This window comes from Bacillus sp. FDAARGOS_1420, assembly GCF_019344915.1.
Lineage (GTDB): Bacteria > Bacillota > Bacilli > Bacillales > Bacillaceae_G > Bacillus_A > Bacillus_A mycoides.
Genome location: NZ_JAHWJB010000002.1, coordinates 1,958,429 through 2,016,099, shown reverse-complemented (window position 1 = coordinate 2,016,099; position 57,671 = coordinate 1,958,429). Strand labels below are relative to the sequence as shown.

At 33.9% G+C, this 57,671-nt stretch carries 64 protein-coding genes and 3 pseudogenes (1 of these 67 cut by a window edge); 45 read left to right on the top strand and 22 right to left on the bottom strand.

Going from position 1 to position 57,671, the window contains the following annotated elements:
- The 9 genes and pseudogenes from rfbF to I6L50_RS20580 all read left to right on the top strand — a co-directional run.
- On the top strand, positions 1-344 hold the final stretch of the coding sequence (gene rfbF, locus I6L50_RS20620; RefSeq protein WP_219302745.1) for a glucose-1-phosphate cytidylyltransferase. 439 nt of this gene lie to the left of the window's left edge; only the last 344 of its 783 coding nucleotides appear in the window; its start codon lies beyond the left edge, outside the window; the stop codon is at positions 342-344.
- A gap of 317 nt (positions 345-661) precedes the next feature.
- Complete coding sequence (locus I6L50_RS20615) at positions 662-1,900, top strand: UDP-glucose dehydrogenase family protein (protein ID WP_219302743.1); 1,239 nt, start codon at positions 662-664, stop codon at positions 1,898-1,900.
- A gap of 57 nt (positions 1,901-1,957) precedes the next feature.
- The gene (locus I6L50_RS20610) at positions 1,958-3,058 is read left to right on the top strand and encodes an NAD-dependent epimerase/dehydratase family protein (RefSeq protein ID WP_219302741.1); all 1,101 of its coding nucleotides are present in this window, start codon (positions 1,958-1,960) and stop codon (positions 3,056-3,058) included.
- Between the two features lie 2 nt (positions 3,059-3,060).
- Positions 3,061-4,404, top strand: a complete 1,344-nt coding sequence (locus I6L50_RS20605) for a glycosyltransferase family 2 protein (RefSeq protein ID WP_219302739.1) — start codon at positions 3,061-3,063, stop codon at positions 4,402-4,404.
- Between the two features lie 17 nt (positions 4,405-4,421).
- On the top strand, positions 4,422-5,294 hold the full coding sequence (locus tag I6L50_RS20600; RefSeq protein ID WP_219302737.1) for a glycosyltransferase family 2 protein: 873 nt from the start codon (positions 4,422-4,424) through the stop codon (positions 5,292-5,294).
- Between the two features lie 221 nt (positions 5,295-5,515).
- Positions 5,516-7,051, top strand: a complete 1,536-nt coding sequence (locus I6L50_RS20595; protein WP_219302735.1) for a glycosyltransferase family 2 protein — start codon at positions 5,516-5,518, stop codon at positions 7,049-7,051.
- 320 nt (positions 7,052-7,371) lie between these two features.
- Entirely contained in the window at positions 7,372-8,565 is a 1,194-nt protein-coding gene (locus I6L50_RS35690; protein WP_219302733.1) for a collagen-like protein, read from the top strand.
- A gap of 41 nt (positions 8,566-8,606) precedes the next feature.
- Positions 8,607-8,780 (top strand): annotated as a pseudogene (locus I6L50_RS20585) (alkanesulfonate monooxygenase); the annotation flags it as partial.
- Positions 8,781-9,046: 266 nt separating this feature from the next.
- Entirely contained in the window at positions 9,047-9,139 is a 93-nt protein-coding gene (locus tag I6L50_RS20580; RefSeq protein WP_087942988.1) for a putative holin-like toxin, read from the top strand.
- A 228-nt stretch (positions 9,140-9,367) separates the two neighbouring features.
- Here the strand turns inward: I6L50_RS20580 and I6L50_RS20575 are convergent, their stop codons facing one another.
- A complete protein-coding gene (locus I6L50_RS20575) occupies positions 9,368-10,189 on the bottom strand; it encodes an HNH endonuclease (protein WP_000189680.1) in 822 nt (273 codons plus the stop codon).
- Positions 10,190-10,338: 149 nt separating this feature from the next.
- Here I6L50_RS20575 and I6L50_RS20570 point away from each other — a divergent pair, with 149 nt between their 5' ends.
- Entirely contained in the window at positions 10,339-11,424 is a 1,086-nt protein-coding gene (locus tag I6L50_RS20570) for an AI-2E family transporter (protein WP_002136851.1), read from the top strand.
- 233 nt (positions 11,425-11,657) lie between these two features.
- Here I6L50_RS20570 and I6L50_RS20565 read toward each other — a convergent pair whose 3' ends face one another.
- Genes I6L50_RS20565 through I6L50_RS20540 form a run of 6 tightly spaced genes read right to left on the bottom strand, consistent with a single transcriptional unit; the run spans position 11,658 to position 12,645 of the window.
- Positions 11,658-11,798 carry a YrzI family small protein gene (locus I6L50_RS20565; RefSeq protein ID WP_002065956.1) on the bottom strand — a complete coding sequence of 47 codons (141 nt, stop codon included), beginning with the start codon at positions 11,796-11,798 and terminating at the stop codon, positions 11,658-11,660.
- Positions 11,799-11,825: 27 nt separating this feature from the next.
- Positions 11,826-11,966 carry a YrzI family small protein gene (locus I6L50_RS20560; protein WP_000672237.1) on the bottom strand — a complete coding sequence of 47 codons (141 nt, stop codon included), beginning with the start codon at positions 11,964-11,966 and terminating at the stop codon, positions 11,826-11,828.
- 25 nt (positions 11,967-11,991) lie between these two features.
- Positions 11,992-12,135, bottom strand: a complete 144-nt coding sequence (locus I6L50_RS20555) for a YrzI family small protein (protein WP_002013394.1) — start codon at positions 12,133-12,135, stop codon at positions 11,992-11,994.
- Positions 12,136-12,161: 26 nt separating this feature from the next.
- Complete coding sequence (locus I6L50_RS20550) at positions 12,162-12,305, bottom strand: YrzI family small protein (protein WP_219302732.1); 144 nt, start codon at positions 12,303-12,305, stop codon at positions 12,162-12,164.
- 28 nt (positions 12,306-12,333) lie between these two features.
- Positions 12,334-12,477 carry a YrzI family small protein gene (locus I6L50_RS20545; RefSeq protein ID WP_000142704.1) on the bottom strand — a complete coding sequence of 48 codons (144 nt, stop codon included), beginning with the start codon at positions 12,475-12,477 and terminating at the stop codon, positions 12,334-12,336.
- Between the two features lie 27 nt (positions 12,478-12,504).
- Positions 12,505-12,645: a YrzI family small protein gene (locus tag I6L50_RS20540; RefSeq protein ID WP_002065958.1), complete on the bottom strand. Its 141-nt coding sequence runs from the start codon at positions 12,643-12,645 to the stop codon at positions 12,505-12,507.
- A gap of 440 nt (positions 12,646-13,085) precedes the next feature.
- On the opposite strand from I6L50_RS20540, the gene I6L50_RS20535 reads away from it, so the two are divergent.
- From I6L50_RS20535 to I6L50_RS20505, 7 genes are all read left to right on the top strand, one after another.
- Positions 13,086-13,670 carry a DUF4825 domain-containing protein gene (locus I6L50_RS20535; RefSeq protein ID WP_219302730.1) on the top strand — a complete coding sequence of 195 codons (585 nt, stop codon included), beginning with the start codon at positions 13,086-13,088 and terminating at the stop codon, positions 13,668-13,670.
- 23 nt (positions 13,671-13,693) lie between these two features.
- Entirely contained in the window at positions 13,694-14,200 is a 507-nt protein-coding gene (locus I6L50_RS20530) for a hypothetical protein (protein ID WP_219302728.1), read from the top strand.
- A 103-nt stretch (positions 14,201-14,303) separates the two neighbouring features.
- Positions 14,304-14,684 (top strand): GntR family transcriptional regulator, encoded by a 381-nt coding sequence (locus I6L50_RS20525; protein ID WP_000805182.1) that lies wholly within the window; start codon positions 14,304-14,306, stop codon positions 14,682-14,684.
- Entirely contained in the window at positions 14,681-15,553 is an 873-nt protein-coding gene (locus tag I6L50_RS20520) for an ATP-binding cassette domain-containing protein (protein ID WP_219302726.1), read from the top strand. The genes I6L50_RS20525 and I6L50_RS20520 overlap by 4 nt, the downstream gene beginning before the upstream one ends.
- Entirely contained in the window at positions 15,550-16,221 is a 672-nt protein-coding gene (locus I6L50_RS20515) for a DUF4052 family protein (RefSeq protein WP_219302724.1), read from the top strand. Before I6L50_RS20520 ends, I6L50_RS20515 begins: the two co-directional genes overlap by 4 nt.
- Positions 16,222-16,253: 32 nt before the next feature.
- On the top strand, positions 16,254-16,733 hold the full coding sequence (locus tag I6L50_RS20510) for a CcdC family protein (protein WP_016127147.1): 480 nt from the start codon (positions 16,254-16,256) through the stop codon (positions 16,731-16,733).
- Between the two features lie 117 nt (positions 16,734-16,850).
- On the top strand, positions 16,851-17,360 hold the full coding sequence (locus I6L50_RS20505; protein WP_219302722.1) for a 2'-5' RNA ligase family protein: 510 nt from the start codon (positions 16,851-16,853) through the stop codon (positions 17,358-17,360).
- A 15-nt stretch (positions 17,361-17,375) separates the two neighbouring features.
- Here I6L50_RS20505 and coaW read toward each other — a convergent pair whose 3' ends face one another.
- The 8 genes from coaW to I6L50_RS20465 all read right to left on the bottom strand — a co-directional run bounded on the left by coaW (position 17,376) and on the right by I6L50_RS20465 (position 23,323).
- Positions 17,376-18,197, bottom strand: coding sequence for a type II pantothenate kinase (gene coaW / locus I6L50_RS20500; RefSeq protein ID WP_219302720.1), 822 nt, complete (start codon positions 18,195-18,197; stop codon positions 17,376-17,378).
- Positions 18,198-18,224: 27 nt separating this feature from the next.
- Complete coding sequence (locus I6L50_RS20495; RefSeq protein WP_113937517.1) at positions 18,225-18,623, bottom strand: 3-hydroxyacyl-ACP dehydratase FabZ family protein; 399 nt, start codon at positions 18,621-18,623, stop codon at positions 18,225-18,227.
- A 55-nt stretch (positions 18,624-18,678) separates the two neighbouring features.
- Entirely contained in the window at positions 18,679-19,878 is a 1,200-nt protein-coding gene (locus tag I6L50_RS20490; RefSeq protein ID WP_113937516.1) for an LL-diaminopimelate aminotransferase, read from the bottom strand.
- Between the two features lie 176 nt (positions 19,879-20,054).
- Complete coding sequence (locus tag I6L50_RS20485; RefSeq protein ID WP_219302718.1) at positions 20,055-20,423, bottom strand: hypothetical protein; 369 nt, start codon at positions 20,421-20,423, stop codon at positions 20,055-20,057.
- A 178-nt stretch (positions 20,424-20,601) separates the two neighbouring features.
- Positions 20,602-20,904, bottom strand: a complete 303-nt coding sequence (locus I6L50_RS20480) for a hypothetical protein (RefSeq protein WP_113937514.1) — start codon at positions 20,902-20,904, stop codon at positions 20,602-20,604.
- Positions 20,905-21,069: 165 nt separating this feature from the next.
- Positions 21,070-22,272 carry an MFS transporter gene (locus tag I6L50_RS20475; RefSeq protein WP_219302716.1) on the bottom strand — a complete coding sequence of 401 codons (1,203 nt, stop codon included), beginning with the start codon at positions 22,270-22,272 and terminating at the stop codon, positions 21,070-21,072.
- A 293-nt stretch (positions 22,273-22,565) separates the two neighbouring features.
- Positions 22,566-23,000, bottom strand: coding sequence for an exosporium protein ExsC (gene exsC / locus I6L50_RS20470; protein WP_219302714.1), 435 nt, complete (start codon positions 22,998-23,000; stop codon positions 22,566-22,568).
- Positions 23,001-23,170: 170 nt separating this feature from the next.
- Positions 23,171-23,323, bottom strand: coding sequence for a YqbF domain-containing protein (locus tag I6L50_RS20465; RefSeq protein WP_078179002.1), 153 nt, complete (start codon positions 23,321-23,323; stop codon positions 23,171-23,173).
- A 484-nt stretch (positions 23,324-23,807) separates the two neighbouring features.
- On the opposite strand from I6L50_RS20465, the gene I6L50_RS20460 reads away from it, so the two are divergent.
- From I6L50_RS20460 to I6L50_RS20425, 8 genes are all read left to right on the top strand, one after another.
- Entirely contained in the window at positions 23,808-24,146 is a 339-nt protein-coding gene (locus tag I6L50_RS20460; protein ID WP_016101211.1) for a hypothetical protein, read from the top strand.
- A gap of 227 nt (positions 24,147-24,373) precedes the next feature.
- Positions 24,374-25,159: a class I SAM-dependent methyltransferase gene (locus I6L50_RS20455; RefSeq protein WP_002127814.1), complete on the top strand. Its 786-nt coding sequence runs from the start codon at positions 24,374-24,376 to the stop codon at positions 25,157-25,159.
- A gap of 69 nt (positions 25,160-25,228) precedes the next feature.
- A complete protein-coding gene (locus tag I6L50_RS20450; RefSeq protein ID WP_002013371.1) occupies positions 25,229-25,417 on the top strand; it encodes a DUF3970 family protein in 189 nt (62 codons plus the stop codon).
- A 77-nt stretch (positions 25,418-25,494) separates the two neighbouring features.
- A complete protein-coding gene (locus I6L50_RS20445) occupies positions 25,495-26,460 on the top strand; it encodes a nucleoside hydrolase (protein WP_219302712.1) in 966 nt (321 codons plus the stop codon).
- Between the two features lie 124 nt (positions 26,461-26,584).
- Entirely contained in the window at positions 26,585-26,827 is a 243-nt protein-coding gene (locus tag I6L50_RS20440) for a GlsB/YeaQ/YmgE family stress response membrane protein (RefSeq protein ID WP_002013368.1), read from the top strand.
- Between the two features lie 92 nt (positions 26,828-26,919).
- Positions 26,920-27,315: a hypothetical protein gene (locus I6L50_RS20435; protein WP_002084959.1), complete on the top strand. Its 396-nt coding sequence runs from the start codon at positions 26,920-26,922 to the stop codon at positions 27,313-27,315.
- Between the two features lie 254 nt (positions 27,316-27,569).
- On the top strand, positions 27,570-28,415 hold the full coding sequence (locus I6L50_RS20430) for an aminopeptidase (RefSeq protein ID WP_219302711.1): 846 nt from the start codon (positions 27,570-27,572) through the stop codon (positions 28,413-28,415).
- 24 nt (positions 28,416-28,439) lie between these two features.
- Entirely contained in the window at positions 28,440-29,144 is a 705-nt protein-coding gene (locus tag I6L50_RS20425; protein ID WP_219302710.1) for a YjgB family protein, read from the top strand.
- Between the two features lie 15 nt (positions 29,145-29,159).
- Here the strand turns inward: I6L50_RS20425 and I6L50_RS20420 are convergent, their stop codons facing one another.
- Positions 29,160-30,365, bottom strand: coding sequence for an MDR family MFS transporter (locus tag I6L50_RS20420; RefSeq protein WP_219302708.1), 1,206 nt, complete (start codon positions 30,363-30,365; stop codon positions 29,160-29,162).
- Positions 30,366-30,427: 62 nt separating this feature from the next.
- Between I6L50_RS20420 and I6L50_RS20415 the strand changes: the two genes are divergently transcribed.
- From I6L50_RS20415 to I6L50_RS20395, 5 genes are all read left to right on the top strand, one after another.
- The gene (locus tag I6L50_RS20415; protein WP_219303731.1) at positions 30,428-32,209 is read left to right on the top strand and encodes an SgrR family transcriptional regulator; all 1,782 of its coding nucleotides are present in this window, start codon (positions 30,428-30,430) and stop codon (positions 32,207-32,209) included.
- Between the two features lie 157 nt (positions 32,210-32,366).
- Complete coding sequence (locus I6L50_RS20410; RefSeq protein WP_113937507.1) at positions 32,367-32,990, top strand: YhbD family protein; 624 nt, start codon at positions 32,367-32,369, stop codon at positions 32,988-32,990.
- A gap of 13 nt (positions 32,991-33,003) precedes the next feature.
- Entirely contained in the window at positions 33,004-33,714 is a 711-nt protein-coding gene (locus tag I6L50_RS20405) for a bactofilin family protein (protein WP_002189907.1), read from the top strand.
- Between the two features lie 19 nt (positions 33,715-33,733).
- Positions 33,734-34,441 (top strand): polymer-forming cytoskeletal protein, encoded by a 708-nt coding sequence (locus I6L50_RS20400; protein ID WP_219302706.1) that lies wholly within the window; start codon positions 33,734-33,736, stop codon positions 34,439-34,441.
- A gap of 23 nt (positions 34,442-34,464) precedes the next feature.
- Positions 34,465-36,000: an MDR family MFS transporter gene (locus tag I6L50_RS20395; RefSeq protein ID WP_012261118.1), complete on the top strand. Its 1,536-nt coding sequence runs from the start codon at positions 34,465-34,467 to the stop codon at positions 35,998-36,000.
- Positions 36,001-36,054: 54 nt separating this feature from the next.
- Here the strand turns inward: I6L50_RS20395 and I6L50_RS20390 are convergent, their stop codons facing one another.
- The gene (locus I6L50_RS20390; protein WP_002032538.1) at positions 36,055-36,375 is read right to left on the bottom strand and encodes a hypothetical protein; all 321 of its coding nucleotides are present in this window, start codon (positions 36,373-36,375) and stop codon (positions 36,055-36,057) included.
- Positions 36,376-36,675: 300 nt separating this feature from the next.
- Here I6L50_RS20390 and I6L50_RS20385 point away from each other — a divergent pair.
- A pseudogene (locus I6L50_RS20385) lies at positions 36,676-37,400 on the top strand (BC_2878 family exosporium-associated protein).
- A gap of 285 nt (positions 37,401-37,685) precedes the next feature.
- Here I6L50_RS20385 and I6L50_RS20380 read toward each other — a convergent pair.
- Positions 37,686-38,909: an ATP-grasp domain-containing protein gene (locus tag I6L50_RS20380; RefSeq protein WP_002084978.1), complete on the bottom strand. Its 1,224-nt coding sequence runs from the start codon at positions 38,907-38,909 to the stop codon at positions 37,686-37,688.
- Positions 38,910-39,032: 123 nt separating this feature from the next.
- Between I6L50_RS20380 and I6L50_RS20375 the strand changes: the two genes are divergently transcribed.
- The 4 genes and pseudogenes from I6L50_RS20375 (at position 39,033) to I6L50_RS20360 (ending at position 43,569) form a co-directional block, all read left to right on the top strand.
- Positions 39,033-40,130: a YheC/YheD family endospore coat-associated protein gene (locus tag I6L50_RS20375; RefSeq protein ID WP_033708463.1), complete on the top strand. Its 1,098-nt coding sequence runs from the start codon at positions 39,033-39,035 to the stop codon at positions 40,128-40,130.
- A 257-nt stretch (positions 40,131-40,387) separates the two neighbouring features.
- Positions 40,388-40,684, top strand: a pseudogene (locus I6L50_RS20370) (GNAT family N-acetyltransferase); the annotation flags it as partial.
- A 718-nt stretch (positions 40,685-41,402) separates the two neighbouring features.
- Positions 41,403-42,098, top strand: a complete 696-nt coding sequence (locus tag I6L50_RS20365; RefSeq protein WP_002065863.1) for a CsxC family protein — start codon at positions 41,403-41,405, stop codon at positions 42,096-42,098.
- A gap of 127 nt (positions 42,099-42,225) precedes the next feature.
- Complete coding sequence (locus I6L50_RS20360; RefSeq protein ID WP_219302702.1) at positions 42,226-43,569, top strand: BC_2427 family protein; 1,344 nt, start codon at positions 42,226-42,228, stop codon at positions 43,567-43,569.
- Positions 43,570-43,932: 363 nt separating this feature from the next.
- On the opposite strand, the gene I6L50_RS20355 is transcribed toward I6L50_RS20360, so the two are convergent.
- Positions 43,933-44,364, bottom strand: coding sequence for a GNAT family N-acetyltransferase (locus I6L50_RS20355; protein WP_219302700.1), 432 nt, complete (start codon positions 44,362-44,364; stop codon positions 43,933-43,935).
- Between the two features lie 225 nt (positions 44,365-44,589).
- Between I6L50_RS20355 and I6L50_RS20350 the strand changes: the two genes are divergently transcribed.
- On the top strand, positions 44,590-45,450 hold the full coding sequence (locus tag I6L50_RS20350; protein WP_219302698.1) for a DegV family protein: 861 nt from the start codon (positions 44,590-44,592) through the stop codon (positions 45,448-45,450).
- A gap of 52 nt (positions 45,451-45,502) precedes the next feature.
- Here the strand turns inward: I6L50_RS20350 and I6L50_RS20345 are convergent, their stop codons facing one another.
- A complete protein-coding gene (locus I6L50_RS20345; RefSeq protein WP_002110388.1) occupies positions 45,503-45,706 on the bottom strand; it encodes a hypothetical protein in 204 nt (67 codons plus the stop codon).
- Between the two features lie 463 nt (positions 45,707-46,169).
- Here I6L50_RS20345 and I6L50_RS20340 point away from each other — a divergent pair, with 463 nt between their 5' ends.
- Positions 46,170-47,441, top strand: a complete 1,272-nt coding sequence (locus I6L50_RS20340) for a helix-turn-helix domain-containing protein (RefSeq protein ID WP_219302696.1) — start codon at positions 46,170-46,172, stop codon at positions 47,439-47,441.
- A gap of 88 nt (positions 47,442-47,529) precedes the next feature.
- Here I6L50_RS20340 and I6L50_RS20335 read toward each other — a convergent pair whose 3' ends face one another.
- Positions 47,530-47,964, bottom strand: a complete 435-nt coding sequence (locus tag I6L50_RS20335) for an Lrp/AsnC family transcriptional regulator (protein ID WP_219302694.1) — start codon at positions 47,962-47,964, stop codon at positions 47,530-47,532.
- A 142-nt stretch (positions 47,965-48,106) separates the two neighbouring features.
- On the opposite strand from I6L50_RS20335, the gene I6L50_RS20330 reads away from it, so the two are divergent.
- The 5 genes from I6L50_RS20330 to I6L50_RS20310 all read left to right on the top strand — a co-directional run bounded on the left by I6L50_RS20330 (position 48,107) and on the right by I6L50_RS20310 (position 53,089).
- Entirely contained in the window at positions 48,107-49,396 is a 1,290-nt protein-coding gene (locus I6L50_RS20330; RefSeq protein ID WP_219302692.1) for an APC family permease, read from the top strand.
- Positions 49,397-49,509: 113 nt separating this feature from the next.
- Positions 49,510-51,126 (top strand): M3 family metallopeptidase, encoded by a 1,617-nt coding sequence (locus I6L50_RS20325; RefSeq protein WP_219302690.1) that lies wholly within the window; start codon positions 49,510-49,512, stop codon positions 51,124-51,126.
- A gap of 13 nt (positions 51,127-51,139) precedes the next feature.
- Positions 51,140-51,841 carry a 5'-methylthioadenosine/adenosylhomocysteine nucleosidase gene (locus tag I6L50_RS20320; protein WP_219302688.1) on the top strand — a complete coding sequence of 234 codons (702 nt, stop codon included), beginning with the start codon at positions 51,140-51,142 and terminating at the stop codon, positions 51,839-51,841.
- 29 nt (positions 51,842-51,870) lie between these two features.
- Positions 51,871-52,545, top strand: a complete 675-nt coding sequence (locus tag I6L50_RS20315) for an HAD family hydrolase (protein ID WP_219302686.1) — start codon at positions 51,871-51,873, stop codon at positions 52,543-52,545.
- 130 nt (positions 52,546-52,675) lie between these two features.
- The gene (locus tag I6L50_RS20310; protein WP_219302684.1) at positions 52,676-53,089 is read left to right on the top strand and encodes a GNAT family N-acetyltransferase; all 414 of its coding nucleotides are present in this window, start codon (positions 52,676-52,678) and stop codon (positions 53,087-53,089) included.
- A gap of 42 nt (positions 53,090-53,131) precedes the next feature.
- On the opposite strand, the gene I6L50_RS20305 is transcribed toward I6L50_RS20310, so the two are convergent.
- Positions 53,132-53,548 carry a hypothetical protein gene (locus I6L50_RS20305; RefSeq protein WP_219302682.1) on the bottom strand — a complete coding sequence of 139 codons (417 nt, stop codon included), beginning with the start codon at positions 53,546-53,548 and terminating at the stop codon, positions 53,132-53,134.
- A 121-nt stretch (positions 53,549-53,669) separates the two neighbouring features.
- Here I6L50_RS20305 and I6L50_RS20300 point away from each other — a divergent pair, with 121 nt between their 5' ends.
- The 3 genes from I6L50_RS20300 (at position 53,670) to I6L50_RS20290 (ending at position 57,619) form a co-directional block, all read left to right on the top strand.
- Positions 53,670-54,317, top strand: coding sequence for a response regulator transcription factor (locus I6L50_RS20300; protein ID WP_000865958.1), 648 nt, complete (start codon positions 53,670-53,672; stop codon positions 54,315-54,317).
- A complete protein-coding gene (locus I6L50_RS20295; protein ID WP_219302680.1) occupies positions 54,310-55,686 on the top strand; it encodes a sensor histidine kinase in 1,377 nt (458 codons plus the stop codon). Before I6L50_RS20300 ends, I6L50_RS20295 begins: the two co-directional genes overlap by 8 nt.
- Positions 55,687-55,822: 136 nt before the next feature.
- Positions 55,823-57,619 carry a Xaa-Pro dipeptidyl-peptidase gene (locus I6L50_RS20290; RefSeq protein ID WP_219302678.1) on the top strand — a complete coding sequence of 599 codons (1,797 nt, stop codon included), beginning with the start codon at positions 55,823-55,825 and terminating at the stop codon, positions 57,617-57,619.
- Positions 57,620-57,671: the final 52 nt, after the last annotated feature.

Sequence of the window (57,671 nt, the reverse complement as noted above, 5' to 3'; positions counted from 1 at the left end):
GAAAGATTGTCACATTATCCGCGATTCAACCAAGTGGACGGTTTGGCATTCTTAACATCAACGACCGTGACGGGACAATAACTGGGTTTCATGAAAAGGCGCAAGAAGACGGTGTTTGGATAAACGCAGGGTTCATGGTGATGGAACCCGAAGTCTTTGATTATATAGATGGAGATTCAACGATTTTTGAGCGTAGCCCACTTGAGCGCTTGAGCGCGGATGGCAAGCTTGGTGTATATAAGCATAACAAATTCTGGTCCTGCATGGATACGGCTCGGGATAAAGGGGTACTTGAAGCGGATTGGGCGAGTGGCAAGGCAAAGTGGAAAGTGTGGGTGGATTAAAGCATCAATCTTTTCGGTGATAGTGCGGAGATAGTATAAAGTACCGTATATGTAATTATGAACTGGTGGCTGTCCGTCCCAAAAAAATGTCACACTGGTGCCAAAGGGACTGCGGAATCGTCACTTATATACAGCGTAACTAGTATAGAGGAATATAGCGTTTCGATATTTCACTTGACTATTATTTTGAAGACAAGGAATACCGAGAATTGCTGAAGACAATGCTCGGTATTCAGAATGATTATATATTTGTGTGCTGTGAACATGGGAATAGCTATTATGACACCATATTGTATGTGGGATAGGAGGAGGAGAAAATGCGTATTGCCGTATTTGGACTTGGATTTGTCGGGCTGACCACTGCGCTGGGTTTTGCAGACAAAGGTTTTTCTGTGTACGGATATGACATTGACAAAGAGCACTGTGCAGAGATATCCCGCGGAAAAATCCCGTTTTTCGAGCCGGGATTGGATTCCGCGCTCGCGCGGAATCTTGGAAAAACATTCAACTTAGTGAACAGTGCAATAGATGCAGTGTATAAGAGCGACATCTGTTTTTTCTGCGTTGGAACGCCGAGTCTAGCTGACGGTAGTGCGGATTTGGAACATTTGCTCTTTGCAATTGACAGAGTTCTTGAAACAGTTTCCCAAGCCTGTGTGCTTGTCGTAAAATCCACGATTCCACCGGGAACGCTTAGCGAACGAGTTACGCCGTATGTCCGTGCGAAGGGGGCAAACAATCCAGTTGTGGTAAACCCGGAGTTTTTGCGTGAGGGTAGGTGTTGGGATGATTTTATGAACGCTGACAGAATTGTCTGTGGTGTGACTGACGATATGGCAAAGAATGTGCTCACAGAGCTCTATATGCCGTTTGGCGCACCGCTTCATTTTGTAGAGCCTAACACGGCAGAGTTTATTAAATATTTATCAAACTCCTTACTTGCAACGCTAATCAGTTACTCGAATGAGATGGCTCTACTCGCAGATGCAGTTGGCGGTATCGAAACGGCAAGGGCGTTTCGCATTCTGTATGAGGACAGCCGGTTTGCTGGTGCAGAAATCAGTACCTACATATATCCAGGCTGTGGTTACGGTGGGTATTGCCTTCCAAAAGACACAGCTGCCCTTGACGCTGTAGCATTAAGCCGGGGATTCACGCCGCGAATACTGGAAGGTGTAATTTCTCTTAATAATGAAATGCCGAACTTGACTGCTCGGAAAATTGCCCGTACGGCAGGCAAGAAAACTGAGAAAATCGGTATACTCGGTCTGTCGTTTAAACCAGGAACTGATGACGTTCGTGATAGCCCAGCGGTGAAGATCATCAGAGCGTTGATACGCGACGGTTATGTTAATATCTATACCTATGATCCACTTGCCATGCGGGAATTTCAAAACACGTACAGACTTTCCATTACTTATTGCAAGTCGGCGCACGAGGTGTGCCAAGCTTGCGGCACGGTCGCGCTTGTAACTGCTTGGGAAGAATTTAAAGGAATTGATAAGACCTTTTCGGATACACGCTTCGTCGATTGCAGATATTTCTTAGAAAATTGAGTGTTAATTGGACTGGAGTGGCAAAACATTTGGTATAGATAAGGAATGGTGAACAATATGCCGGATAACAGAATTCTACTAGATGATTTACGGCGTATCATGGATGGATTAACAGAGTACGAGCGCAGCGCTTTGAAAGGAAGGAAAATATTAATAACAGGCTTTGCTGGCTCTCTTGGATTTATGCTGGTACAGTTTTTTGCCCAATATGGGCAAAGCCTTGGTGTGAAACGCATATACGTGCTTGATAATTATATTTTCAGAAAGCCCAATTGGATTCATGCAATAGAAAGCTACCCCCTGTTTACGGTGCACGAGGGCGACGTCACTCGAGAGGATTTTTCGTTTGCCGGCGACGCGGACCTTATTTTTCATATGGCGTCGCTGGCATCTCCCGTATACTACAGATTGCATCCAATCGAAACGATGGATGCCGATGTTGTCGGGCTTCGGCGCCTGCTTGACTTTTATAGTGGCAGAGGCATTTTCAATTTATTGTTTTACTCCACTAGCGAGATTTATGGCGATCCTGAACCTAAAATGGTGCCAACGCCAGAAAGCTATTGGGGCAACGTTAACAGCTCCGGCCCGCGCTCCTGCTATGATGAATCAAAGCGGTACGCCGAAACGCTCTGTTATAATTTTCATTATCAGAAAGGCTTCCCAGTGACGGTGTTACGCCCGTTCAATAGCTTCGGCCCCGGACTGCGTACAAATGATAAACGTGCCCCAGCGGATTTTGCGATGAATATTTTGCAAAATAAACCGATTGTCTTGTACAGCGACGGTAAAGCGACTCGTACCTTCTGTTATGCTTCGGATACCACACTCGCGTCACTGAAATGTGCGTTGTATGCGCGATACGATATCTTCAATATCGGTAACGACACGGAAGAAATGACAATTCTGGAATTAGCGGAGATATATCGTTCCGTTGGGAATTGTATCTTTGGATATAACGGGAGAATCATATTTAGTGAGCATACAGACAAACATTACAATACGGACAGCCCACAGCGCCGCTGTCCGGATTTGAGCAAAATAAAAACAGTACTGGATTACACGCCATCAGTGGATACCCGTACGGGGGTAGAACGGTATTTGAGGTATTTAGAGATGAACGGAAATAATGAAAAAGGTATCATAAAAGAGGTGTAAATATGCGGATATCTGGGCAGAGGCCGCTTGTAAGTTTTATCGTAAGTGTATACAATTTAGAGCGTTATATTGGCGCGTGTTTGGACAGCATCATTATTCAGCCCTTTGATGATTATGAAATCGTTTTGGTCAATAACAACTCTACTGACAGGAGCGATGCTATTTGCAGAGAGTACGCAGTACATAATAAACAGATACGATATTACGCGCTAACTGGTGAGCCGCTTTTTGGCAAGGCGGTTATATACGGAACAAAGAAAGCACGGGGGCAATACATACATTATGTAGATGGCGACGATATGTTGGCCCCGGGCGCATATGAGGAAATCGTAAAAATTTTACGAAACAGTGCTCCAGATGTGCTTTTCGGACGATTCAGTACGGTTTTAGAGGATAATGTCATCAATTTTACTGATACAATTTATCAAACTAATCGTATTAACGGTCAAAGTAAAGATCAAGTTCTTAAATACTTAACTGAAGCTCAGCCGTTTAATGTAGCAACGTGGCGACTGATTTTTTCACGAAAATTACGGGAGCATTATAATGTGCCCATAAAACGTTTAAAGACGCCATCAAATATTTATCATGATGTCTATATATCTGTCCGTACTTTGCTATCGGCACAATTGGTACACTACGTTGACACGTTGGTTTACTTGTACCGTGTGCATTCATCATCAATTACAAGGATAACTCCATCCAAGGCTATTTCGGAGTGCTTCAAGCTTTTGCTCTCCTTGTCGTTGTTGATGCGCCGTGTGGCAAAAACGGAACAAGAGCGCGGTTTTGTCCACGTCTATATGGAACAATTTCGCTACCAACTCATTGCTGCGTTATGCACCATGAGTAATGAACAAATAAGCGAAAGCGCTGCCGAGATAGATAAATACTTGAACCGAAAAGATTTGAAAGATACGATCACACCCTCAGAAAGGAACGGTTGTTCTGAAATTAGTACTCTGTTATCAGAGGAGGCTACGGTGGGTCTTGCCCGTTTGCAGGTACAATACCGTAGCATAATCGAGCAAATAGCCAGGAAAGTTTTAGCTAAGGGGGGCAATATATATATTGCTCCAACCGGCCATATTGGTTTATATTTAAAAACTGCTTTTGAGGCAAGTGGCCTTTCTTTTTCTGGTTTTTTTGATAACGATGTACAAAAAAATGGAATGTTAGCTGATGGAGTTCCTGTTTGCCTCCCTACCGCTGTAACGAAGATAGTTGACGATAAGCCAATAACAATCTTGATTGTATCTGGATACCAAAATGTGAGGGAAGAACTTCGGAGACAGTTTATAGGGCTTGGTATTGACGAAAGCGATTTGCTTTTCGTTGAATTTTAACATCTGGAGAGGTGTCTATGCCATTTATTAGCGTTATATTGCTTACATACAACCGTGAGCAGTATCTGCCAGTCATGCTGGAATCCTTGCAGAATCAGACATTCAGTGATTATGAGCTGATTCTAGTCAACAATGGTTCAACCGATGGTACAGCGGAACTCTGTACTGGTTACGCGGAAGTGGATGCGCGGGTGAAATTATTAACAATTTCGAAAAACATCGGAGCATCGTATGGACGTAACAGCGGTCTTGCTGCCGCTACGGGCGAATATGTTGTATTTGTGGATGACGACGACCGATGCGAGCCATCGATGCTCTCGTTTCTCGCCGACCTTGTACGTGAAGAAAATGCCGATATTGCGATGTGCGGTAGCTATAATGATTTCGGGGATAGGCTAGAGCCATACTTTGTTTGCAATGGGAGGTTCGTTTTTGACCGATTGCAGGGATTACGAGAGCTATTAAAACGTCAGCTTTACAACGCCGCGCCGCCGACCAAGATCTTTCGGCGCGGTTTGTGGATGGGACTTTCATTTCCGGATAATGTACTGGTGGATGACATTCACGTTATCTACAAAGTATTTGAGCGGGCGGGGCGAATAGCTGTATGGAATATCGCGATGTATTATTTCAGGAAGCACTCGTCCAACATGACGGCGTTTATACACAACAAGCAGATGACTCCAGAATTACTCGATGAGTATTTGGTGATGTATCAAACGAGGGCTAAATACCTATCAAAACGCGCACCGGAAATTGCTGAAGATATTGAAAAATCTTTGTTCGCTTTTATGCAAAGTATGTGTGAGAACATCACATCAAACCGCTTTAAGGGCTTTGAAAGGCAACTAGAATATATGACGAATTACCTAGCTCATAAGAGGCAGTAATATAATGAGGTCGCCAGAAGATATGCGAATCATCCGAATTAATATAGCCAGCGCCTGCACGCTGGCCGCTTTAAATTGCACACGCTTTTTCGGGAACTACAAGAAGTCCTTCTTTATGGACAAAGAAACATTCTGTATAAATGCACATAATCTATAATAACTGGGAAAAACCCCCATGAATTCATGAAAAATATTTTTATATGATTAGGGGATGATGTTGCTTGAAAAAATGTATTTTCTACACATATGCATATAATGCGGAAAAAACGATGGCGCGTGCGATTGAAAGTGTTATTGCCCAAACTGAGCAGAATTGGGTGTGGCATTTATTGGATAATGCTGCGACAGATGGAACAGGAGAAATCATAAAACAATATGCTTCCAAAGATTCGCGTATTATTGCGCTTAGAAACAAGCAGAATCATGTTCATGAAAGAGAGCACAGCTGGACAGAAATTATTGAGAATTACGATGAAAGTGATTATTTCTGTTTTCTCGATGCAGACGATGAATATAAACCGAACTTCTTGAAGAGCATGGTGCAATTTATATCGAATTACGATCTCGATGTTGCCGCTTGTGGACATGATTTTATCGATGAAACAAGCAAGGATCTAATTGCTATTCGCAGATTGGGTCAAAACCTCATATTAGATACACCAGAAATGTTTAACACATATTTTTCGGATTATCATCAGTTTATGAGGACAGTATGGTGCAAACTTTACAAAGTATCGGTTTTACGAAAATTTGATTTTTCACGTATGCCAGATATGCACTACGGTGCAGATACACTGTTTGCAATTGAAAACTTTCGTAATGCCAGACGTGTAGGTATCCTAGCAGACTCGTTACATAAATACTATATGAATCTACAATCTTCTTCGTATCAGTTGGATGCTACTCGTATTACTTGCGACCGTATACTTGACGATACAGCACGTGCATTTCTGATTGATAAGTGCGGATTCATCAGCCCACAGAACAACCAGTTTATTCATGCTGTCTACTATAACGGAATAAACGACACGATAACCGTTATACTTCAAGAAACCTTGACGAGCTATGCAAAACTACAAAGTCTGTATGATGTATTAACCCACAAAAAAACGAAAGAATTATTCCAACAAATCGATATTTCTGATGAAGAGCTGGATTTAAAGCTGCGTACGCCAGTTATAAACTGGCTTCTTGCACAAAAAAAATATCGAGCCTACAAAAGCGCTGAAATGACTGTTGAAATACTTGTGACCATATATCCACACTTATCTCAATTTATTAAAAAAGAAACGCTGAAGTATTTACTATTGAAAATTCCTGATATAATCCCATATGTTCTACGAAAAGATTACAATAGCATTATTGAGCGTTTTCAGTCTTGGTATAAAACTTGTAATGTAGACGATCCTTCGTTAACTGAAATGGAAATTATTGCTTATCAAGCCGTAAATAAGCCGGATGACCAGCTACTTTTGCTTTTTTTAGATATCAAAAAGAAGCGACCTTTGTCGTTAAAAAAATTGAATATTAACTCGCAAATTGCTAATCTACTCACAAAGTATCCGTTGCTCCAAAATATCAATGCCGACTTAGTAGCTATTTTTCCGCATACGGTTCGTTGGATAATGAAGGGAGATCTTACCCGTGCGTTTGATGAGTATATTTCTACTTCACAGAGCACTGAAATACATGACGCTGACGCCGAAGCTTATATTTTGCTAGGTCAAAACTTGTCAGCTGCTGTAGAAAATGTCTGAGGCATTTGTATTTCAAAAAACATAGATATCCTATTTTCCAAAGAAATAGCAGTGAATCAAAATACAAATGAGTAGGGGTACCGAAATAGTACCTCTTTTGTTGTTTCAAAAGTTCCTTTAATATGATGTTATGTCAATCTTAGATGTATTCGATAAAATAAAAGGAGTTTCATTCTTTGAATGAGGATCTAATACATATAAGGGGATAAATGAATTAATTATGGTGTTTTTTGGTTTTTCTCTTATTGTACATGCATTCTTTTACCCTTGATTATTATTATGTAGAGAGATGTAAAAACATGTAATACGAGGTGAGTATTTTGAAGCGATTTGACAAACACAAATGTCATTTCCCATGTGCTTTTCCGCCTCTTGTTGTAGGTCCAACCGGTCCAACCGGCCCATGTTGCACAGGCCCAACCGGCCCAGCTGGACCAACGGGACCAACGGGACCAACGGGGCCAACTGGGCCAACTGGGCCAACTGGGCCAACAGGAGATCCTGGACCAACGGGACCGACAGGACCAACGGGACCAACAGGAGCGACGGGACCAACGGGATCAACCGGACCGACAGGACCAACAGGAGCGACGGGACCAACGGGATCAACCGGACCGACAGGACCAACAGGAGCGACGGGACCAACAGGATCGACGGGGCCAACGGGATCAACCGGACCGACAGGACCAACGGGATCAACCGGACCGACAGGACCAACGGGATCAACCGGACCGACAGGACCAACGGGACCAACAGGATCGACGGGACCAACGGGATCAACCGGACCGACGGGACCAACGGGATCGACGGGACCAACGGGATCAACTGGACCAACGGGACCAACGGGATCGACGGGACCGACGGGACCAACGGGGCCAACGGGATCGACGGGACCAACGGGATCAACCGGACCAACGGGACCAACGGGGCCAACGGGATCGACGGGACCAACGGGATCGACGGGACCAACGGGATCAACCGGACCGACAGGACCAACAGGATCGACGGGGCCAACGGGACCAACCGCACCAGCCGGATCAACCGGCCCAACGGGACCAACCGGAGTAGTTGCAGCTATTTTACAACCATTCGCAAATAGTAGTATTAATACGCAAACAATTGCTAGTGGGGGTCTTGTAGTACTTCCTACGGCCCCTGGGCCAAATATACAGGTTGTCGGAATAACTTATAATAACGTAGATACCTTTACAATAGTTACACCTGGTCTTTATTATCTTAGTGCCCAATTAAACTTTAATGTAGGCACAGCACCAAATTCTAATTTTGCAATTGCAATTAATGGTGTTCCTATTGTACCAGCTTCAAATGCAAATGGTGCAGGTATGATTACAATATCACAGGTAGCTAATTATGCTGCTGGCACTACAATAAGCATTTTTAATAATTCACCAACTTCAGTAACTATAGAAAATGGTGTAAATACAACTGGAGCAATACAAACTTTTAGTGCAGGTAGTTTCGCTCTGTTTAGATTTGCTGACGGACCAATATAATGAATGAAACGAAAGAATTCGCTTTCCTCAAGGGAGTGGAGATCCGTGAATATGAAGCGTTAGAAATTGATACGTTTGTTTTATTAGGATATCCGCATTTAGAAGAAGCGTATGAAGTAGCAGAATTATTATTTCCATTATTGAAAGACGAAAAGGAACAAGAAAATAAAATTGTTGGTGAAATGATTGCGGATGCATATGCATTAAAAAAATAGTGAGAAATAAAGTGAAATTTTAATCCTTTGGGTGAATTGTCCCAAAGGATTATTGGTTGAACCAATCGGGCATTAACAGGCAGTTTCACCAATGATTTGCTTCATTTTGTTTACTGCCTGTTAATACGGGATAAAAAACCCGCAAGTATTTCACTTGCGGGTTTTCATCGTAAACTATTAGAAAATATGGTAAAATTAAATAGTAACTTAAGGTACGGTTGGTTGTTCAATTATCACTTCTCCGAGTAGGAGGGGGGTGATAATAAGTGAGTGAAATTTCGTTGTTATTGCAAGGTGGACTGTTTCTCATTGCATTGTTAACGTTTATTGTCGTCTTAATTGACAAGCTCAAAAAATAACAACCCACCTATGCCTATAGAATGTGGGTTGTTGTGTTTGTACGAAACAAATAGGATAAATGAACAATCCAATCTGCTAAGTTACGTGGACTAGTGTGTAGCCGCACACTAGTCTTTTTTATTTATATACAGGTTTCAATTGTTTTATGTGATTGTATTGTTCTTTTCATACTCATTATAACACAGTGTCTTTTCATGAAGAAAGGAGACCGTATGTTCTGGTTTCGATTAAATAGAACGTGTAGTTTCTTTAAATAGCCCATCCATATACTGTTTTAAACTTTCCACAAAAAATCCTTTTTTGTCTACATTATTTACGCCGACAATTGGTGATGGAAGATTGTATCTTTTTTCTGATAAATGAACAACAACATCAAAAATATCAAATAGGCGAATGAAGCAGAATAGACCGTCTTTATCACTAAGTAAAATAAAGTAATGGTTTTCGCTCGTTGTATTTAATGTATTCCATAAAGAGCTTTTGCTTAAGTCACGAACGATACTCTTTTCCTTTAATTCCATGAAATCGGCATTTAATAGAATGGTAGAAATATCAATCGCATCTGGATCGTCAAAGTAGCCATCAATTGTTTGTACAGCAAAAGTATAAGCCATTTTTAATACACTCATTTTATATTTACGGTTATCTAAAAGCAATTCACGTTGAATAGAACTAGCTACTTTTGTTACGCGCTCTTCTTTCCAAATTTCATTATGTAATGAAATATCGTGCTTTTTACATAGTTTCATAATTAATGCATTGGAATAAAGTATCTCATCACTTACTTCGACTACATCTGTCTCAGCGGCTGCTAGCTCCTCACCATGCTCATTCGTATAGAGAGGGGAATCGATTTGTTTTTTCATTTGCTCAATCTTATATTGACTTAATTTATGTCTAATTAAAGGACGATCAATATTTGTTGTCATATGTTCATGACATGAATCACAAATTGAGTTTATGAAATAATATCCACATAATATCTCTGGAATGACATATTGTTCACTAAGTTCTTTCGTATCTTTTCTGCAAATGATGCATTGTGTCATATTTATCACCTTTACCTGCAAATTTGTCTGTAATCTCATTGTAGTGTATTTAATGGGATTTTGGAATATTGTAAAGGAAAATATTATGTGAAATCTAAGTTTAATTTGGTACAATGAAGAGAAGTGCTAGTTTAAAGGAGGACATTTTTTTGAAATCGAAAGTGCACTTTTGGACATTAGAAGTGCTGATGGTTGTAGGAATTATATTTATTTGCACAAAAATATCGTTTCTATTTCAACCAATTGGTATCTTCATATCAACATTATTTTTCCCAATTTTAATCGCGCTATTTTTATACTTCATATTTAACCCTGTGTTAGTCTTTTTGGAGAATAAAAAAGTACCTAGAGGTTTAGCAATCTTACTACTGTACCTTTTTATCATTACATTAACTGGAGTTGCTATTGGAGTAGTCGTTCCAACCATCTCACAACAGTTAATGGATTTAGTAAAAAATATGCCGACTTACATAAAAGAGGGAAAAGTATACATACAAGATCTATCCCATCATAGATTATTTGAATGGCTATCTACACAAAACTACGTTTCCATTGAGACAATTGAGAAAAATGCAATTGAATACTTAAAGGAAATACCAAACACACTTACGTCGAGTGCAACGGCTTTATTTGGTATTATCACGAACGTGGCGTTAGTTATCTTTACAGTACCGTTCATTTTATTTTATATGTTTAAAGATGGACATGCATTTCCAGGAAAAGCTGTTAGTGTATTACCAGAGTCTTACCGTGAAGAAGGACTTCGTATCATAAAGGAAACGAACGAAACATTATCTGCATATATTCAAGGTCAAGCGCTAGTTTGTATGTTTATTGGTGCCTTTACATTTACTGGTTATTTAATTATCGGTTTACCGTATGCTTTCGTTTTAGGAATTATCGCAGCATTTACAAATATAATTCCGAACTTAGGTCCATTTATCGGAGCAGCACCAGCTGTCATTATAGGTCTGTTCGTATCTCCGATGCAAGCTCTGTACGTAATTATTATAGTAACAATCGTACAACAGTTTGAAAGTAACATCATTTCACCGCGTATTATGAGTTCAAAATTAAACATCCATCCGTTGACAATTATCATCCTTATTTTAGGGGTAGGTAATTTCGCGGGAATTATCGGAATGATTTTAGCAGTACCAGCTTATGCGGTAACAAAAACAGTTGTTTCGAACTTAGTGAGATTGTTTAAGACGAAACGAAGTAAACGGAAATAGAATATGTTGAGAAAGATACACCGCTTAATAAAAAGGGGTGTATCTTTTATTTTTTTGAGTGTATGAAATACTTATTATTATATATTTTTTACACATCAAATCAGGCAGTGAATTTTTGTTAAATAAATTTTATAAACTATGTGGAATCTCTCTGAACTATCCAAATCATTTCTTTACACCGCGTCATTAACATCATAATCGACTCCTTTCATTTCTAATATAAGTTCAAACAATTATAGGTGAGTGTAGTACTTGCTTCTACGATCACGAATTTCATCTATAATCTTTTTATACTGTTCCTCTTGTTTTACTTCATTTGCAGATATAGTTTCTTTTTGAATCGTTATGGTTAAAAAGAAAAGGTGAAACTTCATACATGAATTCCTCCTTTCGAATAGGAATTACAGGTGACTACAATAATGACTTTGTCGTTCTTTTACGTTGTACATAGCCTGCTCAATTTGTCGGTCATGAAGCATATCAGACTCAGACAGTTTGTTTTTTTGAATGGTAATTGTTAAAAATAATACTCTGAATTTCATTGGATATTACCCCTTTATAATGTATTTAGTAAAGACGATTGTAATAAGAGGACTGGCGCTCTTTCACATCATCCATAATATTTTTAATTTGTTGTTCACGAGAAATTTCATCTTTTGAAAGTTTGCGTTTTTGAATGGTAATCGTTAAAAAGAAAGCCTTAAATTTCATTAGGAAATTACCCCTTTATAATGTATTTAGTAAAGGCGATTGTAATAAGAGGACTGAAGCTCTTTTACTTCGTCCATAATAATTTTAATTTGTTGTTCACGTAAGATTTCAGCTTTTGAAGATTTACGTTTTTGAATGGTGATAGTTAAAAAGAAAGCTTTGAATTTCATTAGGATATTGCCCCTTTTAAAAATATTTTTAGTACATTTGTGTATAATACGAACTTTTAATGTCCGTTATTTTATCCATAGTTTGTTTTAATTGTTGTTTACGAAAGATTTCAGCTTCAGATAACGTTTTTTTCTGAAGTGCTGTCGTAAAAAAGAAAATATGAAAAGTCATAGACGAATTCCTCCTTTCGAAAAGGAATTACAGGTGATCGCAATAAAGCACTTGGCGCTCCTTAACATCATTCATAGCTTTTGTAATTTGCTCATTATGAAGAATTTCAGCTTTGGAAAGTTTATTTCTTTGAATCGTAATACTTAAAAACAATACGCTAATAGTCATCGAATGTTGCTCCTTTCTTTAAAAAATAATGTATGAGACTAAAAAATCGCACGAAAAAGCCACAGGAAGATATCGTTCTCCTATGGCTGGGCGTGAAAAAGCCACAGGAAAGTATACGACCTCCTGTGGCGAATTTATGAATTAATAGAAATAAAGTACGATTTTCAATTCTCCGTTAGGGTGGTCGAATTCATATTTAATTGTCCGAAAAACACAGATGCAGTTAACGCTAAAGTTAAAGCATGTAATTGTAATTTCATCATTTCCTTCGACCTCCTTTTAGAATATTTTTCTTACGTTAGTAATTATATACAATTAATGGATAATTGTAAACATAAAAAGTGAAAATTTTTAATTTTGATTAAAATGCGTATATTTTAAAGGGTTTTGAGAAGAAGTATTGTAATGAACGAAATATCGATAAAAATGGGGGATGCTAAATGAAATATATGCATCGTAATGTGGTTGTTATGCTAACAATTTTTTTATTTATTACTGCTTGTTCTAGCGGAGAAAGAATAAAAGAAATATCTGATATTGAACCTGGTGCTTTTAAGAAATATGCTGGGACATATGTTGGTAATAACTCAGATGTGGTTGCAATTGTTAATCATTTACCCGGTGGTGAAACATTTCAAAGTATAAGTTTAGAGAATGAAAGTATAAAGGTGAACTATGGTGCACGAGGGGATGGAGCCCTTACAGAAGATATGGTTGAGACGTATTGGTTTGATGGTAAGGATACGATGAAGAAGAATTTTCTCTTTAACGTTATTTATCTAGCGATTTTAGTACCAAATGCAAAAGGTTACGAGTTTCAAGTAGAAAATAAAAAATTTACGATGAAAAGAGAAGAAATACTATCAATCTTGTATGAAAAATTTGATGATTTTCCAAAAGAAGATGATATATGGGATAAAATGAAAGTAGTAAAGTTCCTTAACGATAATAACAAAAAAATTACAATGCTTATGAATGATAAAGAGTTTCGGGAATTTTTATTTGCTAAATATCCAGTGCAGTAGTTGAAATAATGGGAGGAGAAAAGGTGGAGTTAGTATACAAAATTATCTATCATAGAATGCAGGAACATTATTTACCTAAGCTAGTACAGGCAATAAGGCTCATTAGTGAAGAAGATTTGTGGAAACAAAGGGACTCTATTAATTCAATTGGTGGAATCGTACTGCATATTTGTGAACATTTACAGAGAAATACAAAGCGTAATAAGAATCCAAATATAGTTTTTGAAAAGGGAATTGAGGAGTATTTTCCGGTAAAACGACTAAGCTCTGAAGTTTTGCTAAAAAACGTTGAAGAAATATTTGATGAATGGAGAAAAGCATATATGCAAGTATGGAAAGAAAAAAAGCATATTGATCTTCATAACTTACTACATTTAGTGGAGCATACAAGTTATCATCTAGGACAAATAGTAGATCGGACGAAATCTATAAAAGGACAACAGTTTAACTTTTGTCAAAATGGTATAAATGAAAAGAATTTGAGAACAAAAGTTGAAACTATGAATTTTTTGAAAGAGAGTCATTCTTAAATGAATGATTCTCTTTTTCGATGAAAATTATGGAAAAAAATATAACGTTGTGCTATGGTTAATTACATAAGTAATGAACCTATGAACCTAAGGTGGTGAAATCGTGAAACCTACTCTAGAACAAAATAAGTTAATATACATACAAATTGCAGAAACAATTGAATCTGATATTTTAAAAGACATATTACTTGAAGAAGAACAAGTCCCGTCGACAAATCAATTTGCGAAGATGTTACAAATTAATCCGGCTACAGCTGCAAAAGGAGTAAATCTACTAGTAGATGAGGGGATCTTATATAAAAAGAGAGGGATCGGGATGTTTGTTACAAAGGGAGCAAAAGAAGTCGTACTAAAAAAAAGACAAAATACTTTTATGACTGAGTATTTACCTAAAGTGTGGGAAGAAGCAAAAGTACTAGAAATATCAAAAGACGAATTGATGGACATGATACACAAAATTACGAAGGAGGGGAAAGAGGGATGATTGCACTTGAAACGAAAAACTTGTCTAAAAAATATAAAAAGAAATTAGCTGTTAACGAAGTAACTATTTCATTGGAAGAGCATAAAATATATGGTTTGCTTGGAAGAAACGGAGCGGGGAAAACAACTTTATTAAACATACTCGCAGGTCAGATTATTTCAAGTAGTGGAAGCGTATCTGTATTTGGTGAAAATGTATTTGAAAATAGTAAAGCGATGCGAAATATTTGTTTCGTAAAGGTGAAAGAAAACATTAATTTAAGTAGTAAGGTAAAAGATGTTTTTTATTTGTGTAACATGTTTTATGAAAATTGGGATCAAGAATATGCTGAGGAACTTATTAAAAAATTTCAATTGAATGCAAAAGAAAAATATTATGATTTATCCCATGGTATGCAAACAATTGTTGGTATTATTAAAGGTTTAGCTAGTAGAGCACCAATTACTATTTTTGATGAGCCGACTACCGGTTTAGATGCAGCACATCGAGAGTTGTTTTACGAATTATTATTGGAAGATTATAGTGAATATCCACGAACAATCATCTTATCAACACATTTAGTTGAGGAAGTGTCCCATGTTATAGAAAATGTAATCATATTAAAAGAAGGATCGTTAGCTGTTCAATCCTCTGTGGAAGATTTTTTAGAAAAAGGACACATAATATCAGGACATAAAGATAAAGTGACAAATTTTTTAATGGGGAAAAATGTTGTAAAACAAGAGTTGTATGGGAATAAAGAGCTTTCTGCGATATGGGGAGATCTTTCTGCTAGAGATTATGAGCTAATAGAAACTGAAGGGTTAGAAATAGGCAGAGTAACACTGCAAAAACTATTTATTTATCTAACAGATAATGAGGTGAAATGAAAATGCTTTTAAAACAATTAAAGTTACATATGAAATTTCATTATAAGGCTATTCTTATCTTTTGGTGTGTGGCATTATTTATAAAATGGACAACAACTGCAACTGATATAAAGGGACTAAAGGTAGCATTTTTACATGATATCTTCAATAATTCATCTATTGCAATTGCAATATTTATTGTGGCAAGTGTTTTTCTTGTTCAAGATGACATATTTCGTACAGTTGTCTCATTTGGCGTTACTAGATTACAATTCTTTATTGGTTCAGTATGTTTTATCATATTACAATCAGTAATTTTTTCATTTCTACAAGTTTTGCTTTTACAAGGTACATTTTATGAAACGAAACATATACATTTAGGAGCACATACAATTGAACAATTCTTTGCACAGTTCGTGTTCTATCTATTATTAGCTAGCTTATTTCAATTAACAACTATTTTTCAGAAAAGATTTAATTGGATAGGCTTTGCTTTTAGTGTGATTTTTTTCTTGGGGTTGACGAGTACAATTTATGGTAAGGTAGGTTTGAAAGAATTGGTATTTATTGATAGTAAATCGTTACTTGATATACCCAATTTTATATCAATTTCGATAGTGCTTATTTTAATATACTTTATAATTAGCGCTCTATTTATTCGTAAAGTTTCTTTTGAGGATACGATTTAAGCACAAATACTTTAAGAGAGAAGGAAGACTGTATGGGAGATACTTCTTCACTAATAACCGTCTTTTTATGCGTGGCACTGCTAATTTTTTGGCGACGATATCGTTCTATGTATAAGCCGATAAAGGGAACGGGAAAACGTATTTTGTGGCCATTACTATTTTTAACACCGGGTATTTTATTGTTTTTTGGTCCAGTACATCCAGCTATATTACAAGTGACTATAGCAGCATCCATTGGGGTGATTTTCGCAATCCCACTTATATTTCTAACAAACTATGAGCGAAGAGAAGACGGAAACATTTATACGAAAAAAAGTGCTGCCTTTTTAATTACTTTTATCGGAATTGTTATTTTAAGATATAGTTCAAGACAATATATCGTTGGCTTAGATCCGCAAATAATTGGTTTATTATTTTACGTCGTTGCGGTGTCTTATATTATTCCGTGGAGAATTGCTTGTTATATAAAATTCAGGAAAGTTTGGCGGGAAAATAATAATCATGCTATATGAAAACTTCTCATTTGAGAAGTTTTTTATTTTTCTATGTAAGTGAAATAACTTGATGAAGTGCAAGCTACTATGCAATATGATAAATATAAAAAATTGAGGAGAGTGGGGGATATAAAAATGCGTACAATTTTACTTTTTCTAAATAACATGTCTACTGATGAGATAGAAAGTATTAGAGAAATACACGATCCTTTATGTGGTTTAATTCCTCCCCACATAACAATTGTATTTCCTTTTGAAGGTAATATTTCAAATGATGAATTGAAATCACATATTTCGAATCTGGCAAAAGGGATAGGTACAATTGAGATTAAGTTTGCAAGTGGTGTAACTAGTATAGGAGGCTATTTATTGTTAGAAATTGAGCAAGGAAAAGAACAAATAGAAAAACTACATGATAAATTGTATACAGGCCCCTTATTACGATTTTTGAAACGAGACATTCCATACATACCACATGTAACAGTTGGGAGAAAAGATAGCGCGGAGTTAGCGGCTGAAATAGCGAAGGATATTCCTAGTTTTCATGAGAAGTTAAATTGTGTAATTGATAGAATTAGTGTGGAACGAATTGGTGAGAATGGAGAATCAATTATTGAATTTGAAGTACCATTGCAAAAAAGCTGACGAAAGTCAGCTTTTTTATTTCGAACTATGAAGTAAAGCACCAATCGCACCACTATAACCGCCGTCTTGTAAAAAGACTGGTATTTTATTTTGATATTCTGTATAGCTACTTATAATACTTTGAAGATGTACGTTATTACATAGAGTAGAACCGATGTAAATGATATGGTCAATATTTCTCGCTTCGGCGAATTGAAGGCTTAATGCAGTGACGACTTCACCGACAAGTCCTTGAACGGTAGCGAGTATATCTGAACTACTATAATTTGAGTCTGTAATGGTCGCTTTTCCGAAATTGCTAGCAGTTAAGTTATTATCAAGAGGGGAGAGAATCCCGCCATAAATATCTCCAACTGTAATATCTAGACTGTTTCTTGAACCAATTTTCGTAAGCGGAATCACGTCTTCAAAATGATCTATATTTGTTAATAGTTTTGAAAGACCCATAATAGTACCACCGCCAACTCCAGTTCCACCAGCGCGAACATATTGCTTGTCGTGAACATAGTGAATGGAAGTACCTGTACCGATATTTGTTAATACAAAGTTGTTTATAGCACGTTTTTCTTCTTTTAGTATGTATCGTACTCCTGCTAAAGTAGCTTCAAACTCGTTTAATTCTACTATTTTATATGAACTTGAAAGGAGTTGTTCTAACTGTGTAGCTTTACCACCTGTAATGCATAATTGTGTAATTGAATTATTATTATGAAGCCATTCTTTAATTTTTTCTTGTTCATATGAATAAAATTTTTTAAAAACTAATTTGTTCATTTCGTTAAAGTAAGCAATTTTTGTTAATGTTCCCCCAGCATCAATACCAACAACATTCCGCATTTTCCTACCCCTTACTATGTGATCTGTTTAATCAGCTTGATATATTAATAGCTTTTCAATGGTAACGATTGATTGACCGTTTACAGAGGCAATTCCTTTCCCAAGAACAAAACCTCGTCTGTTACGTGTTAATTCATAATGTAAGTCAAGTTTATCACCGGGATACGCATTTTCATGAAATTCCACCCCATCTAAAGAGGAGAGGAAACCAAGACCTTCAGATTCACCTGTACTTACAAAAGCACTAAGTTGAGCCAGTGCTTCTACAATTAGCATATGAGGCATATAGTTTTGATTTTTATTAATAAACCACTCGTTATTTGTGATCAGTTTGTATCCTGTAGCTGATTGAGATTCTGTAACGTTTGTAATTTTATCGATCATTAAAAATGGATAGCGATGGGGAAGAGTATCTTTAATATTCATATCGTACCTCCAGGAATAATAATACCCCTGCTACAGTTAAGCAGGGGAGTTATCATTAATTTTTAACTAATTCATTTACTTTTTCAAGAGAAAAAATACCACTATTTCTAATGTTTTCAACAACTTGTTGTAACACTTTTTTATCTTGAACGAGTGCAATACGAACAAAACCTTCGCCATGAGGACCAAATGCATGACCTGGTGTGACAACGACATTCGCACGATCCATAAGTGCATAAGCGAACTCTAAAGAGGTCCATCCTTTCGGAATTTCAGCCCAAACGAACATACTTCCAGCTGGTTTATCGACATTCCAACCAAATTGGCGGAATCCATCTACTAAAGTATCTCTACGTTCTTGGTAAATTCCACGGTTTTTCTCACAAAACGAAGCGCCGTGTCGCAATGCAGCGGATGCAGCTTTTTGAATTGGTAAAAACACGCCGTAATCTGTATTAGACTTAAATTGCGTAAGCGCACCGACGATTTCTTCGTTACCAATCATATAACCAATACGGCTACCAGCTAAACTATAACTTTTAGATAAAGAATTAATTTCAACGCCAACTTCTTTTGCGCCAGGTACAGATAAGAAGCTAATTGGCTTTTGGCCATCAAAATAAAATTCAGCATAAGCAAAATCATGGACAACGATAATATTATGTTTTTTCGCGAATGCGATTACCTCTTTAAAGAAATCTTCATGAGCCATTGCTGGAACTGGATTCCCTGGGAAGTTCAAAATCATCATCTTCGCTTTATTGGCAATTTCTTCAGGGATAACTTCTAAGTTAGGTAAGAAATCATTTTCTTTCTTTAATGGCATGTAGTAAGATGTTGCGCCGGCCATTTGAATTCCTGTTTCATAAGCCGTATATCCTGGATCAGGAACTAATATAATATCTCCCGGATTTGCAAAAACCATCGGTAAATGAACGAGTCCGTCTTGTGAACCCATTAATAATAAAACTTCTTTATCGGCATTTAAAATAACGTTATGAGTGTTGTTGTAATATTCAGTTACAGCTTCGTGAAATTCTTGAATACCAGATAATGTATATCCGTAACTTTCTTTTGCACTTGCTGTATGTACCATTTCTTCTCTCACAAAATCAGCAGGAGGCATATCAGGATTCCCGATACTTAAATCGATCATTTTATGACCTGCTGTAATTTTCTCTTTTTTATAGGCGCCTAATTCACTAAATATAGAAGATTGGAATGCTTTCATTCTAGTTGCTAAAGTGTAAGTCATCAAAACCCCTCCTAAAAACAGTGTTTTCTTTCTGTATTTTTAATTATTCTGAAAACACATGTTTACATTTTATCATTTTTTTATGAAAATTAAAATGATTGACAAATTTAGAGGGAGGATAATAAGGGGAAATATAAAAATAACGTAGAAAATATTTTCTACGTTATAAATGAAGATTAATTGTTTGTTTTTTTATATGTACATGTTTTTTCAGTTGTAAAAAAGTATACATTTAATTCATTATCGACAACTTTTAAAGATTGATCTGATGTAAACGAGTTACCATAATCAATACGATACACGTTAGAATTTTTAACAAACGATCCTTTAAATAAATTCTCTTTTTTAGTTGTTGTTTGCATTTCCACTAAATTGTGAACAACCTTTTCTTTCTTTTCTTCTTTTACAACTGTTTCAAATTTATAATACACAGGGCATTCACCTTTTTTATTATCAATGACTTCCCAAGAACCGTATATGTCATTATTGCTACATCCACTAAGTAGAACGATTAATATAGGGAAAATAAATAGAAGCTTTTTCATTGTGTACTCCTTTCTTATTAGTTTTTATAAACGTGCGAATACGATAGGAATATTGTAATGAATAAAGTTTAAATTTTTATAAAGAATTAATAAATTTCACATAAAAATTTGGAGAAGGGTGGGATTTCAAAATAAAAAGGCATGAATCTAGTGTAATGCCAGATTCATGCCTAATGGTCTATCTTATGTTATGTCTTTTGAGGATAAATGAAGCGGAAAGAAGAATGACAATTCCATTTACAACATACATATTTACAATAATAAAGGCTAGGTTAGCTGCGCCAAATCCACCTTTATCGAATATAGAGGTGAATGCTGTAGTAGTCAAAAAGATAATGGGAGTTAACAGTAAAAATAAGAAACCTGCAACAATTCTTCTTTTAAAGTTATTTTGGGATAGGGAAATGGCTAAAAAATTAAGGGCGCCAAACATAATGAATGAAAACAGAAGGGTAATTAATAATTGGATGCCATCAGACATTTCCACAGCTCCTTTTTGAAAAATCTATAATTTATTTTATTCGAAAGTAGTAGGGGATAATCCTTTAAATATTTGAACTACATAAAGAGAATAGATTTTAATCCTTGAAATTCAAAAAGAATGGACCCAGTAAAATACGGGATCCATTCTTAAGAAGTATTAGTTTTATAAATTCGCAGATTGCGACGTTTGTTTTTCAAATCGTTTCTGTTTAGATAGGGAAATAAATATAATTAACAATGAAATGACTCCGAAAATTAGAACCATATACTGTAATCCAATCGTATCTAAGAAGAAGCCTGTGCCGAGTAAGACAATTTGGAACATAATTCTTTCAAACATATTACGGAATGAGAAGAGACGTCCGTGATAGCTTTTTTCGACTTTCGTTTGGAAAATTGTCGACATAATAGGGAAGAAGCAGCCAACACTAAATCCAAACAAACCAAATGAGGCAAGTGCCATCCATTTAATATCGCTAAAGAACAACGAAAGGTGTGCAAAAGCGGTACAAAATGCGAAGAAATATAGTAACTTTTCAGGTTTGAAATGATCAGATAAACGTTTAATAACGAATGCACCTAACATAAACGCTACACCTTCAATTGTATATATGAATCCTTTAATTGTTGGGTCATGTTGCATTTCGCTAATGTTAATAACCATTAAATTGAATCCAGCTATAAATAAAAGAGGGATAATACTTAATATAAGTGCTTTAAAAGCAATAGGGATTCCTTTTAAAATACGAAATACTTCCATAAAACTATTATCTTTAGCTGATTGTTTACTTGATGTAGCGGATTTTTTATCTTCAAATTGTAGGAAGAAAGTTGAGAGGAATAATAAAGCGTATGCTGCCATTGAGAAGGCATACATATACTGTAAACTCATTACAACTAAAAGAATGCCACCTAGTGAAGTACCTGCAATACGAGCGATTGTACCGATATTCATATGTACACCGTTCATTTGTAATAGCTCATGTTCATTAACGATGAGTGGAATTACAGATTGTAATGCAGGGAAATAAAATGCCGCGGAAATTTGAAGTGCAATCATAAATGCAATCATGAAAGCGATACTTTCATATTGAATAGCGAAAAACATGAAAATAACACTAATAACACGACCAAATCCAGCGTAAAGAAGAACTTTCTTTTTTTCATATTGATCAATGACACGCCCAGCCATTGGACCGACTAGAACACCAGCTAACAGTCCGATAAATAATATAACGGATTTCATAAAATCAGAAGGGACGTATTTTTGCATAAATTCAAGATTACCAAGAATACCAAGCCATAACCCTAGACCAGCAATAAACTCCCCAATTAACACAATCCAAACATTTTTATTACGCCACATAATGTAAAACCTCTCTGTCTTTTAAAATGAAAAACTCGTATATAAAACCTCCTTATTTTATGTATTATTTTTAACGGAATTTTTTAGAGTCAGAGTCTATATTACGTGTTTCATTAATGGATTTCAATCTTTTTGATTTGTAAAAAAATGATGAATTAAGTGATACAATGGGTAACTAAAAATACAAAAAATTCACAAGTAAATTCAAAGGGAAGGTAAGTGTGGGGAAAATAGAAAAAGTAAGAACGCAGATAATACGTCTTACTTTTCTCAAAAAACCAAAATAGATTAAATTAGCAACACTTATGATCTTGTCCAATAGCTAAGCCGCTAAAAGACAGAGGACCAACAATGTCTGCACTTGCACCACTAGTAAGGTTTTCTACAGTTAATGAATACTCGTGAGTCCCGCAGCTAACATTTTGATCTATAGCTTGAAATGTTTGCGCGTAAAATTGCTCAGAATCTGTAGATTCAATCCCTACTTGAGCGTTGAAGATTTCTGTATTGTCACGGAAAATTCGGAATAAAACTTGTGAAATCTCAGTTATACCTTCAACCCCAACTGTAGCAATTAATTCTACTCGATTATTACGTGAATCTCTTCTTGAAATTTTTAATTTAATACTTGCTAGAATTGCTTTTTCTGGGGAATGGGGAATTACAAAAGTTGTTTCACCTGTTTTATTTAAAGGTTGAGTAGCTTGATAATCAATGATATGAGTCATATTCGTCACCTCCTCATATACTAAAATATGAAGGTAACGATGAATTAGCTTGGACATATATTATAAGATTTTAAGAGAATTGAGGAGTAATGTTGAATAAAGGGAGATAATATAAAAGCATCAAGAAAAAATCCCAATTATGAGAGTCATTTTTTGATGCTTTTCATACTTTAGGCGGAATATTCTTCTTTACGTACTTCGAAGAATTCATTCCGGCGTAAGTAATTAAAAATTTTTTCCGAAACCTCTTCTTCATGAGACACTAAGAATCGTTGATCAAAAGCATAGAAAGATTGACCTTTAATTAATTTTACGTAGTATATTTTACACGCCTCCTTTAAATTAGGATTCTTAAATACTTTATATTATGATGACCTATCTGGTTGTTAATAATACTTAAAGTTTCAAAGGGGAGAAGTATAAATTCAAAAAAACATTGAAATAGCTTACAAATCTGTAATGTTTTTGTCACCTTTGCCGATAGTTAAAATTAACCAGTATCTTCTATACTACAAATAGGTTCCATAAAACAAGGGGGTAGAAAGATGGAGGAAGTAATTGGAGAAGTTGTAGCAGGGATTTGTGAATTTGTAGTTGAAGTTACGGTGGATGTTTTAGGAGATTTAGTTTCCGGAAATGATGAAGAGAAAGAAACATTATAAAATTTGTAAAAAGTTTAAAGATAAACAATGTATAAAAGCTGATTTCTAAAGGGAAGTCAGCTTTTATATTTTTTACATTATATTAATAATATCTAAATATTAATCTGTTATGATATTAATGAAATCAATAAAGGAGCTGACTGATATGAATATGCCGAATTCTAGATGTGATGTACCTGATTCTAGTACGATTGTAGCGAATATAAATGAAAAAGAATATCACTTTATTGTTCGTATACATCCACTTGCAGGAAAGATGATAGCGCTATTTGAAAATGGGAAAGAATATGGCTTGCTTGATAAGGAAATCGCTAGTAGGGATAAATTTATTAGGTCAGAGCTTACTAAGTTGAAGCATTTCAACATAGATATTCTTTATGATAGTCCTGGGTGGATATGGATTGGCATGGACCAATATGGATTGCATGCAAGAGAGGCTACTAATAGCGAAGTAGAAGTTATTGTGAAGTTACAGGGGGATTAAGTTATTTAGACGTGTAAGAAGATCCTCAAATATAAGAGATACTTTGTAGGGTTGTGGGATAATTACCCATAACTTTTTTTGTTTTGTGCTTAAAAATAAAAGAGTTAAATTTTTTTGATAGAAGGTCTCTAATACAAGAGACGAGACTAAGCTAAAAGAGGATTTGAAATTATATAAAGAGAACTTATAAATTAAATATAATACTTTATAGAAAGAAGATGATAAAAGTGAGTAAAGAAGAACTTGTGAAACAACAATTTGGTAGTAATGCAGAGAAGTATGTGAAAAGTAAAATTCATGCAAAAGGACTGGATTTACAATATGTAGTTCAGCAAGTTGAAACTCGTCATAATACTCGTCTTCTTGATATTGCTACTGGTGGTGGACATGTTGCTAATTTGTTAGCCCCAATGTTCAAAGAGGTAGTCGCTCTTGATTTAACAGAAAAAATGTTAGAAAAAGCAAAAGGTTTTATAGAAGGGAACGGACATGAAAATGTATCATTTGTAGCAGGACATGCAGAAAGGTTACCATTTGCTGATGAATCCTTTGATACAATTACATGCCGAATTGCAGCACATCATTTTGTTGATCCTTTGCAATTTATTTTTGAAGTAAATCGAACGTTAGAAGATAATGGATTATTTATATTAATTGATAACGTTTCACCAGAAAATAATGAGTTTGATACATTTTATAACTTTATCGAAAAGAAGAGAGATCCAAGCCATGAACGAGCTTTGAAAAAAACAGAATGGATTACTTTATTAGAAAAACATGGTTTGCAAATGCAGTCATGTCATACTTTTGACAAGAAGTTCGATTTTGATTGGTGGTGCGATATGATGGATGTTCCTATGCAAAAACGTGTAAAGTTAACAGAGTGTATGATGAAAACATCAAATGAAATGCAAGAATTTTTCAAAATTCAATTTGGAAACAATAAAATAGAATCATTTTATACTGAAATGGCACTGTTCGTATGTAAAAAAAGTTCAACATTAAAAAGATAAATTTCTTGCAGTCTTTCTAATGTACGATATACTTAGTACAGAGAAAATGAGAATTGAGGAATAGTAATAATGATTCGTGTACGTATTGAGGGAACTGAGGAAGAGATGCTTGAATTTTTAGAGAAAATGCCTGACATTCCTGGGTTTGAAAAAACACATATGAGAGAACCGAGAAAAGGGAATAATCCGAAATATGATTCAAGCAAAAGTGTACTAGCATATTTATCTTATAAAAAGATTGAAGTCGCCAATAAATAGGCGGCTTTTTTAATTGTCTCTGTTTCACCGCCTTGTCTTTTTCGCATAATAATGATAGTAGATTATGCTGAAGAGGGGTGAGGAAAGTTAATAAAAAAATAATCTTTTTCGGAGATTTTGGTATTGATGATGCAGTAACGTTAATTTATGCGAATAAAACATGCAAATTAGATATTATCGGTATCGTTGCAGAGTACGGAAATGTATCAAGAGAAATTGTTACGGAAAATGTTTATTTTTTAGAAAGATACTATGCTACAAAAGTGAAGATTATTGAAGGTGCCAGTAGACCAATGACAGCTGAAGAACCTTTGTTTTTCCCTGAAATTCATGGGGAGCACGGCTTAGGTCCAATTATTCCACCGAAAATGAGAATTTGTGACAGAGAAAATTTTTGTGAATTGATTAAATTAATTGAGCCTTGTCCAGAAGATGTTATTATAGTCGCGACGGGACGATTAACAACACTTGCAACATTATTTTTATTGTACCCCAATTTAATGAATCGAGTATGTTCTTATTATATAATGGGCGGTGCTTTTCTATTTCCGGGAAACGTTACACCTGTATCAGAAGCTAATTTTTACGGCGATCCAATTGCCGCGAATATCGTTATGAAATATGCGCAGAATGCTACTATATATCCGTTAAATGTAACGCAGCGAGCTCTTATTACTCCTGAAATGGTCGATATTATTGATAAAGAAGGAACCGGGCAGGCGAAACTTATTAAGCCAATGATCGATTTTTATTACGAGAACTTTTACAAAAAAGAATATCCAGGTATTGCTGGGAGTCCGATTCACGATTTACTTCCGTTCATTTCATTTATAAATGATGATATTTTTGAATATAAAAAATCAGCAGTTTGGATAAGTACGACGAATGATGTAACGAGAGGTCAAAGTGTTGCAGATTTTAGAAAAATAGCTGAGCCAACGACGTTTGATAATCGTCCTATACAAAAAATTGCCGTTGAATTTAATTATCAAGCGTTTAAAGACGAATTTATGAGAACAATATTGAAGCCAGATTGTCCTTAAAAGGGTGCGCAGATTTGAATGATTTTCATAAGACGAATAACTTACGAAAAATGTAACATAACTAATGGTAAGCAATTGTTTCTGATTATAATTTTTATTGGTCAATTATAAAGGAGGAAATGATATGATTTGGTCTTTAATCGTTGGTGGTATATTAGGATGGTTTGCAAGTTTAATTACTGGGAAGGATGTACCTGGCGGTGTAATCGGTAATATTATTGCAGGTATTGTCGGTTCTTGGCTTGGTACAGCGTTACTTGGTAAATTCGGACCTGTTATAGGCGGATATGCGATTGTTCCGGCTTTAATAGGCGCGATTGTTTTGATTTTCATCGTAAGCTTTATATTCCGTGCAATGCGGAAATGAATACAGGGGACTGTTTACATTTGTAAGCAGTCCCTTTGTATTATGTTGTCTAATCTGTTATGCTACTGTTATACAAACAGGAGGTGTCAGCATTGAAATCATTTACAGTAAATTTTCATCAAGAGGATAATGCAAAGGCAACAACAGTACATAAATTAAGTGAAGAGGACTTCGAGAAAGCAACAGAAAAAGGTACTCGTCATCTATTTGATTTAGATACAAACGTTGGTTTCTTCGTATTCTTTGATGCTGAAGATACAGAAGGAAACGAGCAATACTTAATGTTACAATATGAAGGAGATCATGAAGAACCAAGTGCTTGCTACGGATTTGATTTGAAATTGTTCTATCAATTTTTAGCACTATACTTAAATGATCTTGAATTCCAAGGTGAGACAAATGAAGAAGAGGAAGAAAATGGTCCAATTCATCATTTAGCGCACTTACTTTACCATATCGTTGAAGACGGTAAATCTATCGAAGTGTAAAAATACATAATTGAGGCTGTCCTTTAATAGGACAGCTTTTTTAATTATATAAATAGTTAATCTTAATGGATTTCTGATCATGACAAATGATTTGAATAAGATTCAGAAGGAACAAAACATTAAACCAGCAGAGAATGAGTATTCACTTTCTGCTGGTTTTTTGCATTTAAAGGAGATTTTGTAGCAGCTTAATTCAAGTTACAAAAAGGATATAACGAGTAAGGAGAGAAGGTGTAAATAAGGAGATGAATAAGATGATTAACAATACAATTCCAAGCTTTTTAAAGCTTTTGGAAAGCAATGATATAGGATTACATGACTTGAACAAATATTATGATATGCACCCAGAGGCATTCGAAGAGTATTTTAAGTTTCACTGTCCTAAGACAGAAGAACGTCTCTCTAGTGCGATTGAAAAGTATCCTGCAAAACTAGAAGACATTCGTATTATTTCAGAAATTTTACCATCAATTATTCAAGAAGTTAGTAAGGACTATCGCATTCAATTTGGTAGTAATATAGATTTGACTTTTCATCTATTTGTAGGTGGATTTGGTTCTAATGCATTTGTGGAAAGGGAGATTATTGGGGATATATTTTTTGCGGCTGAGAAATTATCTCCTGTAAGGGAGCACCTCCGTGTTATCGTTGCTCATGAAATCGGACATATATATCATAATGTAGCATTACAAGAGAGTGGAATGGATTGGACTAAAGCAGAATGGAATGATGCCCCGGTAAGTTTATATCGTGAAGGGGTCGCGACCTATTTATCACAACTAATAGTTAAAGGTTTAAGTGAGTCCGTTTACTATTCATATAGTAGTAATGGTGATTCATCGTTACAATATTATAAAGAAATTGAAGAGCGCATTAAGAAACGTTTTTTACAGGATTATGTTGAAGGATGGACAGTTGAAAAAGAGAAAGAATGGTTCCGTCTATCCGGAGGGAACTATTTCGGATACAATCGACTCGGTTATTTTTTAGGAACATCGTATATGGAGTATATTGTGAATACTTTCGGGGAAAGCGAAGCACTTACTTTTTGGACCAAAAATAATTTGAAGAGTAGTGTAATGGAATGGTTACAAAAGTGAATATGTTGAAGAGGGAGGCTGAAAATGATGAAAGTATATATGAAAGTAATTATATTTTTCCTAACTTTAACGTGTGTAGCGGCTTTAACCGCATGTACTAACGCTGAGGAAAAGAAACAAACTAATTCAACATCAGAAAATAGTACGGAAAAAAAGAGCGAAACGTCAGAAACGGGTAAAAAGAATGAGGACACCGCTCAAAAAACAGAGAAAGAGTCTGTGGAAAAACCAAAAGGTCATGATTCGGTAAAACCTTCAACGGAGTCTAATACGAAAAATACAGTGCTTAATCAAAAATCAATTAACCATGTAAAAGATTTATTTGAGCAAGCAAAAGAAGGTAAAGTACCTAACGTACCATATGCAGCGCATACAGGTGACATCGAGGAAATAGAAAAAGAGTGGGGAAAAGCAGATAAAACTGATCAAGCAGGCAACGGGATGTATGCAACTTTTACAAGTAAAAATGTAGCATTTGGCTTTAACAAAGGATCTCAAGTCTTTGACGTTCGCTCATATCATTCAGAGCTCAAATCGATTACGTTACAAGAAATCGAAAAGGCTTTAGGAAAACCAGCGTCTGTTAAAGTCAACGGTAATGATAAAATATACAGTTATAAAGTAAATAATCAGTTTGAGTTGAAATTCGTTATTCCGAAATCTACTGGTAAAGTAGATCACATTTCTGTGTTCTCACCGGAGGATAGTATTAATAAAATGGCAGGTTAAACAAAAGAGCTGTTCCTATAGGGACAGCTCTTTTGTTTTGTTTCTTTCTAACGATTGAACAAAAAAAGCTTGAATGATACCACCAATTATTAATAAGAAGGCACAAATATAAAATAGAGTACTACCGCTTAATTTACTTAATAACAATGCACCTACAAAAGGCCCGCAAGTTCTTGAAATATCCCAATGTATACCGTATATAGAAAAATATAATCCGCGTCTATGACTTGGAGCAATTTGTGAAACGAATCGTAGTAAATGATTTAAAGCAATACTTTCTCCAATTACTAAAAAGAGTAGTGTTAAAAATAATGACCATATTGTTGTGGAATAACCGTAGCCAATCGCAGCTAACGTAAAGCAAGTATAGGAAATAACAATGATTTTAGGCATAGAAAACTGTTCAGACCATTTCACAAGGGGAATTTGGAGAATCACTTCCATGACAGCTTTACAAGTTGAGATAAACACGAGTACAAATAGAAAATTTGGAAATACACTTTCGGCGAATATACGATAATTTGATTCGGTTTGGGCGTAGAAAAAACTAATCGGTAGCGTAGAAACCATAAGTCCAAACACAGCGTAATGCTTTGAAATAAATTGTTTTGGCGAATATACTTCTTTAGTTTTATTAACGTTTTTCATGAGTGGAGCTGTTTCAGGAAGCTGCGTCCAAACGAGAATAGCATATAGCGTAAGAGCTACACCTTGCAAAATAAATAAATACTCAGGGTGACTAGTATAGAAAAAGGCACCGATTAATGGGCCAATTACAGAGCCGATTGCTCCCGTAGTATGCAGAACAGCAAATATTTCTGCCTGTTGTTCTTCCTTCGTTAAGTCAGCGATTTGTGCTCGCTGTGCCGGAATATATAAAGAGCGACCAATACCATTTACTACATACAATAAGGCGAAAAAGGCGACCGATTCAGCAAAAACGAAGCCGCTTACGGCAAAAGCTTGTAAAAGTAATCCGAGTAACATTATTTTCTTTCGGCCGTATTTATCTGTTACACCCCCAGCGATTAATGTAAACACAATATCAGCGAGAGGCTGTAATCCGAAAAGAAGCATTGTAACGATGACATTACCATTTAACGCTTTATTAACGTGAACAATAAAAATGATAGCTAACATCGCTTCAGTCGTTCGGACTAACAATTCACCGAACAATCGAATGAGAATAGGCTTATTATAACGTTTTAAAAGATACTTCATTTTTATTTCCTCCTTTCTATATTGAAATGATAAGATGGAAGCCGGAAATGAAAAAGGGTAGAATGAAAGAGGAAGATTTTTCATCTTTTAGGGGGCGTTTTATGATTATTTTGGAGCAATATATGCACCTGTGGCTCCAGTATGGAAAAGGGAGATCAGAGGGAGAACAATTAGAAATAACAATACAAAATATATCTGAAACTTTATTTTGTACAGAGCGAAATAGTAAATTAATCATAAAAAAATTAGAAGAATTTAATTGGATTATGTGGTTTCCAGGCCGAGGGAGAGGAAATCGTTCAAAGTTGTTATTTCAAAAACATCCACTTTCTTTACTTTTAGAAAGAGGAAAAGAAATAACGAAACAAGGGGACGTAAAAAGTGGAAGTGCATTTATTGAAAGATATAGCTCGTATTTTCCATCACTTCAAACGCAATTTCAAACGTGGATTGATTCGATATTCGGTTATCAAGTCGAAAGGACATCTAAAGGGAGAAGAGATGTGCTACGTTTGCAAGTCCAAATGAATCTAGATATTGCATTAGATCCTGTATACGCTACGATGCGTTCGGAATGTCATATGGTAAAACATGTATACGACACGTTAGTGTATATAGACGGAAATACAAACAGTGTAGAGCCAAGACTTGCGTTTTATTGGGAATATGATGACCAGAAATATATATGGACCTTCTACTTACGAAAAGGTGTTCAGTTTCATAACAGGAAAGAATTTACTGCTTATGACGTTGTACATACATTTAAACGATTCTTGAAAGCGAAAAATAATCCGCATGCGTGGATGTTACAGCACGTTGAAAGTTTACATATTCTTGATGACTACATTGTGCAGATTCGTTTATCTACAGATAATAAGTTGTTTTTACATGCTTTAAGTACAGAACAGTGTTCTATTGTAAATGAAGATGAAGATGAAGATGGAAGGTTAATCGGTACTGGACCGTTTCGATTATGTGAAAAGAATGAGGATGTATTCGTATTAGAAGCAAATGATTTATATTTTCGCGAGCGACCATTTCTCGATCGAATTGAATTATGGAATGTAGAGCACAGCGTAAATACGTGCGATATTTTAGCGAAAGCACACTATAACAATATAGAAAAGCATCATAAAGAACTGACTAGACTTGAGTCGAATGTAACATACATTACATTAAATACCGCAAAAGAAGGACCTATGCAAAACACGATGTTTCGGAAAGCTCTATATAAAATCATTCATAGCAATGCGCTTATCGAGGAATTGCAAGGAGCGCGCGGAGAAATAGCAGAAGAATTGGTTCTAACAAAGGGTGGCACTATACATATAAATGAGGACATATATACGCTTATTAAAGAGAGCTCTTACCGTAATGAAACACTGCGACTATATACATTTACAGAACAAGATCATGTTGAAGACTCATATTGGATACAAAAAGAGTGTGCGAAGTATGGCGTCACTATTGAAGTCGTTTTTCTTGAAACAAAAGAGTTATTGCAAACAAGTACGATAAAAAAGGCTGATATAATACATGATAGTGCGACAATTAGTGAGCGTATTGAAGAGAGTTTACTATATATGTTTCTTACAAAAAACAGCTTTATTCATCAACATAGCAATATAAAATTTAACGAAGTATTGCAGTCTTATTTTATAGAGAATCAATTAGAGAAACGGATGACACTGTTACGCGATATGGAGGACACACTGTTACGTGAAATGCATATCATTCCTTTATATCGCAATAAACAGCGAGTAAGTTCACACGAAAAAATACAAAATATAATGATTAATTCACAAGGCTGGATTGATTTTTATGATATATGGTTTAAAGCTTGATATATATAGGTTCTTACGCATTTAAAGATATGTGTAAGAACCTTTTTTGTATGTAAGACAGGTTTGTTTCACACATTGTTACGCTACTTGCTATAAAAGTCTGTTTACAACGTAACAGTGTTATGTTACATTGTTATCAGGAAGGAGTGACATACAGTTGAGTACAGATTTGATTTCAAAAAAAGATTTATTAGAACTAGCTGGTATTTCATACGGACAGTTATATAGGTGGAAGAGAAAAAATTTAATACCGGAAGATTGGTTTGTACGGAAGTCAACGTTCACAGGCCAGGAAACATTTTTTCCGAAAGAAAAGATATTAGAACGTATTGATAAAATCCAAACGATGAAAGAGGATTTATCACTTGATGAATTAGCAAATATGTTCTCACCGAGCGTGACAGAAATTCATTTAACAAAAGATGATTTGTTACGTAAGGGTATTGCATCAGAAACAGTTTTACAATTCTTTATAGAACAAACGAATAAAACGGCAGATTTTCAATTTGCAGATATTCTTTATGTATACGTGTTAGAAGAACTTCTTCAATCAGGAGACGTTAGCTTAGAAGAAGGGAAAATGGTTTTACAAGTTTTACGTGAAAATTATGAAGCGATTAAACATAAAAATTGTGACTTACTTATTATTCGGAAGTTAGGGATTTCTACATGCTTCTTAGTATCAAGCGTTGAGGATTTAATTTTTGAAAAGGGAACAAAGATTGTTTTACGTGTAGCAATTATGAAATATACCGAAGCATTAAAAACTAAACTGTTGTAGTGGAGGAGAAATAATGCGTACAGAAAATTTAATTATAAACGGATATGGTTCATCAAACGGTGGAGAGTTTCATAAAGTGCAACTAAATGGAAAAGGAACTGTTAATGGAAACGTTGAGTGCGACCAATTTGAATGTAATGGTTACGGAATTGTTACTGGTGATTTGAAAAGTAGCGATGCGAGAATTAGCGGATCAGGTAAAGTTGAGGGTACAGTTAGTGCAGAAATGATGCGAATCGATGGGAAAGGGACAATTACACAAGATGTAAAGGCTACCACTTTAAAAATTGCAGGAAAAGGGACGATAGGTGGTAATGTAACTGGTGAAGAATTTAAAATCAATGGTCAAGCGACGATTGATGGTAATTGTGAAGTTGATATTTTTTCTTCAGAAGGGCAATTTACAGTTGGTGGATTATTAAGCGCAGATGAAATTAATATAAATATTCATGGTACATGTAGAGCGAAAGAAATTGGTGGCCAAACCATTAAAGTAAAACATAGATTGAGTGCTTTTAGTAGACTATTTAAAACAGTATTTGGCTTACAGTTAGAAGCTGAACTGCTGGAAGGTGACAATATCGATATTGATTATGCTCACATTAAAACAGTAAGGGGAAACAATGTTACTGTAGGACCGAACTGTGAAATTGAACTAATTGAATATACTGGGGTTCTTACTGTTGATAAAAGCGCAAATGTAAAAGAAATTAAGCAAGTTTAAAAGGGAGAGAGGAATCGGTATGGAAAATCAACATAGTCTTACTGTAAATGGATCAGGTAGCTCAGCAGGTGGAGATTATAACAAAGTAAAGATACGCGGCGAAGGAACAATTTCTAATCATATGAGTTGTAATGATTTTAAAACGTATGGTACGAGTGAAGTACGTGGCAATATGAAAGCGAAAAATTATGTCGTGTATGGAGATAGTGAAGTACAGGGGAATATGGAGGCGGAATATGTAAAAGTATATGGCAATGCCCAAGTACAAGGCGACGGACAAATTAATAAAACAAAAGTTAGAGGTATGATAGAATTTAAAGGGAAGCTATCCGGTGATTTCGTAGATGTGAAAGGCGCTTTAAATGTAAAGGGAGATATAGAAGTAGAGGAATTATTACTAACTGGTGGTCTTGAAAGTGATGGTTTGCTTAATGCTGAAAATATTGAAATCTCACTTCGTTATGAAGGAAGTAAAGTGAGAGAAATCGGTGGGAAAAAGATTACAGTACGTAAAAAATCGAGATTTATTCCTTTTACAAGTCATGCAGGAAGCCTTCAAACATCAATTATTGAAGGGGATGATATTTATTTAGAACATACAATAGCAGACGTAGTAAGAGGAAATCATGTTATAATTGGCCCTGGCTGTGAAATTAGTGTAGTAGAATATCACACTAGTTTTAATCAGAAAGGTAATGCAGTCGTAAAAGAACATAAACAAATATAAGTAGTATGAGGGAGAGCAAGGTTATGGTTGAGAAGAATAATAAGCTCGGTTTTGTTGTGGCGGGCTTATTGCTAGGGATTTTAATGGCATCAATGGATAATACCATTGTCGTAACAGCGATGGGAACAATCGTTGGTGATTTAGGAGGCCTTGAAAACTTTGTATGGGTCGTTTCTGCCTATATGGTCGCAGAAATGGCAGGTATGCCGATTTTCGGTAAACTATCAGATATGTATGGTAGAAAGAGATTCTTTATTTTCGGTTTAATCGTCTTTATGATTGGTTCGGCACTTTGTGGAACTGCTGAAAATATTACACAGTTAGGTATTTATCGTGCCATTCAAGGTATTGGCGGCGGGGCACTAGTGCCAATCGCATTTACTATCGTTTTTGATATTTTCCCTCCAGAAAAGCGCGGGAAAATGGGTGGTTTATTCGGAGCAGTATTTGGTTTATCAAGTATCTTTGGGCCATTACTTGGCGCATATATTACGGATTATATTAGCTGGCACTGGGTGTTTTATATTAACTTACCACTTGGAATTTTAGCACTTATTTTTATTACATTATTTTATAAAGAGTCACGAGTTCATAGAGAACAAAAGATTGATTGGTTTGGCGCAATTACTTTAGTTGGTGCAGTAGTTTGTTTAATGTTCGCCTTAGAATTAGGCGGACAAAAGTATGATTGGGATTCTAGCTTTATTTTAAGTTTATTTGCTGGGTTCGCTATTTTAGTAATTGCTTTTATTGTTATTGAACGAAAAGTAGAAGAACCAATCATTTCATTTGAGATGTTTAAACAACGTCTATTCGGAATGAGTACAATTATTGCCTTATGTTACGGGGCGGCATTTATGTCAGCAACTGTGTACATTCCGTTATTTATTCAAGGTGTATACGGTGGTACGGCAACAAACTCAGGATTATTGTTATTACCAATGATGTTAGGATCAGTAGTTACAGCGCAGTTAGGTGGATTTTTAACATCGAAACTTAGCTACCGAAACATTATGATTATTTCTGCTGTAATTATGCTAATCGGATTATTCTTATTAAGTACATTAACGCCAGAAACAAGTCGTATATTATTAACAATTTATATGGTTATTATCGGTTTTGGAGTTGGTTTCTCATTCTCTGTACTAAGTATGGCTGCTATTCATAACTTCGGTATGGAGCAACGCGGTTCTGCGACTTCAACGAGTAACTTCATTCGTTCATTAGGTATGACACTTGGTATTACAATCTTCGGGATGATTCAAAGAACTGGTTTCCAGGATCAATTAGAAGAATCGTTTAAAGGTATGAGCGGAGGAATGAATACAAACGCTTTAGGAGATTCAAGAGCTATTCTATCAGAATCGGCAAGATCTCAAATTCCGCCGCAAATATTAGATAAAATTATTGAAGCTCTCTCTAGTTCAATCGTTCAGACATTTATGTGGGCGTTAGTCCCCGCAAGTTTAGCGTTCGTATTCGTTTTCTTTATGGGAAATGAGCGCATGGTATATAAAAAAGAACAAAACAAGGTGAAAAGTGAAACATCAAAAGCGTAAAGAAAAAACTCCTTTCAATTTTGAAAGGAGCTTTTTCTTATGTACGGAGTCGAATTAGCCTTCGATAATTTCGTATTCTTCGTCTGCTAATAATAAAATTTGTGTTTTCTTACCTTTGTTTTGAACTTCGATTACATCATATGTACCTAAGTCTCTTAGCTTGCTTTGAGAAGCGTTAACCATAACTTCCATAGAATCAATTAAGATATCTTCTTCAACGTATGATTCAGGTAATGCCATATCTTCAGTATCTAATACACATGTATATAGATTTTGTAAGTTCTCAGCAGTTGGGTTTTGTTCCTCAACATCAATGATGTTTTTTACTGCTTCCATATTTTCTTCTTTTACTTGATATACTTTAATTTTAGTCATTGTTTTAATCTCCTTTATTACGTAATCTTAGAGGCTGCACCTCATTATAACGCTTTTTCATTGAAAGATGAAATTGTTATATGTATTTATAGTAAAAATTATGTGTTATTACTTATTATTGGTGTAATTTCCATATTGATGTTAGGCGTAACTAATTATATCCTTACGTTAAAATTATATTGTCCAAGCTTTTCATATATCCCGCTCATATTATGTGTATTAGATAAAAACATATAGGGAAGGGATTGAATGTAAGTAGATTGCGAGCCGAAATGAAATTGTCAATGTTGTCAAACTAGTATATGTGAATTTTTACAAAGTCTATAATCTTTTACAAAGGTTTAGAGTATCGTAATAGCTGGAAACGAAATCGTTGTATCTTATTTCCTTTCATTTAACAAGATGAAAGGTATCGTGTCATTTGTACAAGAAGACAATGAGGTAATATTTGTAGATTGTTCAAAAATTGATGTGATTCGAATAGGGAAAGTTTGTAGTTGTAAAACGAAAGTTAAATTTATTGAAGAGGAATTCCGTTTACTTGGAAATGTTTGTCCACATTGTTTAACTGAGGGAAGTACACTATTCTTCGATTTTAATAACCCTGAATTAAGTTTATCCTTACAGGCAAAAATGATTGATCCACCTAGATGTGATGAATTTGTAGATGAGATTGGGAATGTAGTAAAGCAAATTACTATAGTAGGTGAAGCGATTGTTTCTAAAGATTTTGTTCTAGTACCTGAACTGTTAGATTTTCGATTAATTTTATCGGATACAGCTGGGAATCCTTTGAAATTTGGATTGCTATTTATTAATTTCCCTGATGTTACTTATATTATTATTTTAGCATCAAGCGGATATCTTTCCATTTCGAACTGTTTAAAAATAGAGAGTGGAACTAGTAATGCCGAAATAGAAGAGATGAAAAAGATGACAATAATACGTACAAGTCAATTATTAAGTTGACTAAAATATATAAAAATGGTGCGACGGAATCTTTTATTTCTAAGAAGGAGTTATAACGTATCTATTGATTAACCCTCTTAGTTAAAATTTTATGTTTCGAAAAAATTTATAAAATAATAAAAAACATTACTTTGTTATTATTTACGGAGAACATTTTTAATTAGATAAAAGCTCATTTGTAAGTATTCGAAAAACTATATAAAAGTACATGCTTAATAGTAGCTTCAGAACAGAAGAAGTCATTTTGGAGTCGCTTGTTGGATAAATAAATTAAAATTGCATAATAAAAAAGTTCACTCCTTCTATAAATGTAGATAAGGAGTGAAAAGGAGTGAACTTTTTTATTCTTTTTGGATTTCAAATGAAATTTCTTTAGCTGCTTTTAAAGCTATTTTTTTAGCTTCTGTTTTAAAATAGGATGCTGCTAAAACGTAGCCACATCGATGTCCCATTGATGTAGGTGGTTTTAAGACAGTTCCTTTTTTAGGTTTTATATAAACTTTCTCTACACCAGGATATTTAGAACTACGGTTCTTTCCTGTAACTCGAATTAGTTTTCCTTTAGATTTAACTGTTAGGTAATGAGTGTATACATATTTATGATGTTTTTTATTTAGTGAAGGTTTATTTCCTAACATTAACTGAATAGTCTCTTGCACTAAGTTGATTCCATGTCCAATTTCAATTATATCATTCATTGCTCCACCTGATATTCTGGGGTTTATCTCAATTAATTTCCAATCATTATTTATTCTCCGGAGTTCTAGATGACAAGCTCCATTTTTCATATTAAAAGCCTGAATAACAGAATTAACTGCATTGAAAAGACTATTATATAGACTTTTGTCTACCTGTCCTAGTAAAGAATAACCAGTAACAATAAAACGTTCAAAGAGTGTAATTTCTTGTTCAATTACTGCTATAATATGGACTTTTCCATTTTGAACTAAAATTTCGACTAAGTACTGAGGTCCATCTACATATTCTTCAAGAAGAATTTCTTCATTAGGTAGTTTTTTTAAAAGACTTTGTATAGATAAAATTAATTGATTTTTATTTTTTACTAATAATACATCTTTTGATCCTGATGATTTAGGGGATTTCACAATAAGAGGGAAATTTATCTTTTTATTTTTTTTAAGAAAAGATGATAATGGTTCTGTTGGTTTGTAAATTAAATAGTTGAGTGAGATTGGTAAATCTTTAAGGACATTACGAGTTAATATTTTGTTTTCCATCCGATAGATAGCTTCAGTAGATACAATATTTGAGCAGAATTTTTCTGATAAACGTGCAGCCAGATAAACAAAGGGGTCAATAAAACTAAAGATCCCTTTTATGTTCTTTCCTGATTTATTTAATTTTTCAATTGTTGTAATTATATTATCATAATCATTTATATCGGTGAAAATCATCTGATGTACATCAGGGAATGTATCACGTTCTTCAATAAATTTTGTTTTTTTTGTTAACAAAACTGTAAAGAAATTAAGTTTTTCAGCTGCTTTGATTGCTTCCCTACTTGATCCAGATTTATTTGTTTCAATAAAAACAATAGTATCCATCTTATGCCACCCTAACCTTAATTATTTTATAAACCCTTAGATATAATATTTCTATAGGTAGAATATTAAAATGAGGTTAAGCTTGTTCTGGATTTTTCGAAAAATGGTTGAATGAAGGAGAACATGAATATATATATAATGAAGTTGATATTTGTTTTGAAAAAGATCTTTAAAAAGAGGGGAAGAGGAACCGATATGACTATAATTGGTATGCTTCATCATCGGAAAGATCCGAATGTCGTAAAGAAAGCATATACTTATGCTGCTGTAGCCAAAGCTGAAGGTATAAACTTTTTTTATTTTACTTTAGGGAAAGTAAATATAGAAACTGAGAAAATTTTAGGTAAAACTTATGAAAATGGTAAGTGGGTTGAACAAGAATTTTCTTTTCCTGATGTTATTTATAATGCAAGTGTTCATGTTAGTGATAAAAATCAGCAAATTTTTGATTATTTATATGATAAAGTTCCGTTCACAAGTCATTCAATTGGAGATAAATTAAGTGTATATAACAGAATAAAAAAAGCAGGGGAATTTAAGCAATATCTTATTCCTTTTTATGAATTAAATGATGTTAATAAGTTTTTTGACATGATTAATCGTTATGAAAAACTTATTATTAAACCAATTTCTGGACATCAAGGTAAGGGTATTATTTTTATTGAAAAACATGGGATAAATTACAGTATGAATGAGTCAGAACAAATTTCACTTATTAATAAAAAACAATTACTAAGTTTTTTGTCTGATAAGATTCAAGAGAAAGGTTACATAGTTCAACAGTTTATTTCATGTCAAATGAAATCTGGTCATGTTTATGATTTTCGATTGCATGTTCAAAGAAATGGAGAAGGAAAGTGGGTTATTACTTCAATATTCCCGAGAATAGGTCCATTAGGAAGTGTTGTATCAAATATGGCTAGCGGTGGTTATAGTACTTATTTAGATATTTTTTTAAAAACGGAGTTTGATAACGATTGGTATAATGTTCAAAGGTATTTAGAACGATTTGCGGTAAGTTTTTCTAACCATTTTAATTCTTTATATGAGGATGTATTATTTGATGAGTTAGGAATTGATGTTGGGATTGATGAAAACCAAAAATTGTGGTTGTTTGAGGTGAATTGGAGACCAGGCGTACCTAATATATTTAATCTTGAATTAGATGTAGCTAGAAATTTAGTTCACTATGCTAGATACTTAGCTGATAAACATAAATAAGAAAAGGAAAATAGAAATATATATAAACAGAAAATTACGAATTTAAATAAAATGTAAAATAACTCCAAAATATACAATAGAAGTTGATTTTGGAGTTATTTTTTGTTTACTTCACTTTTTTCCTCTTCTGTGAATCAGATAAAGCCTTTAAGGTTTCATCAAATTTCCGTCTGGTATGCGCTCAACAGCCGCTAGTCCATCAAATGATTTACGTAAATAGGTCACCCCTTGTACAAGATATACTTTTTTAATTGACAGATGATTATATAAATCGAGGGATTGGCTATAGTATGTTCTATAAAGGAGACGTCGTATGCGGTGCATCATCGTATAGTATTTATGATGATGGGATTGAAATTGAAGTTGCTACCGATCCGAATCATAGAAGAAAAGGATTGGTGACTGCAGTAAGTACGGCTTTAATATTGGATTGTTTAGAAAAGACGAAATATCCAAACTGGGATGCAGCGAATAGCACTTCTGCTAAACTAGTGGAAAAGCTTGGATATGTTTTTGATAAGGCGTATGATACTTTTTTTGTAAATAATAGGTAAATGAACGAGTTTGTACGAATTGAATTTTACAACATAAAAAGGCTAGAAAATCCAATTAAATTAACATCAATTAGCCCTTTTCTATAATTACAAAGATAAAATATCCAAAGATAATTTTACCTAAACTAAAGGTGTTAAGAGAGATGTTAATTAATAGTATTAGAGGGGAGAACAACGACAAGATTGTTTTCATTAGAAGTATTGATAAATTCTATTGGAAAAGGTGAGAGTAAAAAAACGATGTGAATGATAAAGATGAAGTGATTCCACAACAATGTAGGTATAAAAACCGACTTTATTAAGTCGGTTTTTATTTTTTAACAATCAGGTGTTACCCAATATTAAATTGCAGTTGCAAAGATATTATGAGATGAAGAAATCAACAAACTTAAATTTATCTGCCTTAATAAATGTAAGAATAGATTTTTTGAAAGTTTCTTCGAAAATATGGTTATCTTTTTTACTATTGAACTTAATTAACGTATCATTGTATTTTTCCACGTTGAGAGTTAAGAAATTCTATTTTTTATAGGTAAATATACATGAAAATTAAGTACATTAAGTTATGTGTATTTGACTATTAAAGAGAGAGTACTCTTTTTATTTGTAAATGATAAAAGTGACTATGATACAAACCCACGCATTAATAGAAGACAAACATATACAGTATAGAGAGTTAAAAAGCTCTAAATTTTTCATATAAAGGAGATTATAAAATATGAGTGAACAATGCCCAATTAATGTACCATGTCAGGTAGCGGGACAAACCCAAACACCATTAAGTGATGCTGCAGCAACACCAATTACTACTCCAGGAGCACCAATCGTAAAAATACCAGTTGTATTAGCGGAAAGAACAATTCAAATTGTTGTAGAAGCCGATGTTCCATTAGATCCTCCAGCAACTGAGATTAAACGTGTCTTAAAAAATGTATTTTTAACACAAGGTAAGTTAGTTCCTGTAGCATTTACTCCGGTAGTTGGTACACCTTACAACCGAGTTACAAGAGGAAAATTATTTGTACAAGGGTATATTCGTAAAAATATTGAATATGCAAATGATGAGTGTAATGGAGTTCTATATGATCGCATTGCAAATGTTCCATTTTCTGGTTTTGCAGATCTAACAGAAGCTGATTTTCTATCACTAGCTTTAATAGCTGCTTCTTCAGACACTACATCTCATTTTATTAATCCTAACAACGGCGATTTACCACGTTTAGATAAATACTTCTTCCAAAATTCGGTTTTTTATAACGAACAACCATATGTCGAATTAGTAAGTGCTCAATTTTTCGAATTAGACTTTTCACCTTGTCCAACAGAATTAAACGAGCCATTTGGAACTCTTCGTGAAAAAATTGTACTAGACCTTACTTTAAAAGTTTTACAAGTACAACAAGTACAAGTATAAGACTAAAAAAGCATTGTCTTTAATAAAAAGACAATGTCTTTTTTATTATTATAAAACATATATAATGATGGAATGGTCGCGTACAAAAAGCATATTTTTATGAATTTCATCAGATGGGGGGATGGTGATGAATAAGCCATGGGTTGGTAAGGAAATATGGAACAAAGTTTACAAATGGAAAATGCTGAATGTTCAAGATGATTCGCGCGAAATAAGAGAAAAAAAGGAAAGTAAAGAAACAGAGTCAAAAAAAGAAGATGAAGCAATTGAATTAGAGGAAGAAAGTGAAAAAACTAGATCAGCAAAAGAAGATAAAGCGATTGGATTAGAGGAAGAAAATGAAGAAATTGAATCAAAAAAAGAAGAAAAAGTAATTGGATTAGAGAAAGAAAGTGAAGAAACTGAATCAAAAAAAGAAGAAAAAGCAATTGAATTAGAGGAAGAAAGTGAAAAAACTGGATCAGCAAAAGAAGAAAAAGCAATTGGATTAGAGGAAGAAAATGAAGAAATTGAATCAAAAAAAGAAGAAAAAGTAATTGGATTAGAGAAAAAAAGTGGAAAAACTGAATCAGCAAAAGAATATGAAGAAAGAGAATTAGAGCAAGAAGAAATAGCAATTGAATCAAACAAAGAAAGTGAAGAGACTGAACCAGCAAAAGAAAATAAAGTGATTGGATTAGAGAAAGTAGAAGTAGCAAATGAATCAGAGAAAAAAAGTGAAGAAACTGAATCAAAGAGAGAAAGTATAGGTTTAGGATCAAAAATAGAGACTTCAGTGCATTCAATGGTAGTGAAAACGCCATTTTCTATTATTTCAGAAGTGTCTAGCTTTAATGTATTTCCAAAAATAAATGTGAAAAATCAAGATGCATTTGTATTTCGAAATGAAAAAGATGCGGAGGGGCGTGAATTAGATTCTAAGTTATTAACTACAGTGCAACAGTATCATTCGGAGGCTTATTGTAAATTAGTTTCTTTAAATCTTCATGAAAAGAGAATGCTTGTTGAATTATATAATCAAAAAGTTAAAGGGAATAATGAAGAGAATAAGGTAGAGACATCTTCATGGATTCCTATTCACAGCATAATATTAGAGAGTGGAAATGAAGGAGAAGTAAATAATTATATAACAGCCAGACTACCAATAGAAATAGGAAAATATAAAGGTGAAATTAGTTTACGAGAAAAAGTGGTATTCACAGAAAAAGTCATAGGAATAAAAGAGGTGGAACAGGAGATTGTTTTGACAAAAACCGAATTTTTAGTACCAAAAGTAAAAAAGAATGGACAAAATAAATTTACAGTTGAAAAAGGGAGCTTATTGGTAGAAGGATATATATATCAATGTATTGAATACATATCAGAACAAAGTACATTTCATGACAATGTGTATCAGTTAGTACAAAATATTGTATTGGAATTAATCATTCAAGTGATACAAGAACAGGAAGTACAAGTGCGAATTACATAAAAATGATTATATTCCCTTGATTAGCTCATTATTTTTATTCGTAGCGTATCAATGCGTAATCTTTTGTAAATCATTTAGTGCCATAGAATATCCTCCAAACGGTTTATCCTCAATGAATTCATTTTAATATTTATGAAGGATGATATTATTGCTAGCTAGGATAGTTACTTAATTGTATGAATTTCTTCAGGTTTATGTTTTAAAAAGGTGCTAACAAGTTTGTCAACGAACTTGCTAACACTTATTAAAAACAGGCATAAAATGTGGCGTATATGTTGTTTGAATAAAGAAGCTAATTCACAGATAATTTCTTGTATAATCTGATGTGTAATACAAAGTGCATTGACTCCTTTTTTACAAAACTCACAACTTAAATAGTAAAACATGTTTATCGTAATTTTCCAAACACCAATTATATTTTTTTAGAATAATTGAGTGGACAACTTCTTTCGTAGTATCGACTTCAGTATAGCCATATTTTTTATAAAAGTTTTCTAATTCCTCGAAAGGAAGACAATACACATTTAGTATTTGTAATTTTTTTGCAGTTTGTACTAAAAATGAAACGAGTTTCCCAGCTAATTGTAGACCTCTAAATTTAGGGAGAATAAAAATTCCACCCATTTCAATAGTACCTTCATCTATTTGGACTAAACGTCCAACACCTGCATACTCGTTGTTATATGTAATGATCGCAACTGTGTCTCGTGTTAAATCACTTGGTACAAATCCTATCGATTCATAATGATTATTAACCCATTCTAAATCATTAGATGTAGCTAGTTGAATACTCATATGTATCCTCCCTCAGAAAAAATGTAATATTCTCATTATACACAGTGTAATAACTTGTAAAAAGAGGTTAAAATGAAATCATTTTTATTTGCAGTTCAAGTTTTGAATAATAGTGCATACAATATAAAGTCTTTTCCTTTCTTCATTTAAGTTTTACGTATATAATTTAAAAGTACTATTTTTATTTTATATTTTTTATATTTATAACAGAATAGAGGTTTAAAAATGGGTGTTAAAATCATTACGGATAGTGCGGCGGATTTACCGGTAGAATTGCTGCAAGCATATGATATAGATTTAATTCCACTCCGTGTATATGATGAAACAGAAACAGAGTATTTAGATGGGGTTACATTAAAATCAGTTACATTACTGCAAAAAATGAGAGAAGGCGCAGTTTATAAAACGTCATTGCCTTCACTTGAAACATTCCAAGAAAAATTTATTTCCTATGCAAAAGAAGGTAACCCTTGTATATATTTAGCTTTTTCATCTGAATTGTCTGGTACATATCAATCGTCAGTTCTCATTAAAAAAGAAGTGAAAGAAACATACACTGATTTAGATTTAGAAATTATCGATACAAAATGTGCCTCACTCGGTCAGGGTATTGTCGTATTAGAGGCTGCAAAAATGGCAAAAGAGGGCGCATCAAAAGAAGAAATATTAAACCGTGTCGCTTTTCTAATGGAGCATATGGAGCATATCTTCACTGTAGCTGACTTACAGTACCTTGTTAGAGGTGGACGTTTAAGTAAAGTAGCCGGTTTCATCGGTGGTTTGCTAAACATTAAGCCAATCTTAAATGTGGATGAAGGAAAACTTGTACCACTTGAAAAGGTACGAGGGAAAAAGAAAGTATTAAGCCGAATTGTTGATATTATGGAAGAGCGTGGGAAAGACCTTAAAGGTCAAACAATCGGTATGACTCACGGTGATGATTTAGAAACTGCCGAAGCATTAAAAGCATTAATTACTGAAAGATTCGGCTGTGAAGTATTTATCGTAAATACAATTGGAGCAGCAATCGGAGCGCATACAGGACCTGGTGCGTTAACATTGTTCTTCTTAAATGAAGTAGAGTAAAGGATTGATCTTTTGATCAATCCTTTTTTCTTTAAATAAAATATAGAATTTACTATTTATTAGTGCTTTGTTTTATAGGTAAGAAGGTATAAAGGAAACAAGTGAAGGCTAGTATGAAACTAAATATTTCAGTATCATCAACTACTAAACCATTGTTCCACTGATAAAGGAAGGATGCTAGCAATAAAAGAGTAGCAGCGCCTCCAACATATCTTGCTATTTTTCGTGTTGAATCTTTTTTTGTTTTTACAATCATATTTGTCATCCTTTCATATTTACTAAATAATTCGACAAACTAATTTCTAGGATGTGATATTGATAATTCATCTATTGAGCTCATTTAATTTATTTTCATTTACAATAGATGTCTTCCATGTACTAGGTAAATGTAATTAACCATTCGATCTATTTTAAGAATGATAGTTTACATGTAGTTCAATCCTTTTCATTAAGTTTATCGTAATTCAAGTATATGGCGCCGTCTTTGTTAATAACAAGAAGTAAAATTGTATGAAAAAAGTGGGCAAAAACCTTAAATTTAAACCATTAAATTTAACAAGCTATCTAGAAATAATCATAATATGAATGTAATATTAAAATAAATGATACATTTTTTTACATTTGTGAAATTGTATATTTTATATAGTATGAAAGATTAAGAAATACATAATGACTTATTTAGTGAAAAGCATGAAATGGTTAATTAGGGAGAGAAAAAGATGGAAATTGGGGAACGTATTCGGCAAGTTCGTATGCATAAAGGATTGACACAGGGGGAGCTCGTATCAGAAATATGCTCAATAACATATTTGAGTAGAATAGAAAGTGGAAAAATAAAACCGTCATCTTCTTTTATAAAAAAGGTTTCTAAGAAGTTAGAAGTTAAGAGCGATTATCTTATAAATGGAAATTACGAGGAGATACAGCTTACTATTTTTAAAATATGTAATAAATATAAAAAAGATAAAAGTATTACAGAAGCTGACTTATCTTTGTTAGAATTATACGTTCGTGAAGTAGATTCAATCCCTTTATTACTAAAGGTATATGGTGTACTTATATACTATCATGCCCGACAAAAAAACGTGTTATATGTGAAGTCGCTTATAGATCAAGCTTCGCAAATGATACCAAGTCAGGTCGAAATGCAAGATCCTGAAGATTATATTTATTATTTAAAAGCTCGAGGTTTATATTTTTATAATAAACAAGACTACAGTGCTGCTCATGATATTTATGTACAGGCTGAGAGTTTACTTGGTGCAGAAGAAACTGAACAACATGGTCATATATACTATAATTTATGTCATGTATATAAGGAGCTTTATAAAGATAAAAGTATTAGTCGTTTGTATGCCTTAAAAGCTTACAACATATACAGAAAAAATGGTATGCAGAAAAACGTAATAAATACACTTTTAATGCTTGCAATATTGTATATTATGGATGAGTTATATGAAAAGGCACTTGAAATTTTACAGCAAGTAGAAAATAGTTTGGCTACTAATGGTGATTCAAAGTATTTACCTATCATTTCATATGATTACGGTAAAATTTATCAAGGTTTGAAAGACTATACGAATGCCATTAAATACTACGAAAAAACTTTGGAATTAAGTGAATTTTTATCACAGAAAGATCAAAAAGTATATGCGTTACGAAACATGTTGGAAGTTTACATAGAACTTAAAGATTGGAAAAATGTTAATAAGGTTATGAATGAAGCATTTCATTTTTTATCGATTTATGATGTACCAATTGCATTTGTCCAACTATATGGGTTGAAAGCTAAAGTATTCAAAATACGTGGAGATTATTATGAATATGAGAAAAATATGCAAAAAGCAATTGAAGTGGGATTAGAAAAAAAACAACATCGCTTAGTTGTTGAATTATCCTATGAGTTGGGTAACTTTTATAATGAGAATCGCTCTTATAAATTATCTGCGAAGTATTATAAAATATCAGCTGAAAATAAAATGGACTTATAAAGAAGTTTAGTCAAAAATTCTAATAAATTGTAAAGGGTTATCCAAAAGAGTAGTATATTTTATGCCTTTTGGATAACCTTTTTTATTGCTATTCTATAATTACTGGCCGATATGGTATTGGTGAAGATAAGATCATCGAAGTTTTTACTGTACCAAACGGAATAACGATATCAATTAATTCCTCTAATTCCTTCATAGAGTGAACTGCTACTTTTAAGTAATAGCTACTTTCACCTGTGACTCGATGACATTCGAGTATTCTATATTCTTCGTAGATTTTCTCCTCGAATTTTTTACAAGGAATCTTTAGATTTTCAATTCTTAAAAATGCTTGAATTGATTTTCCAACTGCATTTAATGATACCCGTACGGTATATTTCTCAATTATTCCTGCATCTTGTAACCTTTTTAGTCTTTCTGTAACGCTAGGGCGGCTAAGGTGTAGATGCTCAGTCATTTCTGTAATTGTCATCCTCGCATCTTCTTGTAATAATAGGGTTATTTTCTTATCAATCTCATCCATTACTCATGCTCCTTTGCAAAGTTGAAAGTAAATTTCTGAAATACAGGCATAATGTAAAATCTAATGCTAAATTACATACACAATTGAATGTTGAATAGACTGATAACTTTCTATAATTAAAATATAAATGGAGGTGCATGTAATGTCTAATCATTTCGACGAAACAATTTCTATTAAAAAGGGAACAGCTTTATACGTAGGGGCAGTTTTAGGATCAGGAATTCTTATTTTACCTGGTATGACTGCGAGTATAGCGGAAGGGAATGCGATTATTTCTTGGCTTATTATGATTTTACTTAGTATCCCACTTGCATTAACATTCGCTTTTTTATCTATTGAGCATCCAAGTGCAGGGGGAATTGCAACTTTTTCTGAGAAGGCTTTTGGTAAAAAAGTAGGTGCGATTATAGGGTGGTGTTTTTTTATCGCAGGTAGTGTTGGGCAAATCATTGTATCACTGACAGGTGGAATGTATATAGTAAAAGTCTTTTCTTTACCATCGTATTTTTCTTATATTATCGGGTTAATCATAGTAAGTATTTCTATCGGCTTTAATTTATTTGGATTAAAAATGAGCGGTTCATTTCAAGTATGTATCGGTGTATTAACTTTTTTTATTTTAATCGTAACAATTATAAGCTCACTACCTTATATTGAAATGAAAAATATAAATGTACATATTTCTATGAAAGCAGTAAACCCGATTTTAGATGCGTCATTATTAATTTTTTGGTCGTTTTTCGGTTGGGAAGCAATTGCGAGTTTAGCTCCAGAATTTAAAGCACCTAGAAAAAGAAATATTATTTTGTCTACAGGATTTGCAATTATTATTATTGGAGTTTTATATATGGGGATTGCATTATCAGTAATTGGAACAAAATCATATCATATTAATGCTGATAATACTACAGCTCTAGTACTTGTAATAAAACAAACTTTAGGTAATCAATTTGCATGGTTAATTGGATTTGTAGCTTTTATTATTTGCTTAGGGACGACAAATGCATTTATCGCAAGCGTGGGCCGTTTAGGCTATTCGCTAGGGCAGGAAGAAGTTGCACCTCGTTTTTTAGCAAGTATTAATGTAAAAAGAGCAGCGCCAACAAATGCAATAAAAGTTGTAGGTTTTATTGCAATAATAGGTTTGTTAATATGTTTCGTTTTTCATATTAGTATAGATAGAATCGTATTAATACCGAACTCGTTAGGGATTGTTACATATATAGTCGGTACTGCGGCCGGAATTAAGTTAATAAATAATAGATTAGGTAAAGTTTTTTCTATAATAGCTTTTACATGTTGTATAGCGGTTTATCCCTTTATTGGAGGAGTCATACTTATTCCAATAGTTGTGGCTTTAGCGTCTTTATGCTATTTATATTGCATAAAAGGTAGACTTGTAAATGGGAGGGAGCAGAATAAGGAATGTTAAAATAAATTCGTTTAAGTTTTAATATTTAGAGATATCTAAATATTGGATATTCATATATAATTATGGAGGGATTAAATTGTTGTAACTATTTGTAAAAATAGGAGGCTATTAAAATGAATATACGTATTCAAGCTCCAACTAAATGGGATTTAGACAGACTTTATTCTAATAAACAAGATCTTATATTTTTTATAGAACGGTTAATTATAGAATATAAAGCAACAAAAGATTCAGTAATCCTTTCACAACTTATACAGGCTATCGAAAAAGCAGAGTATTACTTATATTGCCGTGCTGCTGAAGATGAGAAGCATCCTGAAAATACTTTACTAAGTGTAAAAGTAAATCAATTAAAGAAAGAAGTTCAACTATTAATAGAATCTAGTAAGGGACAAAGTGTTAATACAAATCATTCAAGTATTAAACTAATAGAAAATGAATTAAAAGCTTGGGAAGATATGTATACACAATTAAGAAATAAAATAGAAGTAATACACGATAAAGAGACTTTATCATTTGGACAAGCAAATTACGTTGCGATGAATAGTGATGATCATAATGAAAGAGTAATAGTATTTGATTCTCTTACAAATGCTTTGAATAAGGAAAAAGATATCTTTGCTACTGTATTGAATCAAATAGGAAGATTACGTCATGCTAAAAGTGATGAAATGGAAGGGACAGAGATTTTAAAACAATCACTACAAGCAAATGGCATCTCTGAAATTGCATTATCCCAGATGTGGAATGCAACGGAACAAAATCTTACGAAGCTAGTAATTGCGTTAAACGGTTATAAAAAAGGAAAGAATTCAATTACATGGTACGAGCTAATGACATGGAAAGAAAGTAATGAGACTGTTATTCCTTTTTCAGTAGCAGTAAAAAACATATATGATGCACTAAAAAATATAGATGAAGAATTGGCACAGTTCGCACAGAATGCAATAGCGAATGGCTGGATCGATGCTGAACCGAGAGATAATAAACCACCGGGTGGATTTTGTGCTCCTTTTTTCAGTGAAAAAGAATCTCGCATTTCACTTCGTTATGATGGAACAATTGATAGTGTAAGAGTACTTGCTCATGAACTGGGACACGCTTGGCATTTTTATGTTATGAGTCTTGAACAATCTACAACATTTTTAGATGATTATCTGCCGATGAGTACAGCTGAATCAGCGTCTATTTTCTTTGAAACCGTAATCATGAATTATTTAATTCAAACAACAGATTGTGTAGAGATGAAAAAGTCATTGCTTAGCTGGAAAATTAGAAATAGTTTTAATTATGTTATGGCAATTCGTGCATCGTTTCAGTTTGAGAAGAAGTTTTATGAAGAATGCAAGGAAGGTCCTTTAAGTGCTGATGAAATTGAGAAATTATCTATAGCCGCGCAAGAAAAGGCATACGGGAATGCACTAACAGAATATCAACCGTTTGTTTGGATGAAATACGTTCAGTTTTATATAGCAGATGTTCCTTTTTATAATTATCCATACACATTTGGGTATTTAGCGAGTTTTAGTTTAATCGAAATAGCAAAGGAAAATAAAAATAAAAATGCATTTCATTTGAGGTATAAAGAGTTTTTACGAGAAACAGGAAAGGCCCCAGTTGAAGAATTGATGAAAAAACATTTTGATATTGATCTAACGGAGTATGAATTTTGGAATAAAGCTTTTATGCAAATTCATAAAGATATTGATGAATATTTGCAAATTAATTAAGGGGACTACATACATGAACAGAATCGGCATTATCGGAGCAATGCAAATAGAAATAGACTTACTATTAGAAAAACTACTTATTAAAGAGGAACATACTATTGCGGGAATACCTTTTTATAAAGGAAACTTCATGGATACAGAAATTATTATTACGCGATGTGGTGTAGGAAAGGTAAATGCCGCCGCATGTACACAAATTTTAATTAATAAATTTGATGTGGATTCTATCATTAATACAGGTGTTGCGGGTGGATTACATCCGGATGTGAAAATTGGTGATCTAGTTATTTCTACAAATGTTACGCATCATGATGTTAATAAAAATCAAATGAAGAATCTATTTCCGTTTCAAGAAACGTTTCATGCAAGCGAGGAATTAAGAGATTTAGCCCGAAAAGCTGTTAATAGTAGTAGTTTAAATATTACTGTTCATGAAGGAAGAATCGTCAGCGGAGAATGCTTCGTCGAGGATTCAAAATTAAAGGAGCAATTAGTCACTGAATATGCACCTCATTGTACAGAAATGGAAGGAGCAGCAATTGGACATGTTGCTTATATAAATGACATACCGTTTCTCGTTTTGAGATGCATTTCTGACAGTGCAGATGATTCAGCGCAAGTTTCATATGATGATTTCGCGAAAACTGCAGCGAATTATTGTTCAGAAATTATTGTTGAGATGCTTAAAAATATTTCGAGTAAAGCTGTATTGTAGTTCATAAGTAAAGAATGGGAGAGAATATCATGTTACAAGCACTAATTTTCGATATGGATGGAACTTTATTTCAAACAGATAAAATTTTAGAGTTATCACTAGATGATACATTTGATCATTTACGGTCACTACAATTATGGAATACGATAACACCAATTGATAAATATCGTGAAATTATGGGTGTACCTTTACCTAAAGTTTGGGAAGCTTTATTACCTAATCATTCTAATGAAGTAAGGGAACAAACAGATGCATATTTTTTAGAAAGACTAATTGAAAATATAAAGAACGGAAATGGTGCTTTATATCCGAATGTAAAGGAAATTTTTAGTTTTATAAAAGAAAATAACTGTTCCATTTACATTGCTAGTAATGGTTTAACGGAATATTTACAGGCAATCGTATCTTATTATGATTTAGACCAATGGGTTACGGAAATATTCAGTATTGAACAAATACACTCGCTAAATAAAGGTGACTTAGTTAAAGGTATTTTGAAGAAGTATGATATAAAAGAGGCAGCGGTAGTTGGGGATCGTTTATCGGATATTAATGCGGCAAAAGATAATGGTTTAATTGCGATTGGATGTAATTTTGATTTTGCACAAGAAGATGAGCTTGCTCATGCTGATTTAGTAATTGATGATTTAATGGAACTGAAGGGGATATTACCAGAATTGAAGAATACGTACATAACAAAATGAATAAGTTCACATTCAAATGAATGCTCAGGATAATATATTCTTGGGCATTTTTATTTTTTAAAAAGATACATTTGGATAGAGAAAGTGGGGGAGTAAGCTGGAAAATATACAAATAAAACGAATTGGAGATTTGCTAAAATATGAGGTCAATCACCTTGTCCAGGAAAGTAAAGAAGAAGGATTTAACTTCTTAATAAAACTAATAAATGAATATGAAAGTAAAAGAAATACATTTAGTAAAACGGGCGAATGTTTATATGGCATTTTTCGAGGTGATACGTTAATTGGAATCGGTGGATTAAATCAAGATCCGTATACGAAAGATAATAAGATTGGCCGATTGAGGAGATTTTATATTTCAAAGGATTATCGGCGCATCGGATTAGGGAAGTTGTTATTAAAGCAACTATTAAGACATGCGGAAAAGTATTTTCACGTTGTTGTTCTACATTCGGATACAAAGCAAGGTGATGAGTTTTATAGCGCAAATGGATTTGTAAAAGGAGAATATTATAAAGGTTCGAGTCACTATATAATATTGTAGAAAGGTTCCATGCTCATTGCGTATGGAACCTTTCTTATGCAATTACATCTTAACATTCATTTGTTTCAATAAACACTTCGGATCACCTTTTACATAATAAAAATGGGGATTATTCTCATCATCGTAAAGCATAATGTAAGGTTTTTCATTAAGTGGGAGAAGGATGAGTACTTCATCGATTGTTGTATGTAACCATTGATTTGTAATAGGAACAGGTTTTGATAACGGGATTTTTATCATATGACCATCTTTCGGAACGACATTTAAGTTTTTAAATGGACCAGTAATTGATTTTGCGTATTGAACTGCTTCTTTTTGGATGGCTGAATCTAAAGATTGTTTTTGGACCACCATTTCTTTTTTACAATCAAATACTTCAATTTGTTTATTTGTATTTGCGAACGCATTTGTTGATAATAAAAAGAAGAGAAGAGTAATGACTCCTATTTTTTTGAACATGAAACAACACCTCACACTTACTATACCCTCAAACGTTGTAAATATTTTTATGTCACATTGATGTAACAAAGAAGTTGTATGATAAAATTGATATTTGTTTATAAGTAATGGAGGAAATGTAATGAAAGTATTAATCGCAGATGATGAACAAGATATGCTGAAAATTTTAAAAGCGTATTTTGAAAAAGAAGGCTTCGAAGTTTTATTAGCAAAGGATGGAGAGGAAGCACTTCAAATATTTTATGATGAGAAAATTGACTTAGCTATTTTAGACTGGATGATGCCGAAAAGTAGTGGTATTACTGTCTGTCAGGAAATAAAAAAGAATTCGAGTGTAAAAGTATTAATGCTTACTGCGAAAAGTGAAAGTGAAGATGAATTAGCAGCTCTTCAAAGTGGGGCAGATGAGTATGTGAAAAAACCATTTCACCCAGGAGTGCTAATTACGCGAGCGAAAAAGCTTGTACAGCATGAAGATGTTATTCAAGTTCAAGATTTAAAAATAGATTTCACCAAAAATAAAGTATATAAAAATGAGAAAGAATTAGACATTACAAAGACAGAATTACAATTAATAAAGTGCTTTTTAAATCATAAAGGCACGATTTTAACGAGGAAAAAGTTGTTAGATATAGTCTGGGGATTTGATTATTTTGGGGAAGAGCGAACGGTTGATACGCATGTAAGAAGATTACGTAAAAAAATAGGAGAAAATATTATAAAGACACATCGCGGTTTAGGATACAGTTTGGAGGAAGAGTGTGAATAAACTCGGTAAAAAGTTATTTTTCAGCATCTCTTTAACAGTCATCCTTATTTTTGCCATCTCTTTATTATTAATTAACTATTTTTTACCAAAATATAATGTGCACAAAACACGCGAAAGCTTAGAAGGCATTACAGCGCAAATCCAGTCGATACCGCGTAAAGAGCTGGATGATGCTATAAATCGTATTGAAAATGAAGGTAATGTTACGATTGCGTATACATCAATAAATAGTTCAGAAGATGCTATTAATGAAGAATTACGCATGCAACTTACAAAAAAGAGAGTTGCATTGAATAAACTTTGGATTACAAAAGAAGAAATTACGAAAGTGAAGAACCTCGGACAATCGAATAAAATATATGATCAAGAAAAGATAAAATCTAGTTTTTTTGCGAAATACATTGCGAAAGATGATATGTTGATTTTAGTAGGAGTTTCTATCGCACATTCCAATGAAGTAATTAACACGCTTAACTCATTTTATTTATACATTTTGGGATTCTCACTATTTCTTATTATCGTGCTCGTCTGGATTTTTTCAAAAACAATCACTACACCACTGAATGAATTGAGTGATGTCGCAGAAGATATTTCACGTCTGAAATTTAAACGGACGAAAGTTAAAACGAATGATGAAATAGGTGATTTAGCAAATAGTATAAACATTATGAGTGATAAATTACATGAAGCACATCAAGATTTAACAGATCGAAATGACCACTTAAAACGATTTATGGGCGATGTAACTCATGAATTAAAAACGCCAATCGCATTAGTAAAAGCATATTCTATGGGAATAAAAGACGGTTTAGATGATGGCACATATGTTGATACAATCATTAAACAAACAGATCAAATTTCAAATTTAATTGAAGAGTTATTGCGATTCTCTAAACTAGAAAGAGATATTTTACAAAAAGAAGAATTCCCTATTGAACCACTAGTACAAAGTATAATAGATAAGCATAAGATTGAACTGGAGTCGAAAGAAATCAAGTTGCAAGTGAACTATAGTGTTGGTGACACGATTGTTTATGCTGATTTAAATAAAATGAGAATGGTCTTTCAAAATTTAATTTCTAATGCGATAAAATATACAACGAATCAAAATATAAAAATCATATTAGAAGAGAAAAATGGCATTGTGTATTTTCAAATTCAAAATGGTATTGCTGCTGAGGGCAGTAAAGAGATAGATAAAATTTGGGAGCCTTTTTACGTATTAGAGTCTTCACGTAGCAAAGAAAAATCAGGTACTGGATTAGGATTAGCGATTGTAAAAAGTATATTAGAAAGACATGGATTTGAATACGGAGTTTCGGTAGAAGATGGAGAAATACAATTTTATATGTATATAGATAGGAACTAATTATTATTAGTTCCTTTTCTATTATCTTGAAAGATTTGAATGTTTTACAAATTTCTCAACTTTCTATAAAATATAAACTGAATTTTCTGCATTTTTAATGTATAGTAAAAGAAGGAATATATGGGGAGGGAAGGGCATGAGGAAAAAGAAATTAGCAATAACACTTTCAGCTATATTATCTTTAACAATTACTTCAGGAGTTTCTAGTATGACTGCACATGCGGAAAATAAGGAAGGGAGGTCTGTAAAAGGGAGTGATATTAAGTTAAATGGTCAAGTCTCAGAAGCTTTAACTCCAAACACAAAAATTGAATTAGAAAATGGGATGACGAAGCCAATCTATTCACTTGATGAGGCCATCGTAGAAAATTTATTTGTAGAGACAGAAGTTGATAGTGATCGAGATGGTAAAAAAGATCGTGTATCAGTAAAGGTTATGCGCCCAAAGACAAATCCAGATGTGAAAGTCCCTGTTATTTATGAAATGAGTCCATATCGATTTGGATTGAAAGATGTTCCTGTTTATAGTGTTGATGAAGAATTGAATGCATATGGAGGAAAACCGTATGGAGCTGTTAATCTTGGTTCATACGGAAATTATTACGTTCCAAGAGGATATGCAGTCATTTTAGGTGAAAGTATCGGAACTGGGAAATCAGATGGATGTCCGACCACTGGAGATGAGCAAGAAATACTTGGGACGAAGTCTGTCATTGATTGGGTAAATGGGCGTGCGAAAGCATATACAGAGGATGGTAAGGAAGTAAATGCAAATTGGTCTTCGGGAAATGTAGGAATGACAGGAGTTTCTTATAATGGTACGTTACCGAATGCTGTCGCAACGACAGGAGTGGAAGGGTTAAAAACAATTATTCCAATCGCAGCGATTAGTAGTTGGTATGACTATTATCGTGCAAATGGGGCAGTAATTGCGCCAGGTGGATATCAAGGAGAAGATACAGATAATATGGCAGAAGCAGTACTAACAAGAAAGAACCCTGAAGTTTGCGGGCAAATTATTAAAGAACTAACAGCTGGACAAGATCGTAAAACAGGCGATTATAACGCCTTTTGGGATAAACGTAACTATGTAAAAGATGTTAAGAATGTGAAGGCTAGTGTGTTTGTTGTTCACGGTTTAAATGATTGGAATGTAAAAACGAAGCAGTTCGCACAGTGGTGGGAAGCTCTTGGTGAAAATAATGTTCCTCGTAAAATGTGGTTACATCAAGGTGGACATGGTGGAACATCAAGTAATAACTGGCAACAAACCCAAAATAAATGGTTCGATTATTGGTTATATGGAATTGAAAATGGAATTATGGATGAACCGATGGTAGATGTACAACGTGAAAATAAATCGTGGCAAAAAATAAAAAATTGGCCAGATCCAGCAGCTGTACCATCAAAAGTCCGTATGTATTTAAGTAATAAAGCAGTCAATCTACCATTAAGTATGGGATCAGTAAACAATGTTTTCTCATTAGTAGATGATGCTAAAATACAGTCAAATCAACTAGTAGAAAACCCTGAGTTAGAAATAGCGAATCGATTAGTATATACAATGCCTGTACTGCAAAAAGATATGCGAATAAGTGGTACGCCTAAAATTTCAATAACAGGAAATATTGATCGATCTGTTTCGAATTTAACAGCTTTACTCGTTGATTATGGCGGAGCGAAGCCTGAAATTGTAACGAGAGGTTGGATGGATCCGCAAAACTTAAATAGTATAGAAAATTCAACAGCGATTCAACCTGGTAAAGATTACACATTTACATGGGACATGCAGCCAGATGATTACGTATTTAAAGCAGGGCATCAAATGGGAATCGTTTTAATCGCAAGTGATTACGATTATACAATTAGACCGCAAGCAGGAACGAAGCTAACTGTGAAATTGAGTGAAGTGACATTGCCGATTGTGAAATAAATAGTTTTTGATGAAGAGCTTACTATAGTAAGCTCTTTAAATTTTGAAATAG

Bases quoted from the DNA above. Each gene is read 5' to 3' on its own strand.
- I6L50_RS20330 (WP_219302692.1), top strand. From the start codon at position 48,107: ATGTCTAATCATTTCGACGAAACAATTTCTATTAAAAAGGGAACAGCT.
- I6L50_RS20550 (WP_219302732.1), bottom strand. From the start codon at position 12,305: ATGAAATTCAAAGCTTTCTTTTTAACTATCACCATTCAAAAACGTAAA.
- I6L50_RS20415 (WP_219303731.1), top strand. From the start codon at position 30,428: ATGAAAGAGGAAGATTTTTCATCTTTTAGGGGGCGTTTTATGATTATT.
- I6L50_RS20355 (WP_219302700.1), bottom strand. From the start codon at position 44,364: ATGAGTATTCAACTAGCTACATCTAATGATTTAGAATGGGTTAATAAT.
- I6L50_RS20305 (WP_219302682.1), bottom strand. From the start codon at position 53,548: ATGTTCAAAAAAATAGGAGTCATTACTCTTCTCTTCTTTTTATTATCA.
- I6L50_RS20610 (WP_219302741.1), top strand. From the start codon at position 1,958: ATGCCGGATAACAGAATTCTACTAGATGATTTACGGCGTATCATGGAT.
- I6L50_RS20340 (WP_219302696.1), top strand. From the start codon at position 46,170: ATGGAAATTGGGGAACGTATTCGGCAAGTTCGTATGCATAAAGGATTG.
- I6L50_RS20290 (WP_219302678.1), top strand. From the start codon at position 55,823: ATGAGGAAAAAGAAATTAGCAATAACACTTTCAGCTATATTATCTTTA.
- I6L50_RS20510 (WP_016127147.1), top strand. From the start codon at position 16,254: ATGGGAGATACTTCTTCACTAATAACCGTCTTTTTATGCGTGGCACTG.
- I6L50_RS20375 (WP_033708463.1), top strand. From the start codon at position 39,033: ATGAATATATATATAATGAAGTTGATATTTGTTTTGAAAAAGATCTTT.
- I6L50_RS20345 (WP_002110388.1), bottom strand. From the start codon at position 45,706: ATGATTGTAAAAACAAAAAAAGATTCAACACGAAAAATAGCAAGATAT.
- I6L50_RS20575 (WP_000189680.1), bottom strand. From the start codon at position 10,189: ATGACACAATGCATCATTTGCAGAAAAGATACGAAAGAACTTAGTGAA.
- I6L50_RS20450 (WP_002013371.1), top strand. From the start codon at position 25,229: ATGATTCGTGTACGTATTGAGGGAACTGAGGAAGAGATGCTTGAATTT.
- I6L50_RS20545 (WP_000142704.1), bottom strand. From the start codon at position 12,477: ATGACTTTTCATATTTTCTTTTTTACGACAGCACTTCAGAAAAAAACG.
- I6L50_RS20615 (WP_219302743.1), top strand. From the start codon at position 662: ATGCGTATTGCCGTATTTGGACTTGGATTTGTCGGGCTGACCACTGCG.
- I6L50_RS20505 (WP_219302722.1), top strand. From the start codon at position 16,851: ATGCGTACAATTTTACTTTTTCTAAATAACATGTCTACTGATGAGATA.
- I6L50_RS20360 (WP_219302702.1), top strand. From the start codon at position 42,226: ATGAATAAGCCATGGGTTGGTAAGGAAATATGGAACAAAGTTTACAAA.
- I6L50_RS20490 (WP_113937516.1), bottom strand. From the start codon at position 19,878: ATGACTTACACTTTAGCAACTAGAATGAAAGCATTCCAATCTTCTATA.
- I6L50_RS20540 (WP_002065958.1), bottom strand. From the start codon at position 12,645: ATGACTATTAGCGTATTGTTTTTAAGTATTACGATTCAAAGAAATAAA.
- I6L50_RS20390 (WP_002032538.1), bottom strand. From the start codon at position 36,375: ATGACTAAAATTAAAGTATATCAAGTAAAAGAAGAAAATATGGAAGCA.
- I6L50_RS20515 (WP_219302724.1), top strand. From the start codon at position 15,550: ATGAAAATGCTTTTAAAACAATTAAAGTTACATATGAAATTTCATTAT.
- I6L50_RS20365 (WP_002065863.1), top strand. From the start codon at position 41,403: ATGAGTGAACAATGCCCAATTAATGTACCATGTCAGGTAGCGGGACAA.
- I6L50_RS20475 (WP_219302716.1), bottom strand. From the start codon at position 22,272: ATGTGGCGTAATAAAAATGTTTGGATTGTGTTAATTGGGGAGTTTATT.
- I6L50_RS20605 (WP_219302739.1), top strand. From the start codon at position 3,061: ATGCGGATATCTGGGCAGAGGCCGCTTGTAAGTTTTATCGTAAGTGTA.
- I6L50_RS20425 (WP_219302710.1), top strand. From the start codon at position 28,440: ATGATGAAAGTATATATGAAAGTAATTATATTTTTCCTAACTTTAACG.
- I6L50_RS20560 (WP_000672237.1), bottom strand. From the start codon at position 11,966: ATGAAATTCAGAGTATTATTTTTAACAATTACCATTCAAAAAAACAAA.
- I6L50_RS20480 (WP_113937514.1), bottom strand. From the start codon at position 20,904: ATGTCTGATGGCATCCAATTATTAATTACCCTTCTGTTTTCATTCATT.
- I6L50_RS20350 (WP_219302698.1), top strand. From the start codon at position 44,590: ATGGGTGTTAAAATCATTACGGATAGTGCGGCGGATTTACCGGTAGAA.
- I6L50_RS20325 (WP_219302690.1), top strand. From the start codon at position 49,510: ATGAATATACGTATTCAAGCTCCAACTAAATGGGATTTAGACAGACTT.
- I6L50_RS20300 (WP_000865958.1), top strand. From the start codon at position 53,670: ATGAAAGTATTAATCGCAGATGATGAACAAGATATGCTGAAAATTTTA.
- I6L50_RS20395 (WP_012261118.1), top strand. From the start codon at position 34,465: ATGGTTGAGAAGAATAATAAGCTCGGTTTTGTTGTGGCGGGCTTATTG.
- I6L50_RS20430 (WP_219302711.1), top strand. From the start codon at position 27,570: ATGATTAACAATACAATTCCAAGCTTTTTAAAGCTTTTGGAAAGCAAT.
- I6L50_RS20460 (WP_016101211.1), top strand. From the start codon at position 23,808: ATGAATATGCCGAATTCTAGATGTGATGTACCTGATTCTAGTACGATT.
- exsC (WP_219302714.1), bottom strand. From the start codon at position 23,000: ATGACTCATATCATTGATTATCAAGCTACTCAACCTTTAAATAAAACA.
- I6L50_RS20420 (WP_219302708.1), bottom strand. From the start codon at position 30,365: ATGAAGTATCTTTTAAAACGTTATAATAAGCCTATTCTCATTCGATTG.
- coaW (WP_219302720.1), bottom strand. From the start codon at position 18,197: ATGCGGAATGTTGTTGGTATTGATGCTGGGGGAACATTAACAAAAATT.
- I6L50_RS20400 (WP_219302706.1), top strand. From the start codon at position 33,734: ATGGAAAATCAACATAGTCTTACTGTAAATGGATCAGGTAGCTCAGCA.
- I6L50_RS20555 (WP_002013394.1), bottom strand. From the start codon at position 12,135: ATGAAATTTAAGGCTTTCTTTTTAACGATTACCATTCAAAAACGCAAA.
- I6L50_RS20495 (WP_113937517.1), bottom strand. From the start codon at position 18,623: ATGAATATTAAAGATACTCTTCCCCATCGCTATCCATTTTTAATGATC.
- I6L50_RS20335 (WP_219302694.1), bottom strand. From the start codon at position 47,964: ATGGATGAGATTGATAAGAAAATAACCCTATTATTACAAGAAGATGCG.
- I6L50_RS20565 (WP_002065956.1), bottom strand. From the start codon at position 11,798: ATGAAGTTTCACCTTTTCTTTTTAACCATAACGATTCAAAAAGAAACT.
- I6L50_RS20535 (WP_219302730.1), top strand. From the start codon at position 13,086: ATGAAATATATGCATCGTAATGTGGTTGTTATGCTAACAATTTTTTTA.
- I6L50_RS20320 (WP_219302688.1), top strand. From the start codon at position 51,140: ATGAACAGAATCGGCATTATCGGAGCAATGCAAATAGAAATAGACTTA.
- I6L50_RS20600 (WP_219302737.1), top strand. From the start codon at position 4,422: ATGCCATTTATTAGCGTTATATTGCTTACATACAACCGTGAGCAGTAT.
- I6L50_RS20520 (WP_219302726.1), top strand. From the start codon at position 14,681: ATGATTGCACTTGAAACGAAAAACTTGTCTAAAAAATATAAAAAGAAA.
- I6L50_RS20315 (WP_219302686.1), top strand. From the start codon at position 51,871: ATGTTACAAGCACTAATTTTCGATATGGATGGAACTTTATTTCAAACA.
- I6L50_RS20440 (WP_002013368.1), top strand. From the start codon at position 26,585: ATGATTTGGTCTTTAATCGTTGGTGGTATATTAGGATGGTTTGCAAGT.
- I6L50_RS20380 (WP_002084978.1), bottom strand. From the start codon at position 38,909: ATGGATACTATTGTTTTTATTGAAACAAATAAATCTGGATCAAGTAGG.
- I6L50_RS20485 (WP_219302718.1), bottom strand. From the start codon at position 20,423: ATGAAAAAGCTTCTATTTATTTTCCCTATATTAATCGTTCTACTTAGT.
- I6L50_RS20405 (WP_002189907.1), top strand. From the start codon at position 33,004: ATGCGTACAGAAAATTTAATTATAAACGGATATGGTTCATCAAACGGT.